The 56849-nt window shown below is 67.5% G+C and carries 50 protein-coding genes, 1 tRNA gene, 1 other RNA gene and 1 riboswitch (2 of these 53 cut by a window edge); of the genes, 27 read left to right on the top strand and 25 right to left on the bottom strand.

The genetic code is table 11. The features are described from left to right. A protein-coding gene (locus tag WS64_RS03200) for an exonuclease domain-containing protein (protein ID WP_060965702.1) crosses the window boundary here: on the top strand, window positions 1-267 show its 3' end. 861 nt of this gene lie to the left of the window's left edge; only the last 267 of its 1128 coding nucleotides appear in the window; its start codon lies beyond the left edge, outside the window; it ends in the stop codon at window positions 265-267. Window positions 268-300: 33 nt separating this feature from the next. On the opposite strand, the gene WS64_RS03205 is transcribed toward WS64_RS03200, so the two are convergent. Both WS64_RS03205 and WS64_RS34820 read right to left on the bottom strand, forming a co-directional pair. Beyond that, window positions 301-891 (bottom strand): chorismate mutase, encoded by a 591-nt coding sequence (locus tag WS64_RS03205; RefSeq protein WP_060965703.1) that lies wholly within the window; start codon window positions 889-891, stop codon window positions 301-303. A 223-nt stretch (window positions 892-1114) separates the two neighbouring features. Beyond that, the gene (locus WS64_RS34820) at window positions 1115-1219 is read right to left on the bottom strand and encodes a chorismate mutase (RefSeq protein ID WP_162484450.1); all 105 of its coding nucleotides are present in this window, start codon (window positions 1217-1219) and stop codon (window positions 1115-1117) included. A gap of 239 nt (window positions 1220-1458) precedes the next feature. Between WS64_RS34820 and WS64_RS03210 the strand changes: the two genes are divergently transcribed. Both WS64_RS03210 and WS64_RS03215 read left to right on the top strand, forming a co-directional pair. Next, window positions 1459-1848: a DUF2946 domain-containing protein gene (locus WS64_RS03210; protein ID WP_060965704.1), complete on the top strand. Its 390-nt coding sequence runs from the start codon at window positions 1459-1461 to the stop codon at window positions 1846-1848. Window positions 1849-1975: 127 nt separating this feature from the next. Further along, complete coding sequence (locus WS64_RS03215) at window positions 1976-4339, top strand: TonB-dependent receptor (RefSeq protein WP_060965705.1); 2364 nt, start codon at window positions 1976-1978, stop codon at window positions 4337-4339. A gap of 233 nt (window positions 4340-4572) precedes the next feature. Here WS64_RS03215 and WS64_RS03220 read toward each other — a convergent pair whose 3' ends face one another. The 4 genes from WS64_RS03220 to pepN form a co-directional block, all read right to left on the bottom strand. After that, window positions 4573-4827, bottom strand: coding sequence for a GlsB/YeaQ/YmgE family stress response membrane protein (locus WS64_RS03220; RefSeq protein WP_006476609.1), 255 nt, complete (start codon window positions 4825-4827; stop codon window positions 4573-4575). Window positions 4828-5696: 869 nt separating this feature from the next. Further along, window positions 5697-5772, bottom strand: a tRNA-Thr gene (locus WS64_RS03225). A gap of 206 nt (window positions 5773-5978) precedes the next feature. Continuing rightward, on the bottom strand, window positions 5979-6992 hold the full coding sequence (locus WS64_RS03230; protein WP_059574095.1) for a class 1 fructose-bisphosphatase: 1014 nt from the start codon (window positions 6990-6992) through the stop codon (window positions 5979-5981). 285 nt (window positions 6993-7277) lie between these two features. Beyond that, a complete protein-coding gene (pepN, locus tag WS64_RS03235) occupies window positions 7278-9971 on the bottom strand; it encodes an aminopeptidase N (protein ID WP_060965706.1) in 2694 nt (897 codons plus the stop codon). A gap of 187 nt (window positions 9972-10158) precedes the next feature. On the opposite strand from pepN, the gene WS64_RS03240 reads away from it, so the two are divergent. Beyond that, the gene (locus WS64_RS03240) at window positions 10159-10869 is read left to right on the top strand and encodes a DUF4136 domain-containing protein (protein WP_059574093.1); all 711 of its coding nucleotides are present in this window, start codon (window positions 10159-10161) and stop codon (window positions 10867-10869) included. Window positions 10870-10919: 50 nt separating this feature from the next. On the opposite strand, the gene WS64_RS03245 is transcribed toward WS64_RS03240, so the two are convergent. The 8 genes from WS64_RS03245 to WS64_RS03275 form a co-directional block, all read right to left on the bottom strand. Continuing rightward, window positions 10920-11492, bottom strand: a complete 573-nt coding sequence (locus tag WS64_RS03245) for a TMEM165/GDT1 family protein (protein WP_060965707.1) — start codon at window positions 11490-11492, stop codon at window positions 10920-10922. A 94-nt stretch (window positions 11493-11586) separates the two neighbouring features. Further along, window positions 11587-11708: riboswitch (yybP-ykoY riboswitch) on the bottom strand. 124 nt (window positions 11709-11832) lie between these two features. After that, window positions 11833-13152, bottom strand: a complete 1320-nt coding sequence (gene guaD, locus WS64_RS03250; RefSeq protein ID WP_059574091.1) for a guanine deaminase — start codon at window positions 13150-13152, stop codon at window positions 11833-11835. Continuing rightward, complete coding sequence (locus WS64_RS32245) at window positions 13149-13493, bottom strand: hypothetical protein (protein WP_081103768.1); 345 nt, start codon at window positions 13491-13493, stop codon at window positions 13149-13151. The genes guaD and WS64_RS32245 overlap by 4 nt, the downstream gene beginning before the upstream one ends. Before the next feature lie 27 nt (window positions 13494-13520). Further along, on the bottom strand, window positions 13521-14546 hold the full coding sequence (locus WS64_RS03255; protein WP_059574090.1) for an adenosine deaminase: 1026 nt from the start codon (window positions 14544-14546) through the stop codon (window positions 13521-13523). An 18-nt stretch (window positions 14547-14564) separates the two neighbouring features. Beyond that, window positions 14565-15569 carry a xanthine dehydrogenase accessory protein XdhC gene (gene xdhC, locus WS64_RS03260; protein WP_059574089.1) on the bottom strand — a complete coding sequence of 335 codons (1005 nt, stop codon included), beginning with the start codon at window positions 15567-15569 and terminating at the stop codon, window positions 14565-14567. A gap of 618 nt (window positions 15570-16187) precedes the next feature. Beyond that, on the bottom strand, window positions 16188-16700 hold the full coding sequence (locus WS64_RS03265; protein ID WP_059574088.1) for a disulfide bond formation protein B: 513 nt from the start codon (window positions 16698-16700) through the stop codon (window positions 16188-16190). 136 nt (window positions 16701-16836) lie between these two features. Further along, window positions 16837-18213 carry an amidase gene (locus WS64_RS03270; RefSeq protein WP_060965708.1) on the bottom strand — a complete coding sequence of 459 codons (1377 nt, stop codon included), beginning with the start codon at window positions 18211-18213 and terminating at the stop codon, window positions 16837-16839. A gap of 6 nt (window positions 18214-18219) precedes the next feature. Next, complete coding sequence (locus tag WS64_RS03275) at window positions 18220-18900, bottom strand: GntR family transcriptional regulator (RefSeq protein ID WP_060965709.1); 681 nt, start codon at window positions 18898-18900, stop codon at window positions 18220-18222. A 287-nt stretch (window positions 18901-19187) separates the two neighbouring features. Here WS64_RS03275 and WS64_RS03280 point away from each other — a divergent pair, with 287 nt between their 5' ends. Together WS64_RS03280 and WS64_RS03285 are read left to right on the top strand one after the other, a co-directional pair. Continuing rightward, complete coding sequence (locus WS64_RS03280) at window positions 19188-20369, top strand: gamma-glutamyl-gamma-aminobutyrate hydrolase family protein (protein ID WP_059638912.1); 1182 nt, start codon at window positions 19188-19190, stop codon at window positions 20367-20369. Window positions 20370-20484: 115 nt separating this feature from the next. Further along, on the top strand, window positions 20485-21183 hold the full coding sequence (locus tag WS64_RS03285; protein ID WP_060965710.1) for a DUF2968 domain-containing protein: 699 nt from the start codon (window positions 20485-20487) through the stop codon (window positions 21181-21183). Window positions 21184-21261: 78 nt separating this feature from the next. Here the strand turns inward: WS64_RS03285 and WS64_RS03290 are convergent, their stop codons facing one another. Beyond that, window positions 21262-22278: a hypothetical protein gene (locus WS64_RS03290; RefSeq protein WP_347876624.1), complete on the bottom strand. Its 1017-nt coding sequence runs from the start codon at window positions 22276-22278 to the stop codon at window positions 21262-21264. Between the two features lie 291 nt (window positions 22279-22569). Here WS64_RS03290 and WS64_RS03300 point away from each other — a divergent pair, with 291 nt between their 5' ends. Beyond that, window positions 22570-23865 (top strand): MFS transporter, encoded by a 1296-nt coding sequence (locus WS64_RS03300; protein ID WP_060965712.1) that lies wholly within the window; start codon window positions 22570-22572, stop codon window positions 23863-23865. 88 nt (window positions 23866-23953) lie between these two features. Here the strand turns inward: WS64_RS03300 and WS64_RS03305 are convergent, their stop codons facing one another. After that, window positions 23954-25789 carry a tetratricopeptide repeat protein gene (locus WS64_RS03305; protein WP_432206243.1) on the bottom strand — a complete coding sequence of 612 codons (1836 nt, stop codon included), beginning with the start codon at window positions 25787-25789 and terminating at the stop codon, window positions 23954-23956. Between the two features lie 130 nt (window positions 25790-25919). Here WS64_RS03305 and WS64_RS03310 point away from each other — a divergent pair, with 130 nt between their 5' ends. Beyond that, on the top strand, window positions 25920-27566 hold the full coding sequence (locus WS64_RS03310; protein WP_060965714.1) for an FAD-dependent monooxygenase: 1647 nt from the start codon (window positions 25920-25922) through the stop codon (window positions 27564-27566). 8 nt (window positions 27567-27574) lie between these two features. Here the strand turns inward: WS64_RS03310 and WS64_RS03315 are convergent, their stop codons facing one another. The 4 genes from WS64_RS03315 to WS64_RS03330 are packed head-to-tail and all read right to left on the bottom strand — an operon-like array spanning window position 27575 to window position 32877. Continuing rightward, window positions 27575-27826, bottom strand: coding sequence for a formate dehydrogenase subunit delta (locus tag WS64_RS03315; RefSeq protein ID WP_059574078.1), 252 nt, complete (start codon window positions 27824-27826; stop codon window positions 27575-27577). Window positions 27827-27833: 7 nt separating this feature from the next. Continuing rightward, on the bottom strand, window positions 27834-30785 hold the full coding sequence (gene fdhF, locus WS64_RS03320) for a formate dehydrogenase subunit alpha (RefSeq protein ID WP_060965715.1): 2952 nt from the start codon (window positions 30783-30785) through the stop codon (window positions 27834-27836). Window positions 30786-30802: 17 nt separating this feature from the next. Next, window positions 30803-32380 carry a formate dehydrogenase beta subunit gene (locus WS64_RS03325; RefSeq protein ID WP_059638920.1) on the bottom strand — a complete coding sequence of 526 codons (1578 nt, stop codon included), beginning with the start codon at window positions 32378-32380 and terminating at the stop codon, window positions 30803-30805. After that, window positions 32377-32877, bottom strand: coding sequence for an NAD(P)H-dependent oxidoreductase subunit E (locus WS64_RS03330; RefSeq protein ID WP_060965716.1), 501 nt, complete (start codon window positions 32875-32877; stop codon window positions 32377-32379). The genes WS64_RS03325 and WS64_RS03330 overlap by 4 nt, the downstream gene beginning before the upstream one ends. A 131-nt stretch (window positions 32878-33008) precedes the next feature. Here WS64_RS03330 and WS64_RS03335 point away from each other — a divergent pair, with 131 nt between their 5' ends. From WS64_RS03335 to WS64_RS03345, 3 genes are all read left to right on the top strand, one after another. Further along, complete coding sequence (locus WS64_RS03335; RefSeq protein WP_060965717.1) at window positions 33009-34115, top strand: substrate-binding domain-containing protein; 1107 nt, start codon at window positions 33009-33011, stop codon at window positions 34113-34115. A gap of 101 nt (window positions 34116-34216) precedes the next feature. Next, window positions 34217-34486, top strand: a complete 270-nt coding sequence (locus WS64_RS03340) for a hypothetical protein (protein WP_059574073.1) — start codon at window positions 34217-34219, stop codon at window positions 34484-34486. A 353-nt stretch (window positions 34487-34839) separates the two neighbouring features. Continuing rightward, a complete protein-coding gene (locus tag WS64_RS03345; protein ID WP_060965718.1) occupies window positions 34840-35193 on the top strand; it encodes a DUF4148 domain-containing protein in 354 nt (117 codons plus the stop codon). Between the two features lie 260 nt (window positions 35194-35453). Here the strand turns inward: WS64_RS03345 and ssrA are convergent. The 4 genes from ssrA to ompA all read right to left on the bottom strand — a co-directional run bounded on the left by ssrA (window position 35454) and on the right by ompA (window position 38087). Then, window positions 35454-35823: a transfer-messenger RNA gene (gene ssrA / locus WS64_RS03350) on the bottom strand. Window positions 35824-35840: 17 nt separating this feature from the next. Further along, window positions 35841-36554: a phosphoglycolate phosphatase gene (gph, locus tag WS64_RS03355; RefSeq protein ID WP_060313148.1), complete on the bottom strand. Its 714-nt coding sequence runs from the start codon at window positions 36552-36554 to the stop codon at window positions 35841-35843. Between the two features lie 13 nt (window positions 36555-36567). Beyond that, on the bottom strand, window positions 36568-37266 hold the full coding sequence (ubiG, locus tag WS64_RS03360) for a bifunctional 2-polyprenyl-6-hydroxyphenol methylase/3-demethylubiquinol 3-O-methyltransferase UbiG (protein ID WP_023475819.1): 699 nt from the start codon (window positions 37264-37266) through the stop codon (window positions 36568-36570). 152 nt (window positions 37267-37418) lie between these two features. Then, window positions 37419-38087 (bottom strand): outer membrane protein OmpA, encoded by a 669-nt coding sequence (ompA, locus tag WS64_RS03365; protein ID WP_059574070.1) that lies wholly within the window; start codon window positions 38085-38087, stop codon window positions 37419-37421. Between the two features lie 536 nt (window positions 38088-38623). Here ompA and gyrA point away from each other — a divergent pair. From gyrA to cysM, 16 genes are all read left to right on the top strand, one after another. Continuing rightward, window positions 38624-41227, top strand: a complete 2604-nt coding sequence (gene gyrA, locus WS64_RS03370; RefSeq protein WP_060965719.1) for a DNA gyrase subunit A — start codon at window positions 38624-38626, stop codon at window positions 41225-41227. A gap of 83 nt (window positions 41228-41310) precedes the next feature. Beyond that, window positions 41311-41910 carry a DUF2059 domain-containing protein gene (locus tag WS64_RS03375; protein WP_006486966.1) on the top strand — a complete coding sequence of 200 codons (600 nt, stop codon included), beginning with the start codon at window positions 41311-41313 and terminating at the stop codon, window positions 41908-41910. Between the two features lie 156 nt (window positions 41911-42066). Then, the gene (serC, locus tag WS64_RS03380) at window positions 42067-43149 is read left to right on the top strand and encodes a 3-phosphoserine/phosphohydroxythreonine transaminase (RefSeq protein WP_060965720.1); all 1083 of its coding nucleotides are present in this window, start codon (window positions 42067-42069) and stop codon (window positions 43147-43149) included. 33 nt (window positions 43150-43182) lie between these two features. Further along, window positions 43183-44265, top strand: a complete 1083-nt coding sequence (gene pheA, locus WS64_RS03385) for a prephenate dehydratase (protein ID WP_034206715.1) — start codon at window positions 43183-43185, stop codon at window positions 44263-44265. Window positions 44266-44451: 186 nt separating this feature from the next. Continuing rightward, window positions 44452-45378, top strand: coding sequence for a prephenate dehydrogenase (locus WS64_RS03390; RefSeq protein ID WP_060965721.1), 927 nt, complete (start codon window positions 44452-44454; stop codon window positions 45376-45378). Window positions 45379-45391: 13 nt separating this feature from the next. Further along, on the top strand, window positions 45392-46696 hold the full coding sequence (aroA, locus tag WS64_RS03395) for a 3-phosphoshikimate 1-carboxyvinyltransferase (RefSeq protein ID WP_059638209.1): 1305 nt from the start codon (window positions 45392-45394) through the stop codon (window positions 46694-46696). Window positions 46697-46709: 13 nt separating this feature from the next. Continuing rightward, window positions 46710-47396: a (d)CMP kinase gene (gene cmk / locus WS64_RS03400; protein ID WP_059574065.1), complete on the top strand. Its 687-nt coding sequence runs from the start codon at window positions 46710-46712 to the stop codon at window positions 47394-47396. Window positions 47397-47538: 142 nt separating this feature from the next. Then, window positions 47539-49251 carry a 30S ribosomal protein S1 gene (rpsA, locus tag WS64_RS03405; RefSeq protein WP_059574327.1) on the top strand — a complete coding sequence of 571 codons (1713 nt, stop codon included), beginning with the start codon at window positions 47539-47541 and terminating at the stop codon, window positions 49249-49251. A gap of 22 nt (window positions 49252-49273) precedes the next feature. Next, window positions 49274-49597 carry an integration host factor subunit beta gene (locus WS64_RS03410; RefSeq protein ID WP_006486894.1) on the top strand — a complete coding sequence of 108 codons (324 nt, stop codon included), beginning with the start codon at window positions 49274-49276 and terminating at the stop codon, window positions 49595-49597. A gap of 210 nt (window positions 49598-49807) precedes the next feature. Further along, entirely contained in the window at window positions 49808-50101 is a 294-nt protein-coding gene (locus WS64_RS03415; protein ID WP_034183038.1) for a lipopolysaccharide assembly protein LapA domain-containing protein, read from the top strand. Between the two features lie 54 nt (window positions 50102-50155). Continuing rightward, a complete protein-coding gene (gene lapB, locus WS64_RS03420) occupies window positions 50156-51328 on the top strand; it encodes a lipopolysaccharide assembly protein LapB (RefSeq protein ID WP_059574064.1) in 1173 nt (390 codons plus the stop codon). A gap of 90 nt (window positions 51329-51418) precedes the next feature. Next, window positions 51419-52819, top strand: a complete 1401-nt coding sequence (locus WS64_RS03425; protein WP_060965722.1) for a UDP-glucose dehydrogenase family protein — start codon at window positions 51419-51421, stop codon at window positions 52817-52819. 7 nt (window positions 52820-52826) lie between these two features. Then, window positions 52827-53777: a D-glycero-beta-D-manno-heptose-7-phosphate kinase gene (gene rfaE1, locus WS64_RS03430; protein ID WP_059574062.1), complete on the top strand. Its 951-nt coding sequence runs from the start codon at window positions 52827-52829 to the stop codon at window positions 53775-53777. Window positions 53778-53840: 63 nt separating this feature from the next. Further along, window positions 53841-54833: an ADP-glyceromanno-heptose 6-epimerase gene (gene rfaD / locus WS64_RS03435; protein WP_006496538.1), complete on the top strand. Its 993-nt coding sequence runs from the start codon at window positions 53841-53843 to the stop codon at window positions 54831-54833. A gap of 74 nt (window positions 54834-54907) precedes the next feature. Then, complete coding sequence (locus tag WS64_RS03440) at window positions 54908-55255, top strand: ComEA family DNA-binding protein (RefSeq protein ID WP_060965723.1); 348 nt, start codon at window positions 54908-54910, stop codon at window positions 55253-55255. 213 nt (window positions 55256-55468) lie between these two features. Next, on the top strand, window positions 55469-56371 hold the full coding sequence (cysM, locus tag WS64_RS03445; protein ID WP_059574060.1) for a cysteine synthase CysM: 903 nt from the start codon (window positions 55469-55471) through the stop codon (window positions 56369-56371). An 84-nt stretch (window positions 56372-56455) separates the two neighbouring features. Here cysM and mltB read toward each other — a convergent pair whose 3' ends face one another. Continuing rightward, a protein-coding gene (gene mltB / locus WS64_RS03450) for a lytic murein transglycosylase B (protein WP_081103769.1) crosses the window boundary here: on the bottom strand, window positions 56456-56849 show its 3' portion. The gene runs 950 nt beyond the window's last position; 394 of the gene's 1344 nt are visible here — the last part of the coding sequence; its start codon lies off the right edge, out of view — the gene reads right to left on this strand; the stop codon is at window positions 56456-56458.

A 56849-nucleotide genomic window follows, 5' to 3' on the forward strand; every position in this document is an offset into this window, starting at 1 on the left:
CCCGCAGCCGATGCCGCTCGCGCGGGCGGTGCGCCCTGGCCGTTCGACGGCGCCGTCGCGTTCGAGGCGAACGGCGAGCGCCGCCTGTTTCACGTGATCGACGGCTGGTGCTATCTCGGTTCGGCGGAATCGCTCGATGCGGCCGCGCGGCTCGTGGCCGACGCGGCGGGCGGGGCGTTCGAACCCTTCACCCATCGCCTGCTGCAGACGCATCTCGCGCGCGGCCTGCAGATGATTCCGCTCGCGGCGCTCATGCCGGCAGATTGAGCGCGGCGGCCCGCGTTCGTGGCCCCGCCTGCGTCAGCCGATCGCGCTGGCCCCGCCGGCGGCGCACACGTGTGACAGCGCGGTATCGAGGGCCTGCGTCTGCCTCGAATCGTAACGCGTGAGCGTCTTCCAGTTCGCGATGCTGCGCGCGAGCCGCGCCTGGCAATCGGGTGCCTCGCGCAGCGGGGCGACCTGTGCGAGACCGGCGAGCATTTTCTGCGTCAGCCGGTCGAGTGCCGGCCGCGTGCTGGTCGCGAGGTCGGGCGGCGTGCCTTCCGGCGGCCGCGTCGTGCGCCAAGTCGCGAACAGTGCGTTCTGCACGTCCTTGCTCGCCGTGATCTGATCCTCGAAGAAGGTTCGGGCAAACGCGGGATCGACGCCGGCCTGGACGGCTCGTTTTTCGACCGCGGCGAGCAGCGCCGCTTCGCGCGGCTGGTCCTCGATGGCCTTGTGATTCGCCCATTTCCATCGTGCGACCGGTTCGGCGAGCGCGAGCCGCTGCGACGCGAGCGCGACGATGTTGGTGAGGGCGGTGTCGTCGCCGTCTGCGCGGGCGGTATGCGGGGAGAAGAGGGCGACGCCGAGCGCGGCGACAGCGAGGCTGGCACGAATGGCTTGCTTCATCGGAACGATCGGGAGAGCCGGGCGGGCCGGACGTGGAAAACCAGAAGGATAGACGAAGACAGTCGCGCGGCGTAGCGTCGCGACAGCAGAATCAGCAGGCGAGCCGATCCGGCACCGTCAGGCTGTTGCGGCCCGGGTGCGAGGCGAATGGCGCGCGAGGCGCACGGATGAACCGCACGATAGCGATGATCGACACGTGGCGGTTACAGAACCGAACTGACGTTCACTTCGGCGAGTACAGCTTGTGCTGCTCGTCGAAGAATGCCCGAACGTGCTCGGGCAACTCGGCGAGGAATTCCACGCCGACGGGTTCCGGATCCGGGCTCATCACTTGCTCGGGCGGTGGCATGCGAGTTGGTCTTTCGTCCATGATCGTTTCTCCAGCAGGTTCAATGATTATCAACCTCGCGCTCGGATTTATGCCAGCGTCGAATCGTTAGATTTTGTCTCTGTTGTATTAACGGCACATGCGCTCCGACGCGCGGTGCGATGCCCGGTATGGCAATCGCGCGATCGGCAACGGTGGGGCCGCTTGCTATACTTGCGCGCACTTTTTCCTGGACCGCGATGAGACGAACGACGCGATGGATCGGCCTCGTATGGCTGGCGCTGGTACTGAACGTACTGTCGCCCGTCGTCGGCTACGCGCGTGTTGCGTCGAACGGCTCCGGCACGCTCACGCTCGAGTTGTGCAGTGCAGCGGGCGCGCGTCAGGTCGTGCTCGCGCAAACGGGCGACGACGGCGACACGTCGTCGTTCGACCATGCCGGCGTCCCGCATTGCGTGTACTGCCCCGGCTTCGCGGCGAACGTCGCGCTGGGCGCGAGCCCGCCCGCGATGCCGGGCTTCGTGCGCACGTTCGCGTATCGGGTGGCCGCGCCGCTCGTCCCCGACGTGCGCTGCAAGGGCATCCGTCTCGCGCAGCCGCGCGCCCCGCCTGAAAACGTTCCGGTCTGATTGATGTCGTCCGCGCGCCCTGGTGGCGTGCGAGCCGCCCGCGGCCCCGGCCCGCGCGTCGCGTCGTTCGTGCGCGATTCGCGCCCCGGTGTCCGGCGGCGTCCGATCACGTTTCAGGAACTCCCTCATGTCGTCTCCCTTTGCCGCGCGGCCGTCGCGCGGCCAGCTCGCGCTCGCATGCGCGGCCGCTTTTGCATGGCCGGCCGCTTACGCGGCTTCAGCCGACGATGCACGTGCCGAGGCCGCCCGCGGCGGTCACGCCGATCGTCCTGCCGCCACCGCGCCGGCTTCCGCCGGTGTCGCTGCACCGGCCGCGCCGGCCGGCGAGACGCTGTCCGCCGTCAGCGTGACCGCGCAGCGGCAACCCGTCGACCCGGATACGCCGGCCGTCGTCACGTCGATCACCCGCGAGCAGATCGATGCGCACACCAACGTCACCACCGAGGACGCGCTGAAGTACGCGCCGAACCTGATGGTTCGCAAGCGCTACATCGGCGACCGCAATAGCGTATTCGCAGGCCGCGACTTCAATGAACTGCAGAGCGCGCGCGGGCTCGTCTATGCCGACGGCGTGCTGCTGTCGAACCTGCTCGGTTCGAGCTATGCGTACCCGCCGCGCTGGTCGCTGATTCCGCCCGACGACATCGCGCGCGTCGACGTGCTCTATGGCCCTTTTTCCGCACTGTATCCGGGCAACTCGATCGGCTCGACCGTGCTGCTCACCACGCGCCGCCCGGAACAGCTCGAGGCGTCGCTGTCGACGCAGTTCTTCACGCAGCGTTACCACGACGGCTACGGATTCGCGGACAGCTTCGGCGGCAACCACCAGACCGCGCGGATCGCGAACCGCGTCGGCCGGTTCTGGTTCGCGCTGTCGCTCGACCGGCTGGAAAACGACGGCCAGCCGATGCAGTATGCGAGCCCCAATTCCGCCTACAACCCGAAGCTGGGCGCCGCCGTCCCGGTGGCGGGCGCGGCGACCGACATCGGACCCAACGGCAAGCGGCGGACCCTCGTCGGCGCGCAGACGATCGAGCGAACCGAGCAGCTCAACGAGACGGTGCGGATGGGCTATGCGTTTTCCGATCACGTCGATGCGACGTTGACGCTCGGGCATTGGGAGAACCATTACCGGCAGCACGGCGAGACCTTCCTGCGCGACGCGACGGGCGAGCCGGTCTACGGCGGCAACGTGTCGATCGGCGGCCAGAACATGACTGTCGCGCCGAACGCGTTCGCGCCGCAGCGCGGCGACCAGGAGAACTGGCTGTACGCGCTCGGGTTGAACGGCCGGCTCGATTCCGGCTGGCGGCTGTCGGGCGTCGTGTCCGCGTACGACGTCTCGCGCGACGTGCTGCGCGCGGCCTCGACCGTGCAGGGCGGGGCGGGTACGCTGTTCGAGGGCGACGGCACCGGCTGGCGCACGCTCGACCTGAAGGCCGAGGCGCCGGAAGTGAAAGGCCATACGTTCACGTTCGGCTATCACTACGACAACTACTTCCTGCGCAACGCCACGTACAACACGGCCGACTGGCTGGCCGGGCCGACCACGTCGCTCGCGAGCGTCTATCGCGGCGATACGCGCACGCAGGCGCTGTTCGGGCAGGACGCGTGGCGCTTCGCGCCGGGCTGGCTCGCGACGCTCGGGCTGCGCTACGAGCGCTGGGACGCGTATGGCGGCGCGCTCGGCAATGCGAACGGCACGCTCGGCTATGCGGACCGTAGCGCGAACGCGCTGTCGCCGAAAGTCGCGCTGCAATGGGACGCGACGGAGGTCTGGCGCTTCCGGCTGTCGTTCGCGACCGGCACGCGGTTTCCGACGGTCGGCGAGCTGTTCCAGGGCACGATTTCGAATAACGCGATCGTCAACAACAACCCGAACCTGCGGCCGGAAAAGGCGATCGACTGGGATTTCACGGCCGAACGCGACGTGGGCGTCGGCGTCGTGCGCGCCAGCGTGTTCCAGAGCGACCTGCGCGATTCGATCTACAGCCAGACGACGGTGGCGGGTGCGACCACCGTCACCAACGTCTCGAACGTCGACCGCGTGCGCGTACGCGGCGTCGAACTCGCGTTCAGCGGCGAGAACGTCGGGCTGCGCGGGCTGAACCTCGACGCGAACGTATCGGCGAGCAACGCGCAGATTCTCGCCGATGCCGCGAACCCGGCCTACGTCGGTTCGCGCTTTCCGCGGATTCCGCGCATGCGCGCGAACCTGCTCGCGTCGTATCGCTTCGACGAGCACTGGCTGGCGAGCGTCGGCGTGCGCTACTCGGGCCGTCAGTTCAACACGCTCGACAACAGCGACGTGAATCCGGACGTCTACGGCGGCACGAGCTCGTTTACGGTCGTCGATCTGAAGGCGCGCTACCGCTTCGATCGTCACTGGAGCGCGTCGGCGGGCATCGACAACCTGACGGACCGCCGCTACTACGTGTTCCACCCGTATCCGGGTCGCACGTTCTATGGGGAACTGAAGTGGTCGCTGTGAAACTGTTCGCGGCAGGCTGCGCGCCGCGGCTTGCGACGCCGTCGCCCGCCGGCGCGCACCCTGTGGATCGGGCGCGATGGTGTGCGTGAAGCTTCCAGCGGATTGCTGACGGCCGACGTGCTCGACGGCGGCTTGCGGCACGCGAAGCGTTGACGGAGCCGGTGGCGCGCGGCGAACGCGCCGCGCGCCGGCCCGATGCGAAAACGCGCCCAAAGGCGCGTGGAGAGAAAACGTCAGGCCGCTCGCCTGAATAGGCGGATCACGAACAGCAGGATCACCGCGCCGATGACCGCGACGATCACCGAGCCGATGAAGCCGCTGCCGATGCTGATGCCGAGCAGTCCGGCCAGCCAGCCGCCGATCACCGCGCCGACGATCCCGACGATGATGTCGACGATCAGCCCGAAGCCGCCGCCCTTCACGAGCAAGCCGGCCAGCCAGCCGGCGATCGCGCCGATGATGAGCCACATAATCAAGCCATGAGTCATGGTGGTCCTCTCCTTGGGTTGAGTCGAAATGACCGGGCACGGGCGGTCGCGCGCCGCAAGCTGGTTGAAAGCGGCTGCGGCCGCCGCACCGCCCACGCAATGTAACGCGATAGGCGGGTCGGAATCGTTAAGTAATGTTATGCACCCTTAAGGAGATTTTCCAGGGCGATTTGTCCGCGTACGGCTCGATTCGTGCGCGCACCGCGCGTGGCGCACGGCCAAGCCGGTCTGCAGGAATGAGGCGCTGCCGAAAATTCGTCGATCGGGCGCATCGTGGCGTGCATGGGTGCCTCGGGCAGTCCGTCGGCAGCGTCGGCTGTCAGCCGCGCAACGGTCACGGCATCGTCGATCGCCAGCAGTGCGAAACGGGCAGGCAAGGGCGAGCAAGAGCGACGTATCGGCTTCACCGATCCGGGGCATCGTGTGGCCCGCGCGGCGACGTAGAGGGCGTCGCATTCGGCGTCCGTCATCATTCGGTATCCTGACTGATTGACATTGGTCGAAGTAGGTGGATGGAGCGCGATCGAGCGCGGCGGCCATGGCGTCAATGTGCGAGGCGTGCCGGCGGCCGGGCACGTGATAGCCGATGCTGTTGCTTGCGCCGTACAGGTCGGACAGCCGGCCGTCGGGGCCATGGCTGCCGCGGGCCGAGCCGCTGCGCACCGCGATGGGTGATCGATACGATCGGCTGGCTGCCGCCGAGTGTGGGGAAGTCGTGCGGGAGTGTCGGCGAGGTTGCGCAGATAACGACCGCGGCGAGGATCGTGGTGCGCGACGCGATCGGCAGGGCGTCGTCGACCGGCTTCACGATTTCGGCGCCGGAAAAGAGAAAAGGTCTGACAAGCGATGCTTGTCAGACCTTTATGTCTTGGTGCCGGAGATAGGAGTCGAACCTACGACCTTCGCATTACGAATGCGCTGCTCTACCAACTGAGCTACACCGGCAGCAGAGAAATGAAATTATATGGTCAAATCCGCGATCTTGGCAATAGGTTTTGCGAAATTTTTTCAGCTTGCTGCGGCTGCTTCGCGAAACCCTCGATCCGGCGGACTTTCCGCTTTCACTTCACCGCGATGCGACCCGTTAGGGCCACATCGCGAAGGCGCGATTGTACTGATGTCTCGCGCCTCCGTCCAGTGCTGCAGTGCAATTATTTTGCTTCGTCGTGATAGCCGGTCACGCGCTCGACTTCGTTCTTCGAGCCGAGGAATACGGGCACGCGCTGGTGCAGGCCGGTCGGCTGCACTTCCATGATGCGCTGCGTGCCGGTCGTCGCGGCGCCGCCCGCCTGTTCGACGATGAACGCCATCGGGTTCGCTTCGTACATCAGGCGCAGCTTGCCCGGACGATCGGGCGTGCGCTTGTCGGCCGGGTACATGAAGATGCCGCCGCGGTTCAGGATCCGATGCACGTCCGCGACCATCGACGCGATCCAGCGCATGTTGAAGTTGTCGCCGCGCGGGCCGTCCTTGCCGGCGTTCAGCTCGTCGACGTAACGCTTGACCGGGTCGTACCAGTGGCGGGCGTTCGACGCGTTGATCGCGTATTCGCGCGTGTCGGCCGGGATCTGCATGTTGCTCTGCGTGAGCACCCACGAGCCGACTTCGCGGTCGAGCGTGAAGCAGTTCACGCCATTGCCGGTCGTCAGCACGAACACCGTCTGCGGGCCGTACACGGCATAGCCGGCCGCGACCTGCTGCGTGCCGGGCTGCAGGAACGATTCCTCGGTCGCCTGCTTGCCGTCCGGGCAGCGCAGCACCGAGAAGATCGTGCCGATCGACACGTTCACGTCGATGTTCGACGAACCGTCGAGCGGGTCGAACACGAGCAGGTATTCGCCGCGCGGGTAGTTCGCCGGGATCGGGAAGAACGTTTCCATTTCCTCCGACGCCATCGCGGCGAGGTTGCCGCCCCATTCGTTCGCGTCGAGCAGGATTTCGTTCGACAGGATGTCGAGCTTTTTCTGCACCTCGCCCTGGACGTTCTCGCTGCCGGCGGTGCCGAGTGCTTCGCCGAGCGCGCCCTTCGACACGTTGTAGCTGATCGCCTTGCACGCGCGGGCGACGACTTCGATCAACAGGCGCAGGTCGGCGGGGAGGTTGTTGGTCTCACGTTGCTGTTCGATCAGAAACTTCGACAGCGTGGTGCGGCGGGCAATGGACATGACAGACTCCGAAAGGCGAAAGAATCCTTGAATGGCCGCAATTTTACCCGTCGCGCCTGCGGTGCCGCCGGCTTTTTTCGTCCGGTTACATGGGCGGGCCGCCGAATCGGCCCGGTATCGGGCGACGCCGGCGGGCGGGGGCGTTCATCGCAGCCGCGGCCGGCCGGGCGGTCCGACCCCGCGATCGCGAGCGGTTTCAGCCGCGCCCGCGCAATGAAAAAGCCGGCGCCGCGTGAGGCGGCACCGGCCCGATCGCGCGGACGCGACAGCGGGCGATCGCGTGACTTACGCGAGCGCCTTCTCGACGATCTCGCGCACGTCGCGCGATTTCGCGCCGGCGGCGACCTGCTCGAGCGCTTCGCGCATCCGGTCGCGCAGCGCCGGCGTGAAGCGGCGCCACAGTTCGAGCGAGCGCGCGAGGCGCGCCGCGACCTGCGGGTTGATCGCGTCGAGCGCGAGCACCTGTTCGGCCCAGAACGCGTAGCCCGACCCGTCGGCCGCGTGGAATTGCGCGGGGTTCGCCGCGCAGAAGCTGAAGATCAGCGAGCGCGCGCGGTTCGGGTTCTTCAGGTTGAACGCGGGGTGCCCGAGCAGCTTGCGTACCTTCGCGAGCGTCGGCTGCGCGGGCGTACCGCGTTGGGCCGCCTGCATCGCGAACCACTTGTCGATCACGAGCGCTTCCTTTTCGAAGCGACGGTAGAAGTCGTCGAGCGCATGCTCGGCCGGCCCGTTCGCCCCTGCGGCGGACGCCGACAGCAGCGCGCCGAGCGCGGCCGCGCGATCGGTCATGTTGTTCGCCGCGTCGTACTGGGCCGTGGCGAGGCGTACGGCATCGGCCGGATCGTCGAGCTCGGCGAGATACGCGAGCGCGAGGTTCTTCAGCGCGCGGCGGCCCGACGCTTCCGGCGTCGGCTCATAGGCGCCCGGCGTCTGGTGCTGCTCGTATGCGGCGAGCCAGTCGGCGCGCAGCGCGGTTGCGAGCTGCCGGCGCACGAACTGGCGCGCGCGATGCACGGCGGCCGGGTCGGCCTCGGCCATCTGGTCGGCGAGGTAGGTTTCCGACGGCAGCGTGAGCGCGAGTTCGCGGAACGCCGGCGACAGGCTTTCGTCGGTCAGCACGCGGCGGAACGCGGCGACGAAGTTCTCGCCGAGCGCGAGCGGCGCGTCGGCCGCGGCACGCGCGGCGAGCGTCAGCAGCGCGCGCGTCGCGAGGCGCTGGCCGGCTTCCCAGCGGTTGAACGGATCGCTGTCGTGCGCGAGCAGGAACGCGAGATCGTCGTCGCTGTAGTCGTACTCGACGATCACCGGCGCGGAGAAGTTGCGCAGCAGCGACGGCAGCGGCGCTTCCGGCACGTCGACGAACGCGAAGGTCTGCTCGGTGTCGGTGAACTCGAGCACGCGCGTCGTGCCCGATGCGGCGGCCTCGCCGTCCAGACGCAGCGGCAGGTCGCGGCCGTCGCGGCCGATCAGGCCGATCGCGAACGGGATCAGCAGCGGGCCCTGCTGCGTTTCGCGCGCGGCCGGCGACGCGTCGCCGTAGCCTTGCGCGAGGGTGACCGTATAGCGGCGCGCGGCCGCGTCGTACGCGGTGCGCACCGACACGCGCGGCGTGCCGGCCTGGCTGTACCAGCGCTCGAACTGCGCGAGGTCGCGCCCGTTCGCGTCGGCCATCGCGTGGCGGAAGTCGTCGCAGGTCACCGCGTGGCCGTCGTGGCGCTTGAAGTAGAGATCCATCCCCTTGCGGAAGCCGTCGCGGCCGAATAGCGTCTGGTACATCCGCACGACTTCCGAGCCCTTCTCGTAGACCGTCATCGTGTAGAAGTTGTTGATCTCGACGTAGCTCTCCGGGCGCACCGGGTGCGCCATCGGGCCGGCGTCCTCGGCGAACTGCAGTTGACGCAGCACGCGCACGTCCTCGATGCGCTTGACCGCGCGAGCCGCCGATTCGACGTCGTCGCCCGCGGCCATGTCGGCCGAGAATTCCTGGTCGCGGAACACCGTCAGCCCTTCCTTCAGGCTCAACTGGAACCAGTCGCGGCAGGTCACGCGGTTGCCGGTCCAGTTGTGGAAGTACTCGTGGCCGACCACCGACTCGATGTTCGCGAAATCGGTGTCGGTGGCGGTCTCGGGGTTCGCGAGCACGTACTTCGTGTTGAAGATGTTGAGCCCCTTGTTCTCCATCGCGCCCATGTTGAAGTCGCCGACCGCGACGATCATGAAGCGGTCGAGATCGAGCTCGAGGCCGAAGCGCTTCTCGTCCCAGCGGATCGAGTGGATCAGCGAATCCATCGCGTGACGCGTCTTGTCGAGGTCGGCCGGCTCGACCCACACCTGCAGCAGCTTGTCCTTGCCGGAGCCGGTCGTGATCTTCTCCTCGATCGCGACGAGCTTGCCGGCGACGAGCGCGAACAGGTAGCTCGGCTTGCGGAACGGGTCTTCCCACTTCGCGAAGTGGCGGCCGTCGGGCAGGTCGCCCGAATCGACGAGGTTGCCGTTCGACAGCAGCACCGGGTATGCGGCCTTGTCGGCGCGCAGCGTGACGGTGTACGACGCCATCACGTCGGGGCGGTCGAGGAAGTAGGTGATGCGGCGAAAGCCCTCGGCTTCGCACTGCGTGAAGAAGTTGCCGCTCGACACGTAGAGGCCGGACAGCGTCGTATTCTGGTCGGGCGCGCACGCGCTTTCGAGCGTCAGCTCGAAGGCTTCGGGCACGTTCTCGACCGTCAACCCGTGTTCGTGCGCGCGCACCGCGCCGTGCGGCGCGCCATCCAGCCGCGCGTCGAGGAATTCGAGCGCCTCGCCCATCAGCTCCAGGTGCGGCGCGGGCGCGGCATCCGGATTGCGGCGCACGCGCATCGTATTCCTGACGATCGTGCGGGCCGGCGCGAGATCGAATTCGAGTGCGACGGAATCGATGAGGAAGGCCGGCGGCGTGTAGTCGGCGCGGCGGATCACGGTGGAGGAGGCGTTGTCGGACATGGTCGTCGAGATCGGTGGAGTGGGGGACGGGCCCGTCGCGCGGGCCAGGCGAACCGGGTCATTGTACAAAGGCTTGCGGCGGCGTGTCGGGCGAACTTTTTACCGCTTCCGGCAGTCCGCGTATTATCGACATCCCGTTGTCGTTCGCGCGGTGCGACGAACGGGTGACGGATCGACGAGGATCAACATGAAACGCGAATGGATTTTTCGCGGTGCGGGCTGGGCGGCGGTGCTGTGCGTCGCGCTGCTGACCGGCTGCACCAGCTACGTGACCACCCGGGTCACGGCCTTCTCCGACTGGAGCGGCAGCGACGCGACCCGCACCTATGCGTTCACGCGCACGGACGCGCAGAAGAACAGCATCGAGCAGTCGACCTACGAGCCGATCGTCGCGAACGAGCTGTCCGCGTATGCGTTCCGGCAGGTGCCGCAGTCGCAGGCACGCTATCTGGTCGGGCTGACCTATTCGGTCGGCAGCGATCTCGTGACGGTGCCGCAGCCGGTCTACTATGACCCGTGGTTCATGGGGCCGGGGCCGTACTGGCGAGGCGGTCCGTGGAGCCCCTGGGGCCCGTGGGGGCCCTGGGGGCCGATGCCGGCCGGCTACGTCGCGCAGACGTACCAGGTCTTCGACTACGTGCTCGGCATCCGTATCACCGAGCGCGCGACGGGCAAGGAGGTCTACAACGTGACCGCGCGCACGACCGGCGACAACGGCACGCTGCTGTACGCGATGCCGTTCCTCGCGCGCAGCGCGCTCGCCGATTTTCCGTTGTCGAACGGTGCGGTCCGCACGGTCCGGCTGCCGGTCGACAAGCGGGGCGGGCCGGCGGCGCCGGCCGCCAACGAGCGCGCGGTGCCGGCGGCGCCGGCCTCGGGCGCGGCCGTCGCAAAGTAGCGCGGTATCCGCGTCGGCGCGGCCGCCCGGCCGCGCCGGCCCGATTCCTTTCAGATTCCGATGCCGAACAGCGCCAGCGCGCCGAGCACGACGAACAGCACGGCCGCGATCCCGTGCACGAGCTTCGTCGGCAGGCTGTGCGCGAAGCGGTCGCCGAGCAGGATCGCCGGCACATTGGCGAGCATCATCCCGAACGTCGTGCCGGCCACGACGCCGATGTAATCCTGGAAGCGCGCGGCCAGCGCGACGGTCGCGATCTGCGTCTTGTCGCCCATTTCCGCGAGGAAGAACGCCACCAGCGTCGCGCCGAACACGCCGAGCCGCGAGCGGGTCGCATGGGCTTCGTCCTCGTCGAGCTTGTCCGGCACCAGGATCCACAAGCCCATCGCGATGAACGAGAACGCGAGCGCCCAGCGCATGATCGACGGCGTGACGAGCACGCCCAGCCATTCGCCGAACGCACCGGCGAAACCGTGGTTGACGAGCGTCGCGACGAGTACGCCGAGAACGATCGGCACCGGCTTGCGATAGCGCGCGGCCAGAACGAGGGAAAGCAGTTGGGTCTTGTCGCCGATTTCAGCGAGGGCGACGGCGCCGGTGGAGATCAGGAAGGCTTGAGACACGTATGGGGTTCCACGGGCCGATGTTGTGCATGCGAGCGACGATCCACCGCGCGCCGGGCCCTGATGCGGTGCGCAGTGAACCATCGGTCTCGCCAGGCCAACGTGGCTGCGCCCGCCATGGCCGAACGGCCAAGTCTGTTGACGGACGCCTCCGTCACGATGCGCGCCGGGGGCGCGGGACATCGGGCGGAGCGGCTACTCCCCAATGAGCGGCGAATTCTAGCACGGCGCATCGCGCGCCGGAAAGCGGCCGGGCCGCGGTGCGGCGCGCCGCACCGCATTCGACTGCCGGCATGACGACGGCGAAGCGGCCGCGCATGCCGGAGCGCGGCGCGGGTCGCTACGCGGCGGCCGGGCCGCGCGCGGCGCCGCGCTCGTGCACGAGTTTGCCGGCCGCATAGGTGCGGTACACCGCGCGGTCGTCGCCGAGCAGCGCGAACGCGAACAGCAGTTCCTCGAGCGAATCCGCGCGCTTCGTGCGGCGCGCGAGCAGCGGCGTCGCCTGCGGATCGAGCACGACGAAGTCGGCCTCGGTGCGCGGCGCGAGCGTGCCGACCGTGTCGGCGAGGTCGAGCGCCTGCGCGGCGCCGGCCGTCGCGAGCCAGAACATCCGCGTGGCGCTCAGGTGGTGGCCCGACAGCCGCGCGACCTTGTGCGCCTCGTTCATCGTCTGCAGCATCGAGAACGAGGTACCGCCGCCGACGTCGGTCGCGAGCGTGACGGGCACGTCGTATTCGCCGGCCTTGTCGAAATCGAACAGGCCGCTGCCGAGGAAGAAGTTCGACGTCGGGCAGTGCGCGACGACGGTGCGCGTCTCGGCCATCCGGCGGCGATCCTCGTCGTCGAGGTGGATGCAATGGCCGTACACCGCGCGCGGACGCAGCAGCCCGTAGCGGTCGTAGATGTCGAGATAGCTGCGGTGGCCGGGGAACAGCTCGGCCGCCCACTTCACCTCGTCGACGTTTTCCGCGACGTGGCTTTGCACGAACACGTCCGGATGGCGGCGCGCGAGTTCGCCGCACGCCTCGAGCTGCGCCTCGGTCGACGTCGGCGCGAAGCGCGGCGTGAGCGCGTACATCTGGCGGCCCTTGCCGTGCCAGCGGCCGATCAGCTCGGCGCTGTCGTCGTAGCCCGACTGCGCGGTGTCGCGCAGGAATTCGGGGCAGTTGCGATCCATCAGCACCTTGCCCGCGATCATCCGCAGGTCGCGCGCGTCGCTCGCCGCGAACAGTGCGTCGGCCGACTGCTTGTGCACCGTGCAGTAGACGAGCGCGCTCGTGGTGCCGCACGCGAGCAGTTCGTCGACGAAGAAGTCGGCGACTTCGCGCGCATGCTCGGGGTCGCCGAACCGGCGCTCGGTCGGGAACGTGTACTTGTCGAGCCACGGCAACAGGCCCGGCGCCGGCGACGCGATCATGTCCGTCTGCGGATAGTGGATGTGCGTGTCGATGAAGCCGGGCACGATCAGCTTGTCCCGCAGGTCGTGGACCGCCGCATCGCGCGCGAGCGTCGCCGCGAGCGGCGCATACGGGCCGGCCGCGACGACCTTGCCGTCGTCGACGATCAGGAGCCCGTCGGTCTCGTAGTTCGCGGCCTGGCTCGATTGCGCCGGGTCGCCGTTGAAGGTCAGCAGTTGGGAACGGAAAGCGGTTTGCGTCATGACGAAGGGTCCTGCATCAAGGTAAGGCGAACAGAAGAAAACGGTCGACGCCGCACGGGGGCGGCGCGGTGCTGCGCGAGCGGCGGCATGCTGCGTGCGGCACGACCGGCGGCGATGGCGCGGACGAACGTGGCGGCCGAAGCCGCCAGCGCGTGGTTGCCCGCGCACCGCGCGGCCGTCGCGCGCGCAACCGGTGCGGCAGCGAACGGTACGGCAAGCCACGACGGAGCGCGCATACGGGCGATGACGCGCCGCGCCGCCGCTTCGCGAGCACGCAGGCGGCCGGCCCGGCGCGAGGCCGAACGGGGAAACGCGAAGCGGATGCCGTTGCCGTGTTTCATCTGTCTAGCGGGCCTCGATGCGGGCCGTCACGCGGCCTGCCAGTACGCGTCGAGGCGCGCGTACAGTGCGTCGCGCTGCGCCGGTTCGATGAACGACGCCTCGAAGCCGTTGCGGATCACCGCATGGACTTCGGCATCCGTGAGTTGCAGCCCTTCGGCCGTCGCGAAGTAGTTTTCGTTGACGTAGCCGCCGAAATAGGCCGGATCGTCGGAGTTGATCGTCACCGCCACGCCGCGGTCGAGCAGTGCCTTCAGCGTGTGCTTCGTCATGTCGTCGAACACGCACAACTTCAGGTTCGACAGCGGGCAGACGGTGAGTGCCGTGCGCGTTTTCGCGAGACGCTCGACGAGTGCCGCATCCTCGATGCTGCGCACGCCGTGGTCGATCCGGTCGACCTTCAGCACGTCGAGCGCTTCGTAGATGTACGCGGGCGGACCTTCCTCGCCCGCATGCGCGACGAGCTTCAGCCCGAGCGCGCGCGCCTTGTCGAACACGCGCGCGAACTTCGCCGGCGGATGGCCGAGCTCGGACGAATCGAGGCCGACGCCGATCAGCCGATGGCGATAGCGCTCGAACAGCGGCAACGCGGATTCGAACGTCGCGAGCGCGTCCGCTTCGGACAGGTGGCGCAGGAAGCACAGGATCAGCTTGCTCGACAGCCCGCGTCGCTCGGCATCGGCGAGTGCGCGCTCGATGCCCGCGACGACCGTCTCGATCGGCACGCCGCGCTCGGTGTGTGTCTGCGGGTCGAAGAACAGCTCGGTATGGACGACGTTGTCGGCGAGCGCGCGCTCGCAGTACGCGGCCGTCATGTCGTGGAAATCCTGCTCGGTGAGCAGCACGCTCGCGCCGGCGTAGTAGATGTCGAGGAACGACTGCAGGTCGGTGAACGCGTACGCGGCGCGCAGCGCATCGATCGAATCGTACGCGAGCTTCACGCCGTTGCGCTGCGCGAGCGCGAAGATCAGTTCGGGCTCGAGCGAGCCTTCGATATGGATGTGCAGCTCCGCTTTCGGCGCGCGGGCAATCTTGTCCTTGAATGTCGGGGTCATGGCGTCGTTCTTGGTCGGTCAGTAGGTAGGGGAAGCTTGCGCGGCCGCATTCGCCTCGACGGCCTGCAGCAACTGCGCGGCCACCGAGATCGCGATCACTTCGGGCGCCTTGTCGACGATGCCTTCGACACCGATCGGGCAGCGCATCCGCGCGACCTGGGCCGGGTCGATGCCGATCGCCGCGAGCCGGTGATCGAACTGCATGCGTTTCGTGCGCGAGCCGGTCATCCCGAAGTACGCATAGTCGCCGCGTCGCAGGATGCGCTCGGCCAGCACGAAATCGAGTGCGTGGTCGTGCGTCATCACGACGAAGTAGGACCGCGGCGGCGCCGCGTCGACCGCGTCCGCCGGGGAAGCAGTCGCGTCGATCGTGACGTTGCCGATGCCGGCGAGCGCGTCGGCCGGCGGGAACGCGGCGTCGGCCCCGTCGATCCAGCGTACGTGGCACGGCAGCGTCGCCAGCACCTTCACGAGCGCGGTGCCGATGTGCCCCGCGCCGAACAGCACGACGGGGAACGCATACGGCGCGATCGTTTCGGTCATCAGCGACACGCCGCCGGTTTCCCACAGCAGGCAGTCGGCCCGCGCGGCTTCCGATTCGGGCTCGCTCAGCAACGGCGCGCCCGGCGAGGGGCCGAATGATACGCTACGCACGGTCGCGGCGCCGGCCGCGACGCGCTTGGCGAGCGACATGATCCAGCCGAGGTCGCCGACGTCGAGCCGTTCGAACGCGAGCACCACGGCGCCGCCGCAGCACTGGCCGAGGCTCGGGCCGAGCGCGAGCCGCTCGAGCCGGCGTGCGTGCGGCACGTGCGCGCCGTCCTTCAGCAGGTGCCGCGCGATCTCGATCGCCTTCCATTCCAGATGACCGCCGCCGATCGTATGGCGGGCCGTGTCGCGCGTGACGAGCATCTTGGTGCCGGCTTCGCGCGGCGCGGAGCCGTCGGTGTGCGCGACCGTCACGAGCACGGCCGCTTCGCCGTGCGCGAGCAGTTGCTGCAGATCGCCGAGCCAGGCTTCCATCAGCACGCTCCGTTCGGGACGACGCGGCACGACGCGCTGCGCGGGCTGGCGGGCGTGGTGGCGAGGACGGACGGGAGCGGGGCAGGCCGGCGGCACGGCTGATGCCATGCGGGGGCCGCGGACCGGCGTGCGCGAACGGCGCCGCCGGACGCGCGGACGCCATGAGGGTGACGGATGCGGATGGTTTGCGTTGTCATGATGAATCCAGTCGACATTGCGGATCGGGCGCGCGTTACGCAGGCAGCGGTGGGACCGCCTGGCCTCGCGCACGTAGATCGCCATCCAGCCCCGAAGATAGCATCGCCACGCGGCGGGAACATGGCCGGGCGGTGATCCGGGGTATCAGGCGGCGATCATGTCGATCATAGGCCCGCCGCGCCGGATCGGGGTGCCGATGCATGCGCATCGGGCCGAAACGCACGTGTGACGGGGCGAGGCGCGGCGATCGCGCGACGCGCCGCCGGCCCGGACATCCGGGCGGCGGCGGGGTAGGTGTTTACGCGCGACGACGGGGCGGGGCCGGCGCACGCATCGGCCGGCGCCCGGTGGCGACTCGCCGGCGGCGCGCGCCCCATTCGGTCCGGCCGCGCATGCTGTCGGCCGGCAACGCGGGCTCGGTCAGCCCGCGAGCTTGCGGCGATGGCGCCAGAGGCTCGCGACGACCGCGATCAGGATCGCGGCGAAGCCGATCAGCGCCCAGCCGGGCAGCAGGATGCCCAAGATCGGCGGGTAGACGGTCTCGCACAGCCCGGCGACCTTGAACATGCCGGGGAACCACTGCGCGGGCGGCAGGCTGTCGACGATCGGCTGCAGCGTGTCGAAGCCGCAACTGAAGCCCGGATTCATCTGAATCGACAGGTGCCGCGCGGCCGTGCCGACACCGCCGGCCGCGGCGATCGCGATCAGCAGCTCGAGCACCCAGACGCCGCGCCAGTTGCGGATCCCGGCGGCCAGGAACGCGAAGATCCCGATCGCGCAGAAGAAGTAGCGCTGGATGATGCACAGCGGGCACGGGTCTTCGTTCTTCACGTACTGCAGGTACAGCGCACCGGCCAGCAGCGCGATGCACACCCATCCGAGCAGCATCAGCAGGTGGCGTTCGCGGCGTAGTGCAAGCGTGTAGTCGTTCATGTCGGCGGGGTTCCTCGTCGGTCGGTCCGGAAAACAATCGCGCGATTTTAGCGCGAACGGTCTGGCACGAAACTGACAGCGCGCGTGCGGCAACCTGCCGCACCGCGCGCGTTGCCCGCCGGCGGCTGACCGGCGGTCAGCGAATCGTGTTCAACACGGCCTCGACCGATTGGCCGATCGCCAGCAGCGCGTCGTCGCGATGCGGCGCCGCCGCGAGCATCAGGCCGACCGGCGCCGCGTCGCGCGCGTGGCACGGCAGCGACAGCCCGCACGCATCGAGGAAGTTGAACGCGCTCGGGTTGCGCAGGAGCAGCGCGTTGGTGCGCGTGAACGCGTCGTCGTCCGTTTCGAGGTCGGCGATGCGCGGTGGCACGACGGGCACCGTCGGCGCGACGAGCGCATCGAAGCGCGCCCAGACCGTGTGCGCGGCTTCGTCGAGCATCGCGGCGCGCGCGGCGAGCAGGTCGAGATAGTCGGCCGCGCTCGCGGGCTCGCCCTTCAGGATCCGCGTCAGCACGCGCGGGTCGTACTGGTCGCGATGCCTGGCGAGCAGCGGTCGATGCCATGCGTACGCCTCGATCGGCGAGAAGCCGAAACGGTTGATCTCCGGCAGCCGGTCGAGCGCGGGGAAGCGCACTTCGGTGACGATCGCGCCGGCCGCTTCGAGATGCTTGAGCGCGGTGTCGAGCGCGGCCGCGACGTCGGCATCGACGCCGTCCGTCACGTAGTTCGTCAGCACGCCGAGCCGTACGCCTTCGAGCGGCCGGGCGGCCGGCACGTGCGGCTCGAGCCCCGCGAGCATCCGGTCGACGAGCGCGCAGCACGCGACCGTCAGCCCGATCGGGCCGAACGAGTCGAGCGTCGTCGACAGCGGCACGCCGCCTTGCGTCGGGATCCGGCTCGCGGTCGGCTTGAAGCCCGTCAGCCCGCACAGCGCGGCCGGAATGCGGATCGAGCCGCCGGTGTCGGTGCCGAGCGCGACGGCGGCCATTCCGTCGGCGACCGACGCGGCCGCGCCCGACGACGAGCCGCCCGAAATTCGCGCATCGCCCGGCACGTCGCGGCGGTACGGCGAGCGCGGGTTGCCGAAGTGCGGATTCAGCCCGAGCCCCGAGAACGCGAACTCGCTCATGTTGGTGCGGCCGACCAGCACCGCGCCCGCGCGCCTGAGCTGCGCGACGGCGACCGCATCGGTGCGCGCGGCCGGCGCGCCGTCGAGCACGCGGGACCCCGCGCGCGTGACCTGGCCCGCGACGTCGAACAGGTCCTTGATCGACACGGGGATGCCCGCGAGCGGCGACAGCACGGTGCCCGCGGCGCGCAGCCGGTCGTGCGCGTCGGCGGCCGCGCGTGCGTTGTCGGCATCGACTTCGGTGAAGACGACGGCGCCCTGGCCCGACCGATCGGCGATCCGGTCGAGTGCGGCGTCGACGAGCGCGCGGCTCGTGGTCCGGCCGCCGGCGAGGTCGGCGGCGAGCTGGGCGAGCGGGGGGAACGGCGTGAAAGTGGTCATGGCGGCTCAGGGGCGAAGATGTTGAACAAGCGTGGAGCGGAACGAATCGATATGGCTTTCGACGGCTGCGCGCGCGCCGGCGGCGTCGCGTGCGGACAGCCGGTCGAACAGCGCGCGGTGCTCGTGCTGGACGTCGGCGAGATGGTGCGGTTCGGACAGCGTGACGAACCAGAAGCGCAGCGAGCGCTCGTGCAGCGCGCGCAGGATGTCGGCCAGCACCGCGTTGCGCGCGGCCGCGGCGATCGTCTGATGAAACGCGCGGTCGAGCTCCATCATGCCCTCGACGTCGTGTGCGTCGACGCAGGCCTGCCCGTCGTCGAGCAGCGCGGCCAGGCGCGCGAGATCGTCGGGCGTCGCATGGCGCGCGGCGAGTTCGACGCAGTGCGCTTCGTTGATGCGCCGCACGTCGATGACGGCGACGATGTCGTCGAGCGACAGCGGCTGCACCATCAGGCCCTTGCGCGGCATCACCGACAGCAGCCCCTCGAGCACGAGCCGATGCACGGCCTGGTGTACCGGTGTGCGGCCGATTCCCGTCCGCGCGACGAGCTCGGCTTCGTTGAGCGCGGCGCCGGGTTTCAGACGCATCGTGACGATGTCGCGCTGGATCAGCGCGTACGCGCGGTCGGCGAGACTCGCCGGGGACGCGGCGGGGCGGTCGCGGGTGACGTCGGTCAGGGCGCTCATATGGGGTTCGGCACCGGGGCCGGAAGGCGCGCGATCATGACGCGGCGGGCTCGGGAAGCGTGGGCGATCTCTGGATATTATTGTGATATATCACAGGTGTCCAGCCCAGGAGCGGCATGGGCAGCGGGGGCCGGGTGCGCGAACGGGGCCGCATGTCGCCGCGGCGGCGCTGCCACCGACTTGCAACAATATCGACAGGATGTTGCAGGTTTGCCGCGTGATCGTGCACTGAAGCATAATGAATCCTCGTCTATTCATACGCGTGAGCGACGTACCAGACCATCGTCATGAGCGAAAACACGCCTTCCCCGGCCGGTCTGCCCGGCACCTTTTCCGCTTCTTCCGATTCCCCCCGTCCCGATCCGGCGAAAACGCACGATGCGCAGGCCGCCGTGCAGAACGCCGCCGACGACGGCGCGTCGCCCGTGACGGCCGCATCCGAGCCCGGTGCACCCGGCGCGGCGGGCGCGACCGGGGATGGCGCCGCCACGGCCGCGCCGCCGAAGCCGGGTGCGCCGCCGCCCGGATTCGGCGCGCAGCCCGATTTCGACACGCCGCGGCCGCCGCCCGCGAACGCGCAGAATGCGCCGCCGGCCTACCTGAAGCAGAGCGACACGCCGTGGTCGGTATTCGGCCGGATCGTCGCGGCGCGCGCGCGGCGGCTGTTCGACCGCGCCGGCCAGCGCATCACGCAGCGCACGCTTCGCATCGGCGTGTCGGCGCGGATCTTCCATCCGGAGCCGGGCGCGAAGGGGCTGCGCGGCAAGACGCTGCAGTATCTCGAGGAATCGATCGCCCACTGGGTGATGTCGCGCGACGTGCTCGTGTTCATGATTCCGACCGTCGGCCATCAAGGCATGATCCATCCGAGCAACATTCGCCTGCGCGACTACGCGAAGCATCTCGACGGCCTGCTGCTGCAAGGCGGCGCCGACGTGTCGCCGCAGACCTACGCGGCGTCGGATGCGCGACCCGAATGGCCGGGCGATCGCGTGCGCGACATGTACGAGCTCGAGCTGCTGCACGAATTCGTCGAGTCCGGCAAACCCGTGCTCGGCGTGTGTCGCGGCTGCCAGTTGATCAACGTCGCGTTCGGCGGTTCGCTGTACCAGGACATCGCCACCGACGTGCCGACCGCCCATGCGCACGTGAGCGAGCATTACGACCAGCACCGTCACGCGATCCGTTTTCCCGACACGTCGACGCTCGCGAGCATGTTCCCGGGGCGCAGCGAAGCGATCGTCAACTCGATTCACCATCAGGCGATCCGCGATCTCGGCCGCGATCTGAACATCGAAGCCGTGTCGGCCGGCGACGGGATCATCGAAGGCATTCGCCATCGGCGTTCGCCGTTCGTCGTCGGCGTGCAGTGGCATCCGGAGTTCCATCGCGCGGGCGGCTCGGAGCTGCTCGACTGCACGCCGCTGCTCGATGCATTTCTGCGCGCGGCGCGCGAAACGCGCCTGTAGCACGCCGTATTTTTCGTGTTGAACGCAGGCCGGCCGCATCCCGATAAATTCGAGATGCGGCCGTTTCGTTTTGAACGATAATCGCGAGTTCCGATTCGTTCGCCGGAGTCTGACGTTGGCTTTCCGAAACTTTTCCCCTGCACGATGCGCAACGTGGATCGTTGCACTGGCTGCCTGCGCGCAAGCGGGCGCGGCCTGGTCCGCCGACGCGACCGCCCCCGCTGCCGGTACGCGTCCGGCGGTCACGAGCCTGAGCGGCGGCGCGTCGCCCGCGGCATCGGCCACGGCCGCGACGGACGTCGCCGCGCAAGGCAACGTTGCCGAGCTGACGCAGATGCTGCACGACGGCCGGATCGTCGAGATGCGTACGACGTACAACGGCAGCTACGGCGCGAGCCTGATGTTCGATCCGCGCGAGATGACGTATTACGTCGCGCTGTTCCAGGACAAGAATCTGTGGCGCGTGATCCGTTCGCAGGACAAGAATCGCGCGGAGATGGTGTATGCGAACTTCGTCCAGCAGACGGCGCAACTCGCCGATATCGAGATCCGCCGGACCGAGCTGCAGGCGCAGAAGGCATTTCTCGAACGCGTGATCGCGCTGCAGGCGAATCGTGCGCAGCAACTGCAGGCCGACCTGAGCGTCGCGCGCAGCCAGCAGGCCGAAGTCGCGCAGCGGCAGAAGGCGGCGCAGGAGCAGGCGCAGGCGCTGCAGGTCGAGAAGCGGGCGGCGCAGTTGCAGTTGCGCGATCTGCAGGAGCAGGTGCGGCAACTCGAGAAGCAGACCGAGACGGGGTTGCCCGTGCACAAATAACGATCCGTCGAGCGGACGGAGCGAGACGAGCGAAAACCCGGCGAAGCGATCTTCGCCGGGTTTTTTATTGCGCGGGCATCAATGCGCGAACGCGTCCGGCACGTCGGTCACGCGGCGGTGCGACAGTTGCGACGTCCAGTGGAAACCGGCCGCGCGCGGGTGCGTCGGGCGGGCCGGCTGCGTGGCGCGCAGCGCGTTCGCCATGGCGATCAACGTGGCAGGCTCGTCGAGCGCGTCGCGCGTATCGCGCGTGTCTGCCTCGTGCGGCGGTGGGGCGCGCCGAACGTGCGTGCCGGTGTTGGTGGCGTCGCGCTGAATCGGCGAATGCGCAGCCAGCCGTGGCACGGCCGGTGTGCGGGGCGGCGCTTCCGTCGAGCGCTGGCCGGCTGCCGGACGTGGCGAGGCAGGAGCGGCATGCCGCACGTCGGGCGTTGCTGGCGGGTGAAGCGATGCGGGGCTGCGTGCGACGCGGTGCATGGCTGGCGGCGAGATCATCGTATGCGCGCCAGGCGTCGTTACGTTGCGTTGCGGCTTGGCGTTCGTCGACGTGACCGGTTCAGCTGCGGCGACATGTGTGGTGTCGGTCGATGTCGGGACGTGAGCGGGCGCGCCGCCGGCGGCTTGAATCGCGTATGCGGGACCGGAATCCGCAGGCGGCTCGTGCGCGCCGATCAACCAGCCGATGATGCCGAGCGCGCCGATGCTCCAGCAGACGGCGTATCGCGCGCGCCGATCGCGAGGCGGGCGCACGGAACGGCGCAAGTACCGACCGGCGCCAGCCGCCGGCGTGACGGGCAATCCGGCCGAAGCGGGCAGTGCCGCCGCCACCGGCAGCGGCTGCCATCGGCACGCGCTGTGCGGCCGGTCGATATCGATGCAGGATGTCGTCAGTGTCGCGAGGCAGTGGCTGCCGGGCCGTGCGCCGGACGCACCGAGGAACCGCCATTCGCGGCCGAACGGCGGGACGTGATCGAGCGGAGTGGCGCGAGGGCGGGCGAGCGCGCCTTCGACCGGGACGAGGGGCGATGGGGTCATGAGAGCGGTACGCCGTGCGACACAGGCCCGTGCCGACGCGGCGCGGAAACGTCGTCGCAAATCTTGCCATTGTGGTCAGCCGGCGCGGGCCGGTCGATCAGATCGATCTGATTCTTGTGCCCGTTTCGGGGCGACTTGTACGAGGCGGACGCCGTGACGGCCGTGATGGGGCACCACAAGGCAAATGTCGGCTTGACGTGGCATGATGCGCGAATCTTGCTGGCGGCGCGCCGTTACGCGCCGCGCCGCCGGCGGGCAGCGATGCCCGTGTGCGCGTGCCAACGCTGCGCGCCGCGCATCGTCGGTTTCATGCGGCGCGGTATTCGCGCCATCCGAGCTTAGCGAGAAAACATGTCCACAGCATCGCCTGCCATCGCGCAGGAATCGAAAGTCCGCACCGTCTTCCGCGTCGTCAGCGGCAACTTCCTCGAAATGTACGACTTCATGGTCTACGGGTATTACGCGTCGGCCATCGCGAAAACGTACTTTCCGAGCGGCAACGCGTTCGCGTCGCTGATGCTGTCGCTGTCGGTATTCGGCGCGGGCTTCCTGATGCGGCCGGTCGGCGCGATCGTGCTCGGCGCATACATCGACCATCACGGCCGCCGCAAGGGGTTGATCCTGACGCTCGGGCTGATGGCGATCGGCACGCTCACGGTGGCCGCGATACCCGGCTATGCGACGATCGGTGTGCTCGCGCCGGTGCTCGTGCTGCTCGGCCGGCTGTTGCAGGGCTTCTCGGCGGGCGTCGAGCTGGGCGGCGTGTCGGTGTACCTGTCGGAGATCGCGACGAAGGGCCACAAGGGGTTCTATACGTCGTGGCAGTCGGGTAGCCAGCAGGTGGCCGTCGTGTTCGCCGCGTTCGTCGGCGTCGTGCTGAACCGCGCGCTGCCGGTCGAGGAAATGACCGCGTGGGGCTGGCGCATTCCGTTCCTGATCGGCTGCCTGATCGTGCCGTTCCTGTTCCTGATCCGCCGCTCGCTGAAGGAAACCGACGAATTCCTGGCGAAACGTCACCGCCCGACGATGGGCGAGATCATGCGCTCGATGCTCGACAACTGGGGTATCGTGGTGGCCGGCATGGGGATGGTGATCATGACGACGGTGTCGTTCTACATGATCACCGCCTACACGCCGACCTTCGGCAAGGAAGTACTGCACCTGTCGTCGCTCGATGCGCTCGTCGTGACAGTCTGCATCGGTATCTCGAACCTCGTGTGGCTGCCATTGTCCGGCGCGCTGTCCGACCGCGTCGGCCGCCGTCCGGTATTGATCGCGTTCACCGTGCTGACGCTGCTGACGGCTTACCCGGCGGTGCTGTGGCTCGTCGGCGATCCGTCGTTCCTGCGGCTGCTCGCGGTCGAGCTGTGGCTGTCGTTCCTGTATGCGTCGTACAACGGGGCGATGGTCGTCGCGCTGACCGAAGTGATGCCGGCCGACGTGCGCACGGCCGGCTTCTCGCTCGCGTACAGTCTGGCCACGACGATCGGCGGCTTCACGCCGGCAATCTCGACGCTGCTGATCCACGAGACGGGCAACAAGGCGGCGCCGGGGCTGTGGTTGAGCGTGGCCGCGATCTGCGGCTTGATCGCGACGCTCGTGCTGTACCGCACGGGCGAAGCGCGCAATCAGTACAAGTCGGCCTGACGGCGGCCCGCATGTCGCGCGGCGTCGGCCGCGCATCTCATATCTCATCGAAACAGGGAGCGCGATGCGCTCCCTGTTTCGTTTGCGGTCATGCCTCGCGCAGCATGTCGGCCACCGTGGCCGACACGTCGAGCCATGCGCCCGGCGCAGGCTGGCGGACGATCCTGGCCTGCGGATACCACAGGCAATCGTCGCCGGTGAACCAGCGCCAGTCGGCCGCGAACGGCAGCATGACCCAGAGCGGCTTGCCGAGCGCGCCCGCGAGGTGCGCGACCGCCGTGTCGATCGTGACGACGCCGTCGAGGCGTTCGATCAGCGCGGCCGTATCGCCGAAGTCGTTCAGCCGGCCGTCGAGACGATGCATGCGCGGATGCGCGTCGATGCGCGCCCGTTCGTCGTCGTCGAGCGCGGGCTGCAGCACGATCCAGTCGATGTCCGGCAGTGCGAGCAGCGGCGCGAGCGCGTCGAACGGCATCGAGCGGTTTTCCTGTGCCTGTCGGCGCCCCGACCATGCCAGGCCGAACTTGCGCTTCGACTGCCCGCCGAGCGAGCCGCGAAAGCGCCGGCGGGCGCTGTCGGGCGCGTGCAGATAGCGCGCGCCGACGATGTCCTCCGGCTGAAGCCCGAGCACGAACGGCAGGCTCATCAGCGTGCACGCGACATCCGCGGCAGGCGGCTTCGCGGCGCCCTGGGCGACGAGCGTCACGCGCCAGCGCGACGCGGCCGGCGTCAGCAGCGCGACGAGTTCCGGCTGGACTTCGAGTACGACGCGCGCGCAGCGTGCGCGGGCGAGCGGCACGAAGCGGACGAACTGCAGCGTGTCGCCGAACCCCTGTTCCGCGCGGATCAGCAGCGTGCGCGACGCAATCGGCTCGCCCTGCCAGCGCGGCAGCGCGCCGAGCGGCGTCGCGCCTGGCGTCTCGTGGCGCGCTTCGTAGGCGGGCAGGCCGCGCGTGAAGTCGCGCAGCGTCAGCAGCGTGACCGCGCGATGCAGCCGCGCGAGCGTGAGATCGGGCGCGACGCGCAGCGCCTGGTCGAATGCGCGCAGCGCCATCTCGTGCGCGCCGAGCGCGTGATGCGCGTTGCCGAGATTCAGCCACGCGAGCCCGAACGACGGATCGAGCCCGACGGCGCGCTCGTAGTAGGGCAGTGCGTCGCGGTGGCGCGCCTGCGCGCAGAGCGCGTTCGCGAGCCCGAACAGCGCGAGCGGAAACGGTGGGTGCAGTGCGAGCGCGGCTTCGAACGCGGCCGCCGCCTCGGCATGCCGGCCGAGCGCATCGAACGTGTTGCCGAGATTGAAATGCGCGGCGACGAAACGCGGCTGCGCGGCGATCGCGGCCTGGAAGTGCGCGATCGCATCGTCGGCGCGCCCCATCGCGTTCAGCGCCATCCCGAGATTGTTGTGCGCGCCCGCATGCCCGGGCCGGAGCTCGAGCGCGCGACCGAACGCGGCGAGCGCGTCGTCGTGGCGGCCGAGCGCGTTCAGCGCGTTACCGAGATTGTTGTGGATCGACGCGTCGTCCGGCGTGAGCCGCAGTGCGCGGCCGAAGGCGTCGATCGCATCGTCGTGACGCTGCAGCGCCGCATACGCGTTGCCGAGGTTGTAGTGAGCGAGCGGAAATTCGGGCGCGAGCGTCAGCGCATTGCGAAAGCGGTCGATCGCTTCGTCGAGCCGGCCGAGCGCTTTCAGCGCGTTGCCGAGATTGAGCTGCAGTGCGGCATCGTTGGGGCGCAATGCGACGGCCCGGCCGACGAGATCGGCGGCCTCGGCGTGCTGGCCCTGCTGGTGCCGCAGCACGCCGAACAGGTGCAGCGCGTCTGCGTCGGCGGGGTTGGAGGCGAGCGCGTGGCGATAGCCGTGCTCGGCCTCGGCGAGGCGGCCCGCGCGGTGTGCGGCGTACGCCCGGTCGAATGCGGAATCCATGACGCGAAAACTGGCGGAAAGCGCGTATTTTCCCACACCGCGGGGTAGGGCCGCGTATCGGCCGGTCGGCATATGGCCCCGTCACGCGGAGCGGCGTAGACTTGCAGAGTCGCGTGTCATCGAGGTTTCCATGGCTGACACACTGTCCGATATCCCACCCGTGCTGATCGTCGGCGCGGGGCCGACCGGCCTTGCCGCCGCGATGAGCCTGGCGCGGGCCCGCGTGCCGGTGCGCATCATCGATCGCCGGGCCGCGCCCGCGCCGTTTTCGCGTGCGATCGGCATCCAGGCGCGCACGCTCGAGCTGCTGGAGCAGCATCGCGCGGTCGAACCGTTTCTCGCGCTCGGCCATCGCGCGCATGCGGCCGAGCTGCATGCCGACGGCCGCGTGATCGCGCGGCTCGATTTCGATCCGCTGCAAACGCGCTATCCGTATCTGATGTTTCTCGACCAGAGCATCACCGAGCGGCTGCTCGCCGAGCATCTGGCCGGGATGGGCGTGACCGTCGAACGCGGTACCGCGCTGACCGCGTGCGACGCGGGCGGCACGTCGCTCGACGTGACGCTGCGCCGCGCAGATGGCCGCGACGAGTCGTTCGCGCCGTCGTACCTGATCGCGGCCGACGGCGCGCACAGCACGGTCAGGCATCTGCTCGGCCTGGGCTTCGCCGGGCATGCATTCGAACAGACTTTCCTGCTGGCCGATTTCGCGGCGATACCCGACTGGCCGGACGAAGAGATCCGCCTGTTCACGACGCCCGAAGGTATCGCGGGCCTGTTTCCGATGGGAAGCGGCCGTTACCGGCTCGTCGCGGACCGGCCGCCCGGCAGCGACGCGTCGCCCGGCGCGCCGGCGCCGTCGCTCGAGGAATGCGACGCGATCATCCGCGCGCGCGTCGGCGCATCGATCTCGCCGAGCGATCTCGCGTGGTCGTCCTATTTCCACCTGCACAGCCGAATGGTCGACCGGCTGCGTCATGGCCGCGTGTTCTTCGCGGGCGACGCCGCGCACGTCCACAGCCCGGCCGGCGCGCAGGGCATGAACACCGGCATCCAGGAGGCGTTCAACCTGGGCTGGAAGCTCGCGCGCGTCCTCGGCGCAGGCGCACCCGAGCGGTTGCTCGACACGTATCACGCGGAGCGCCATCCGATCGAGCGCGACGTGCTGCGGCAGACCGGTTTCGTCACGCAGGTCGTCGAAGCCGAGCGCGGCGCGATGAAGCTGCTGCGCGATCACGTCGTGCCGATGCTGGCGTCGTTCGGGCCGATGCGCGACGCGCTGCGGCGCACGGTGAGCGAGCTCGGCGTGCAGTACCGGAAGAGTCCGCTCACGCTCGAGCGCGTGCTCGACGGCGGCCCGCGCGCGGGCGAGCGCGCGCCCGATGCGCTCGTGCACGTGCTCGACGGGCCGCTCGGTCGTGCGCCCGGCACGGCGCGGCTATACGATCTTCACGATCCGGCGAGCTTCACGCTGTTGCTGCTGGAGGAGCCGGTGGACACCGACGCCGGCGAGGTGCCGCCGATCCCGGCCGATGCGCGGGGGCTCGTGCAGGGGCTCGAACGCATCATGCCGGAAGCGGTCCGCGTGTGGCGTGTCGCCGATGCCGAAGGCGACGGGGCGGCTGGGCTCGCGCAGGAATACGGCCGCTCGCGGCCGTCGTTCTATCTGCTGCGGCCCGACGGCTATGTTGCCGCGCGCGGGCGCACGGCGACCGACGCCAATGCGCTACTGCGCCATTGCGAAAACTGGTTCGCGGGCATGTCGGTGTCCGCGTAGCCGCGCGGTCAGGCGGGCGCTGCGGCAGGGACGAGCGACGCGCGGTGCGCGGCGATCGCGTCGCGCACGATCGGCGTCGCGCGTTGCCCGGCCGCGTTCGACGGATCGTCGAGCGCGGCGAGCAGCGCTCGGCGCATGCGCGGCTCCCAGAAGCGCCGGATATGCTCGGCGATGCCGGCCAGCGCTTCGTCGCGATCGGGCATCGATTCGAAGAATGCGCCGATCTGGTTGGCCATGTCGATCAGGTGGTCGTTGTCCATTGCTGCCTCACTTGCCTGTCGTCACGGCGGCCGGCGCGGCCGCGCGGCGCTCGAGCAGGTCGAGTTGCTCCGAGTTGAAGCGCGCATAGGCACGCTGCCAGTCGGACGGTTGCGCAACCGGCAACACCTGCACGGCCGTCACCTTGTATTCGGGGCAGTTCGTCGCCCAGTCGGAGCTGTCCGTCGTGATCACGTTCGCGCCCGATTCGGGGAAGTGGAACGTGGTGTACACGACGCCCGGCTGCATGCGCTCCGTCACGAGCGCGCGCAGCACCGTCTGCCCCGCGCGCGACTCGATGCCGACCCAGTCGCCGGTGCGGATCCCGCGATCCTGCGCGTCGTGCGGATGGATCTCGAGGCGATCCTCTTCATGCCACCGTACGTTTTCGGTGCGGCGTGTCTGCGCGCCCACGTTGTATTGCGACAGGATGCGGCCCGTCGTCAGGATCAGCGGATAGCGCTGCGTGACCTTCTCCGGCGTCGGAATGAACTTGGTGATCACGAACCGGCCCTTGCCGCGCACGAACGTGTCGATGTGCATCGTCGGCGTGCCTTCCGGCGCGTGTTCGTTGCACGGCCACTGGATGCTGCCGAGTGCGTCGAGCTTCTCGTACGATACCCCCGAGAAAGTCGGCGTGAGCCGCGCGATCTCGTCCATGATTTCCGACGGATGCGCGTAGTGCATGTCGTAGCCGAGCGCCTGCGACAGCAGCAGCGTGACTTCCCAGTCCGCGTAGCCCCCGAGCGGCGGCATCACCTTGCGCACGCGCGAGATCCGGCGCTCCGCGTTCGTGAACGTGCCGTCCTTCTCGAGGAACGTCGAGCCCGGCAGCAGCACGTGCGCGTATTTCGCGGTTTCGTTCAGGAAGATGTCCTGCACGACGATGCATTCCATCGCCGACAGCGCGGCCGCCACGTGCTGCGTGTTCGGATCCGACTGGACGATGTCCTCGCCCTGGCAGTAGAGCCCCTTGAAGCTGCCGTCGAGCGCCGCGTCGAACATGTTCGGGATGCGCAGCCCCGGCTCCGGCTGCAGCGTGGCCGACCACGCCTGTTCGAACTGCGTGCGCACGACCTCGTCGCCGATGTGCCGGTAGCCGGGCAACTCGTGCGGGAACGAGCCCATGTCGCACGAACCCTGCACGTTGTTCTGGCCGCGCAGCGGATTGACGCCGACGCCTTCGCGGCCGACGTTGCCGGTCGCCATCGCGAGGTTCGCGATGCCCATCACCGTCGTCGAGCCCTGCGCGTGCTCGGTCACGCCCAGGCCGTAATAGATCGCGGCGTTGCCGCCCGTCGCGTAGAGGCGCGCGGCCTCGCGCACCCGCTCGGCCGGCACGCCGGTGACGTCCGCGGTCGCCTCGGGCGAATTGTCGGGCTGCGCGACGAAGTCGCGCCATTGCTCGAACGCGCGCGTGTCGCAGCGCTCGGCGACGAAGGCCTCGGCCACCAGCCCTTCGGTGACGATCACGTGCGCCAGCGCATTGACGATCGCGACGTTGGTGCCGGGGCGCAACTGCAGGTGGTGCGTGGCCTTCACGTGCGGGCCGTCGACGACGTCGATGCGGCGCGGATCGATCACGATCAGCTTCGCGCCTTCGCGCACGCGCCGCTTCAGCCTCGAGCCGAACACCGGATGGCCGTCGGTCGGGTTCGCGCCCATCACGACGATCACGTCGGCCTGGCCGACCGAGGCGAACGTCTGCGTGCCTGCCGATTCGCCGAGCGTCGTCTTGAGGCCATAGCCGGTCGGCGAGTGGCACACGCGTGCGCAGGTATCGACGTTGTTGTTGCCGAACGCGGCGCGCACGAGCTTCTGCACGAGATAGGTTTCCTCGTTCGTGCAGCGCGACGACGTGATGCCGCCGATCGAATCGCGGCCGTACTTCTGCTGCAGCTTGCGAAATTGCGTCGCCGCGTACGTGAGCGCCTCTTCCCAGCTCACTTCGCGCCACGGGTCGGTGATCTTCTCGCGGATCATCGGCTTCGTGATGCGGTCCTTGTGCGTCGCATAGCCCCACGCGAAGCGTCCCTTCACGCACGCGTGGCCTTCGTTCGCGAGACCGTTCTTGTGCGGCGTCATGCGCACGACCTGCGTGCCCTTCATCTCGGCCTTGAACGAGCAGCCGACGCCGCAATACGCACAGGTCGTGACGACCGAGTGTTCGGCCTGCCCCAGCTGCACGACGGATTTTTCCTGCAGCGTGGCCGTCGGGCAGGCGGCGACGCACGCGCCGCACGATACGCATTCCGACGCCATGAACGATTCGCTTTCGCCCGCGGCGACGCGCGACTCGAAGCCGCGCGCGGCGATCGTCAGCGCGAACGTGCCCTGCGTTTCCTCGCACGCGCGCACGCAGCGGTTGCAGACGATGCACTTCGACGGGTCGTACGTGAAGTACGGATTCGATTCGTCCTTCGTGTCCTTCAGGTGATTCGCGCCGTCGAAGCCGTAGCGCACCTCGCGCAGGCCGACCACGCCCGCCATGTCCTGCAGCTCGCAGTCGCCGTTGGCCGGGCAGGTGAGGCAGTCGAGCGGGTGGTCGGAGATGTACAGCTCCATCACGTTGCGGCGCAGCGACTGCAGCCGGTCCGACTGCGTGCGCACCTTCATGCCGGCTTCGGCGGGCGTCGTGCACGACGCCGGATAGCCGCGCCGGCCCTCGATCTCGACGAGGCACAGCCGGCACGAGCCGAACGGTTCGAGCGAATCGGTCGCGCAGAGCTTCGGGACGTTGACGCCGGCTTCGATCGCCGCGCGCATCACCGACGTGCCGGCCGGCACCGTGACCGGCTGGCCGTCGATTTCGAGCGTGACGTCGGTATCGGCGTGCCGGTGCGGCGTGCCGTAATCGGTATCGTCGAACGGGTCGCGGGCGCGCGCCTGTGCCGCGCTCTTGCACGCGCATTGGCCCGAGCCGCAGCCGCCTTGGCGGACGTTGTTCGTGTCGAGTGACATGCAGGGCTCCTTCTGGGTCAGGCCGCGGCCTTGACCGGGCTCGACGCGGCATCCTTGCCGGCAGCGAGCCCGAAATCTTCGGGGAAATGGTCGAGTGCGGACAGCACCGGGTACGGCGTCATGCCGCCCATCGCGCAAAGCGAGCCGGCCAGCATCGTGTCGCACAGGTCGCGCAACAGCGTGACCTGCCGCTCCGACGTATCGCCGTGGCGGATCCGCGCGATCGTCTCGACACCGCGCGTCGAGCCGATCCGGCACGGCGTGCACTTGCCGCACGATTCGATCGCGCAGAACTTCATCGCATATTCGGCCAGCTCGGCGAGATTCGACGTGTCGTCGTGCAGCACGATGCCGCCGTGGCCGACGACCGCGCCGATCGCCGCGTACGCCTCGTAGTCGAGCGGCACGTCCCACTGGTGGTCGGGCAGGTAGGTGCCGAGCGGGCCGCCGACCTGCGCGGCGCGTGCCGGCCGGCCGCTGGCCGTGCCGCCGCCGAAGTCGAACAGCAGTTCGCGCAGCGTGACGCCGAACGCGAGCTCGACGAGACCGCCGTGACGGATGTTGCCTGCGAGCTGGAACGGCAGCGTGCCGCGCGAGCGGCCCATCCCGTAGTCGCGATAGAACGCGGCGCCGCGCGCGAAGATCACGGGCGCCGTCGCGAGCGTGATCACGTTGTTGATGACCGTCGGCTGGCCGAACAGGCCGGCGAGCGCGGGCAGCGGCGGCTTCGCGCGCACGACGCCGCGCTTGCCCTCGAGCGATTCGAGCAGCGCCGTTTCCTCGCCGCATACGTACGAGCCCGCGCCTTTCGCGACGTGCAGCTCGAACGCGTGCGCGGAGCCGAGCACGTGCTCGCCGAGCCAGCCGGCTTCACGCGCGCGGACGATTGCCGCTTCGAGCGTGGCGATCGCGTGCGGGTATTCGCTGCGCACGTAGATGTAGCCGACCGTCGCGCCGGTGGCGACGCCCGCGATGATCATCCCTTCGATCAGGCAGTACGGGTCGCATTCCATCAGCAGGCGGTCGGAGAACGTGCCCGAATCGCCTTCGTCCGCGTTGCAGACGATGTATTTCTGCGCGGCGCGCGCCTGCCGCACGGTACGCCACTTGATGCCGGCCGGGAACGCCGCGCCGCCGCGGCCGCGCAGCCCCGATTCGATCAGCGTTTCGCATGCGGTGTCGCCGTCGAGCGCCAGCGCGTTCTTCAGGCCGGCAAGCCCCTCGTGTTGCAGATAGTCGTCGATCGACAGCGGATCGGTCAGGCCGATTCGTGCGAACGTGAGCCGCTGCTGGCGGGCGAGGTAGGGCAGCGCGTCGACGAGCCCGACGCCGCTCGGGTGCGCGCCGCCGTCGAGCCAGCCGGCGTCGAACAGGGCCGGCACGTCGGCGGCCGACAGGTTGGCATAGCCGACGCGGCCCGCGGCCGTCCCGACCTCGACGAGCGGTTCGAGCCACAGCAGCCCGCGTGATCCGTTGCGGACCACCTCGATCGCGACGCCGCGCCGTTCGGCTTCGGCCGAGATCGCGGCGGCGAGCGCGTCGGCGCCGAGCGCCAGCGCGGACGAATCTCGCGGAACGTAGATGCGGGTCGTCATGCCGCCTCCTGCGCGTGGGCCACCGCGTCGGCCAGCAGCGCGTCGAACTTGTCCGGCGTGACCTTGGCGTGGAGCACCCCGTTGACCGTCATCGACGGCGATTGCGCGCACAGTCCGAGGCAGTAGACCGACTCGAGCGCGACGTCGTCGGGCGTACGGGCCGCGGCGGCATCACCGTGCTTGGCGTCGAACCGGCAGCCCGTGCGGGCTTGCGCGTGGGCGGCGAGCGCCTCGCAGCCCATGCTGCGGCACGCTTCGGCGCGGCACATCTGGATCGTCACGCGGGCGGGCGGCGCGGTGCGGAAATGGTGGTAGTAGGTCAGGACGCCATGCACTTCCGCGCGCGACAGGTTCAGCACCTTGGCGAGCGGCGCGACGCAGCCCGCCGGCACGTAGCCCGCGTCGTCCTGGATCGCATGCAGGATCGCGACGAGCGAGCGGCCGGCGCGCGCATGGCGCTCGACGAGCACGTCGGGCGCAGGGGAATTCGGGGACATCGGTTTTGCTCCTCCAAAGCCTCATATGCGCTCGAAATTCATATAGTGCGCATCGCGACTTCGTTCTGATTGATTTTCGCCCACGATAAGCGGAAGATTTCGCGGTCGCAATAGGAAATCGGAGTGCATAATTGATTCGGATCGAATGCGACGCGTATCTGACCGTACGCGACACGGAAGGCCGGTCGGCCAGTCTGTCGGACGTCGCTCCGCTGCTGGAACTCGTGGCCGATACGGGCAGCATCGCGCAGGCCGCGCAAGCCAGGGGACTGTCGTACCGGCACGCGTGGGGCATGCTGCGCGCGCTGGAATCGTGCATCGGCGGGGAATTGATCGAAACCGCGCGCGGCAAGGGTTCGACGTTGTCGGCGCTCGGCCGGGCGGTCGTCGATGCGCAGCGTCTGGCGCATAGTCGCCTCGACGGGAACCTGCGCACGCTGGCGGCCGAGGTGGCCAGCGACCTGAACCGGCGGCTCGCGCAGCGCGACGGCGCCGTGCGCATCCATGCGTCGCACGGTTATGCGGTCGCGACGCTCGTTTCCGCACTCGTCGATGCGCAGGCGGCCGTCGACATCAAGTATCGCGAGAGCGTCGAGGCCGTGCAGGCGCTCGCCCGCGGCGAATGCGACCTCGCCGGTTTCCATTTGCCGCGCGGCGCGTTTCGCGCGCAGTGCGCGCAGATCTACCGGCCGTGGCTCGACGACACGCGCCACGTGCTGATCCACCTGACACGCCGCCAGCAGGGGCTGTTCGTGCCACGCGGCAACCCGAAGCAGGTGCGCGGGCTGGCGGATCTCGCGCGTGACGACATCCGCTTCGTCAACCGCCAGCCGGGGTCGGGCACGCGCATGCTGCTGGATCTCGCGCTGCGCGCGATCGGCATCGATCCGGAGCGCATCGACGGCTATGCGTCGGCCGAACTCACGCATTCGGCGATCGCGGCGTTCGTCGCGAGCGGCATGGCGGATCTCGGCTTCGGCGTCGAGCCGGCCGCCCGTCACTTCGGGCTCGACTTCATCCCGATCGTCGACGAAGACTATTACTTCGCATGCGAACGCGCGCGGCTCGATGTGCGGCCGCTCGCCGATGTGCTGGCGCTGCTGCGCGACGCACGCTTCGTCGAACGCGTCGCGCATCTCGACGGCTACGATCCGGCTGCGTGCGGCGCGCTGGAGCGCATCGCGACCGGGCTGGCCGGCGGCGACGGCACGAGCGTGCCGGACGGCAATTCCCGGTAACGAGGACGCGATCGAACCGCGCTGCAGCAGCGGGGGATTTGCGCTACGCTTGCCGCTTGATCAACGTTCCAACAAGCACGCCGTTCAGGCGTCATCCCGCCATGAAATTTCCCGTTCCCCTTGCCGCGGCAGCGTTGACCGCGGGGTTGCTGGTTGTCGCTTCGCCGTTTGCGTTCGCGCAGAATTCCCCGGGGGTGCCCGGCGGCATCCTGAGCGAACAGTTCCGCCTGAACGAACATCCGCAGATGCCGTTCGCGGCATCGGCGCCGTCGGACAAATACCAGACCGGCAAGAAGTCGGCGTTGCGCCGCAAGGGCGACCTGGGCGACCCGAACGGCTGCAACCTGAAGTGCCCGATGGATGCCCGGTAGCGCGCAGGCAGTTGGCCTGTGCGAGTGGGGTGCTGTGTTCCACGTAGCGGTTCGATCAATCGACGAACCTCCTAACCCGCGCTCCACCCAACCTGCTTTGTTCGAGCCCCGCGAAGCCTGCGCTTTGCGGGGCTCGTGCTTTTCGGCGGGCCGTTCATGCAATGCGGGAGACGAAACGGCGATTCGCCCGCATCATCGTGCAGGCAAGGATTCTAGGGTTAACCCGTAAATCAGGAAGGATGTCTTCCTGAAACCTGCCTTATTCTTAAGCATCCACCTACATAAACTTCGGTTTGTCGGCGCTGATCAAGGGTGTTCACCGTCGAATCAGACAAATCTGGAGGTAGGTCATCATGAAGTCGCTCGTTCAAGCCGTTGTCGTTGCTGCCGCTCTCGTTGCCCCGGTTGCGTCGTTCGCCCAGTCGGGCTCGCCGATCACCCGTGCGCAGGTCCGCGCCGAACTGGTTCAACTCCAGCAAGCCGGTTACAACTCCGCCCGCGGCGAAGATCCGCATTATCCGGAAGCGATCCAGGCCGCAACCGCGCGTGTCGAGGAGCAGCAGCGCAGCGCCCTGGCTCAAGCTCAAGGCGCCGACGCCAGCGGCTACGGTGCGCAGGCACAGGGCGCATCGGCGTCGGGTTCGCGCGCAATGGGCGTGCGCCCGGCCAGCGCGGACGAAATGAAGTCGCTGTATCGCGGCAGTTGAGCCCCGCATCGCCGGTCACGGTCGGAGCGCCAAGTCATGCCCAAAGCCTGACCAGCGGGCCGGCCGCTGCGCGGCGCAACCGCTGATGGGGCGACCGCGCGAGAACATCCGTCACCTCCTGCCGCCGGAGCACCGGTGGCATTCCGCCCGGCCCGTCCGGGGCTGGGTGCTTTTTCGGAAGGAGTCGGCGTGCGTGTCGCCGGCAACAAAAAACCCCGCAGACTGGCGTCATGCGGGGTTCGTGCGACGAGCGCGGAATTTGGTGGAGGCGGCGGGAATCGAACCCGCGTCCAGAAGCGCTCCACGACTAGTTCTACATGTTTAGTTCGGTCTTTTGATTTAACCGCAGCGACGCGGACGAACACGCTGCACTACGGCGATTCGCTAGGTTTTCGACCCTGGCGTCGCGACGCCGACAGGGCTTAACTGACGTAAATGACCTCTGGCGGTATTGCTACCGGTCTTGCGACACTAGCCCGTCAGTGAACTAGGCAGAGGACGGCGGCCCTTAGGCTGCCAGTGCGAACGTATCGTCGTTTGCAGTTACGATTTTCCCATTGATTAACGAGGTGACGGGTCCTCGACATGCCCTAGCCGCTTCACAACCCCTGTCGAAACCAGGTCGCCCCCGCGGATAAGATCAATCATTATAGCCCAACATCGCGCAGCAGGTGCCGCAGTTCCTGCGTCGAACCGACGAGATGCTGCGCTTGCCAGTCAGCCGGCGCCGCGCCGTCGCCGCAGTAGCCGTACGCGGCGGCGACCGTCGCCATGCCGGCGGCGCTTCCGGCCTGAATGTCGCGAAGATCGTCGCCGACATAGACGATGCGCTCGGGCGCGAGCGCCATCTGCGCTGCCGCATGCAGCAGCGGAGCCGGGTGCGGCTTCGAGTGCGGCGTTGTGTCGCCCCCGACGATGCAGGCCGCGCGCGACGACAGGCCGAGCAGGTCGGCGAGCGGCGCCGTGAGGCGCATCGCCTTGTTCGTGACGATGCCCCAGCGCACGCCGCGCGCATCGAGTTCGTCGAGCACGTCGCCGATGCCGGGAAACAGCGTGGTATGTACGCAGATATCCGTTGCGTAATTGATCAGGAACTCGTCGCGCATCGCTTCGTAGCCGGGCGTGTGCGGATCGATGCCGAACGCGCCGCCCAACAGGCCCCGCGCGCCGGCGGACGCCAGCGGCCGCAACACGTCGAGCGGCGTTTCGGGCAGGCCGCGCGCGCGCTGCATCTTGTTGACGGCTGCCGCGAGATCGGGCGCCGTGTCGGCGAGCGTGCCGTCCAGGTCGAACAGGACCGCATCGCAGTGCAGCAGGCGCGGTTCGTCTGCGATCCGCGCGGTCGAAAGGGGAGTCGTCATGCCGTTCGGAGGGTCACGCGCCGCGGCGGCACGCGACGAGGTAGTTGATGTCGGTGTCGTTCGACAGCGCGAAGCGCTTGCCGATCGGGTGATACGTGATGCCCTTGATCTCGACGATGTGCAGATCCGTCGCGCGCACGAAACCGGCCAGTTCCGACGGGCGGATGAAGCGCGCGTAGTCGTGCGTGCCCTTCGGCAGCATTTGCGCGATGTACTCCGCGCCGATCACGGCGAACAGGTAGGACTTCAGGTTGCGGTTCAGCGTCGAGAAGAACACCCAGCCGCCCGGCTTCACGAGCGTCGCGCACGCGGCCACGATATCGCCGGGCGACGGCACGTGCTCGAGCATCTCCATGCACGTGACGACGTCGTAGGTGCCGGGTTCGCGCGCGGCGATCGCTTCGGCGGCGATCGCCTCGTATTCGACCGAAATGCCGCTTTCGAGGCTGTGCAGGTCGGCCACACCCAGCGCTTCGGTCGACAGATCGATGCCTTTCACCTGGGCGCCGAGCCCGGCCATCGATTCGGACAGGATGCCGCCGCCGCAGCCGATGTCGAGCGCGCGCTTGCCGGCCAGATGCGCATGTGCATCGATCCAGCCGAGCCGGACCGGGTTCAGGTCGTGCAGCGGTTTGAATTCGGCATTCGGATCCCACCACCGATGGGCGAGGTCGCTGAATTTCTGGAGTTCGTGCGGATCGGCGTTGGTCATGTCGGCAAACGGGCTACGAGAGGAGGGCGGTGCTTCGGTGCGTCAGCCCCGAGTATATAAGCGGGCGAACGACGAGGCCAGCGAGCGCCTGGACGGGCGTCAATGAAAAAGCCCCGCCGGAGCGGGGCTTTGAAGCAGTCGAGAGCCGCGGCTTAGTTTGCCGGAACGGTCGTCTTTTCCACTTGCTGCGTACCAACCACTTCGACTTCCACGCGGCGGTCCGGTGCGAGGCAGGCGATGAGTTGCTTGCGGTTCTTCTGGTTGCAGCCAGTCGTAACCGGGTTGCGCTTGCCCTTGCCTTCCGTGTAGATCTTGTTGGCCGGCACACCCTTGCTGACCAGGTACGACTTCACGGCTTGAGCACGGCGCAGCGACAGGCGGTCGTTGTACTTGTCCGAACCGATGCGGTCCGTGTAGCCCGTTGCAACGACCACTTCCGTGTTCATGCCTTGGATCTTCGAAGCCAGTTCGTCCAGCTTCTGCTTGCCCAGCGGCTTCAGCGTTGCCTTGTCGAAGTCGAACAGTGCGTCGGCTTGATACGTGATCTTCTGGCTCGAGATGACCGGAGCGACCGGAGCGACCGGCGGCTGCGGTGCCTGGGCGACCAGTGCGCCATCGCACTTGGCGTTGGCGGTGGCCGGCGTCCAGAACGCATCGCGCCAGCAGAGCTCGTTCGTGCCGTTCATCCACACCCATTCGCCCGTGCCGTTCACCCAGTTGTCATTGACGGCCTGACGCGACGCCGGCACCGATTGTGCCGAAGCGGATGCAGCCATAACTGCGGTAGCTGCAATGAACGCGAGCTTTGAAAGTTTATTCATATTTCTCCTCTCGAAATTGAGATTACCGCAGGTTTACTGCGAGCCTGTTGACGGTGACAAGTCATACATTGCTCGAAGTATAACATTGGTGCGGCACAAAAATGCGGCGCCGCTCCTTGTAGGTAGACTTCGAGCAGCGTCTAACTTTCAGTGCGTTGGCATTTTGCCATATCGTTCCCTTCCTACGAAAAAAAATCCTCCCCACCCCAAGATCGCTTCAACTTTGTGGTGCATGCGCAACACCGGCCTGCCGCAACTTTTAGAAATTGTCAAGAGCGCGCGTGAGGTTGCGCGCCGGCGTGCGGTTGTTTACGCGTGCGCATGAAACGCGCGCCGCGCAGTCGTCCGCGATGTCGGGTCCGAGCCGGGCGCGCGGTTGCGCCCGGCTTGCCGCCGCCGCGATTTTCGCTATCTATATATAGAGGGGGAGGCGAATTGGCGGCTGATGGGCGCATGTTAGAATCTCGCGTTGCGTTGCGCATGCAGCGCCCACGCGAAAGGCGTTCGCCGTCTTCGCTCCGAAACGATACGGATACATGGATCAATTCGCCAAAGAGACCCTGCCCACCTCCCTAGAGGAGGAAATGCGCCGTTCGTATCTCGATTACGCGATGAGCGTGATCGTCGGACGTGCCCTCCCGGATGTCCGCGATGGCCTGAAGCCCGTGCATCGGCGCGTGCTGTTCGCGATGCACGAACTGAACAACGACTGGAACCGCGCGTACAAGAAGTCGGCGCGTATCGTCGGTGACGTGATCGGTAAATACCACCCTCACGGCGATACCGCGGTCTACGACACGATCGTGCGGATGGCACAGGATTTCTCGCTGCGCTACATGCTGATCGACGGGCAGGGCAACTTCGGCTCGATCGACGGCGACAATGCCGCGGCGATGCGCTACACCGAAATTCGCATGGCGAAGATCGGTCACGAGCTGCTCGCCGACATCGACAAGGAAACGGTCGATTTCGAGCCGAACTACGACGGCAACGAAATGCAGCCGTCGGTCCTGCCGTCGCGCATCCCGAACCTGCTGATCAACGGCTCGTCGGGCATCGCGGTCGGCATGGCGACCAACATCCCGCCGCACAACCTGAACGAAGTCGTCGACGCGTGCCAGCACCTGCTGGGCAACCCGGGCGCGACGATCGACGAGCTGATCGAGATCATCCCGGCGCCGGACTTTCCGACGGCCGGCATCATCTACGGCGTCGCCGGCGTGCGCGACGGCTACCGCACCGGGCGCGGCCGCGTCGTGATGCGCGCGGCCACGCACTTCGAGGAGATCGACCGCGGCCAGCGGATGGCGATCATCGTCGACGAGCTGCCGTACCAGGTGAACAAGCGCTCGCTGCTCGAGCGGATCGCCGAGCTCGTCAACGAGAAGAAGCTCGAGGGCATCTCCGACATCCGCGACGAGTCCGACAAGAGCGGCATGCGCGTCGTGATCGAGCTCAAGCGCGGCGAAGTGCCGGAAGTGGTGCTGAACAACCTGTACAAGGCGACGCAGCTGCAGGACACGTTCGGCATGAACATGGTCGCGCTCGTCGACGGCCAGCCGAAGCTGCTGAACCTGAAGGAAATCCTGCAGTGCTTCCTGTCGCACCGGCGCGAAGTGCTGACGCGCCGCACGATCTACGAACTTCGCAAGGCCCGCGAACGCGGCCACGTGCTCGAAGGTCTCGCGGTCGCGCTCGCGAACATCGACGAGTTCATCGCGATCATCAAGGCCGCGCCGACGCCGCCGATCGCGAAGCAGGAACTGATGGCGAAGCCGTGGGATTCGTCGCTCGTGCGCGAGATGCTGACGCGCGCCGAGAGCGAGAACGCGGCGGCCGGCGGCCGTTCCGCGTACCGTCCGGAAGGCCTGAACCCGGCGTTCGGGATGCAGGGCGACGGGCTGTACCGCCTGTCCGACACGCAGGCGCAGGAAATCCTGCAGATGCGTCTGCAGCGCCTGACCGGCCTCGAGCAGGACAAGATCATCGGCGAGTACCGCGACGTGATGGCGCAGATCGCCGACCTGCTGGACATCCTCGCGCGCCCCGAGCGGATCACGACGATGATCGGCGACGAGCTGACCTCGGTGAAGGCCGAATTCGGCGACGCGCGCCGCTCGAGGATCGAGCTGAACGCGACCGAGCTGAACACCGAGGATCTGATCACGCCGCAGGACATGGTCGTCACGATGTCGCACGCGGGCTACGTGAAGTCGCAGCCGCTGTCCGAGTACCGCGCGCAGAAGCGCGGCGGTCGCGGCAAGCAGGCGACGCAGATGAAGGAAGACGACTGGATCGAGACGCTGTTCATCGCGAACACGCACGATTACATCCTGTGCTTCTCGAACCGCGGCCGCGTGTACTGGGTCAAGGTCTATGAAGTGCCGCAGGGCTCGCGCAACTCGCGCGGCCGTCCGATCGTCAACATGTTCCCGCTGCAGGAAGGCGAGAAGATCAACGTCGTGCTGCCGGTCAAGGAATTCTCGGCCGACAAGTTCATCTTCATGGCGACGTCGCTCGGCACCGTGAAGAAGACGCCGCTCGAGGCATTCAGCCGCCCGATGAAGAAGGGCATCATCGCGGTCGGCCTCGACGACGGCGACTACCTGATCGGTGCGTCGATCACCGACGGCGCGCACGACGTGATGCTGTTCTCCGACGCCGGCAAGGCCGTGCGTTTCGACGAGAACGACGTGCGTCCGATGGGGCGCGAGGCGCGCGGCGTGCGCGGCATGCAGCTCGAGGACGGGCAGCAGGTCATCGCGATGCTGGTTGCCGGCAGCGAGGAGCAGACCGTGCTCACCGCGACCGAAAACGGCTACGGCAAGCGCACGCCGATCACCGAGTACACGCGCCATGGCCGCGGCACGAAGGGTATGATCGCGATCCAGACGTCCGAGCGCAACGGCAAGGTCGTGGCCGCGACGCTCGTCGACGCCGAGGATCAGATCATGCTGATCACGACGGCCGGCGTGTTGATTCGCACCCGTGTTTCCGAGATACGCGAGATGGGGCGTGCCACGCAAGGTGTTACACTCATCAGTCTCGATGAGGGTACCAAGCTCTCTGGCCTGCAGCAGATCGCGGAGGCCGAAGAGGGAGAGGGCGAAGCCGACGAGGCGTCGGACGGCGAAGCCTGAAGAACGGATGAGACTCTGGCCGCCGCGGGCGAAAAGCGCCGCGGCCGGCGAGCAACCATTCATATTTCCAAAAGGGAGTGATGATGCAAAAGCAATTCAAGCAACTGGTTCTGCTGGCTGCACTGGTGCCGACGTTCGCGATGGCGCAGGCGCTGTCGAATTCCGCACCGGCTGCTCCGGCGGCAGCTGCGCCGATCGACGCCGACAAGAAGGCTGCGATCAAGGATCTGCTCGACGCGATCGACGCGCCGAAGCTCGTGTCGGCAATCGGCAACAGCGCCGAAATGCAGGCGAAGCAGCTCGTACCGGCCATCCTGTCGGACGCGCTGTCGGAAAACAAGACGCTGAACGACAAGCAGAAGCAGGCTGCCGTTCCGACGCTGCAGAAGAACGCGGTGCCGAAGCTGGTCGACGGCGCAGGCAAGGTGTTCGGCACGCAGCAGTTCCAGAGCGATGCGATGTCGGCGCAGTACGACGCGTACGCGAAGTACTACAGCACGTCGGAGATCAAGGATCTGACGACGTTCTACAAGAGCCCGACGGGCCGCAAGTTCATCCAGGTTCAGGATCAGGTCGGTCGCGACGTGGTCAACGGCCTGATGCAGAAGTACATGCCGCAAGCGATCCAGGCAACGCGTACGCAGGCTGACAAGGAAGTCGCAGCAGTCAAGCCGGGCAAGTAAGCCGTCCGGGCGCGCCCCCCGGCCGTTCGGCCGGGTTTGGCGGGAGCCTGACGACAGTGCGATAATGGCCGTTTGCGCGCGAGCGCAAGCGGCCATTTCTTTTCTGGCGCGTTTTGCCGGCGGCAAGCCGGTCGCGTCCTTCCCGAGGTTTTCACGATGCGCGTCTTTAATTTCTCCGCCGGCCCGGCGGCGATGCCCGAGGAAGTGCTGCGGCAAGCCGCCGACGAAATGCTCGACTGGCACGGCAGCGGCATGAGCGTGATGGAGATGAGCCATCGCGGCAAGGAATTCATGTCGATCCACGAGGCCGCGCTGACCGATCTGCGCGACCTGCTCGGCGTGCCGGCGAGCCACCGGATCCTGTTCCTGCAGGGCGGCGGCATCGCCGAAAACGCGATCGTGCCGATGAACCTGCTCGGCTCGCGCAAGACGGCCGACTTCGTCGTGACGGGTTCGTGGTCGCAGAAATCGTTCGGCGAGGCGAAGAAGTTCTGCACGCCGCATCTGGCCGCGACCGGCAAGACGGAAGACGGCTTCACGCGTGCGCCCGCGCGCGCCGAATGGCAGTTGTCGGACGATCCGGCCTACGTGCATCTGTGCACCAACGAGACGATCGACGGCGTCGAGACGTTCGAGATCCCCGATCTCGGCGACGTGCCGCTGGTCGCGGATGTCTCGTCGCACATCCTGTCGCGCCCGATGGACGTCGCGAAATACGGCGTGCTGTTCGGCGGCGCGCAGAAGAACATCGGGATGGCCGGCGTGACGGTCGTGATCGTGCGCGAGGATCTGCTCGATCGCGCGCTGTCGATCTGCCCGTCCGCGTTCGAATGGAAGACCATCGCCGCGAACAACTCGCTGTACAACACGCCGCCCACCTACGCGATCTACATCGCGGGCCTCGTGTTCCAGTGGCTGAAGCGGCAGGGCGGTCTCGAAGCGATCGAGGCCCGCAACACCGAAAAGGCGAAGCTGCTCTACGACATGATCGACGCGAGCAGTTTCTATCTGAACAAGGTCGAGCCGGCAGCACGTTCGCGCATGAACGTGCCGTTTTTCCTGGCCGACGAATCGCGCAACGAAGACTTCCTTGCCGGCGCAAAGGCGCGCGGGCTGCTGCAGCTGAAGGGCCACAAGTCCGTCGGCGGCATGCGGGCGTCGATCTACAACGCGGTGCCGCTCGAGGGCGTGAAGGCGCTCGTCGAGTACATGAAGGACTTCGAGCGGCGCGGCGCCTGACGGCGGCGCTGTTCAAACAGCACGGCAAAACGCATGGACGACGAACTGAATTCCCGCCTGAAACCGCTGCGCGACCGCATCGACGCGATCGACGCGCAGCTGATCGCGCTCCTGAACCAGCGCGCCGCGGTGGCGCTGGAGGTGGGCGAGGTCAAGAAGCATTTCAACGCGCCGGTGTTCCGGCCGGAGCGTGAGCTGCAGGTGATCGCGCGGCTGCAGGACATGAGCGCCGGGCCGCTCGCGAGCGAGCACATCAGCGCCATCTGGCGCGAGATCATGGCGGCGAGCCGCGCGCTCGAGCAGACGATCCACGTCGCGTTCCTCGGGCCGGTCGGCACGTATAGCGAGCAGGCGATGCTCGAGTATTTCGGCCAGTCGATCGAAGGGCTGCCGTGCCCGTCGATCGACGAGGTGTTCCGCTCGGTCGAGGCCGGTGCGTCCGCGTTCGGCATCGCGCCGGTCGAGAATTCGACCGAAGGCGCCGTCTCGCGCACGCTCGACCTGCTGCTGCAGACCCAGCTGGTGATCAGCGGCGAGCTCGCGCTGCCCATCCATCACAACCTGCTCACGCAGAGCGGCACGCTCGACGGCGTGAAACGTGTCTGCGCACATGCGCAGGCGCTCGCGCAATGCCAGCAGTGGCTCGCGGCGAATGCGCCGCAGCTCGAGCGGCAAGCCGTGGCGAGCAACGCGGAGGCCGCGCGCCTCGCGGCGGCCGATCCGACCGTCGCCGCGATCGCGGGCGACCGCGCGGCCGCGCACTACGGTTTGCAGATCGCGTTCTCGCTGATCCAGGACGACCCACACAACCGCACGCGCTTCGTGATCGTCGGCAAGCAGCCGGCCGGCCAAAGCGGTCACGACCAGACGTCGCTGATCGTGTCGGTGAAGAACGAGCCGGGCGCCGTGTTCAAGCTACTCGAGCCGCTCGCGCGGCACGGCGTGTCGATGACGCGCTTCGAATCGCGTCCGGCCCGCGTCGGCACGTGGGAGTACTACTTCTACATCGACATCGAAGGGCACCGCGACGATGCGGCGGTGGCGGCCGCGCTCGCGGAACTCGGTCAGAAGGCCGCGTTCCTGAAGATACTCGGCTCGTATCCGCGCGCACGGTGACGCGCTGCGGCCCGGCGCCCGCTTGCGCGGGCGTGGTGGCCGGGCGGGCAGGGCAGGCCGGTCGGCGCTGCCGAAGGCGGGCTCGGGCGGTATCCGGTGCAGGTTGCGCCGGGTGCGGGCCCGCTGCCCGGAATCTGGAATTCCGCGTGCGGGGCGTCGTTTCGCGCGCGTAACTTGGCTCTTGTCGTGTCAGGCTTTGCATTCAACAAACTGGTCATCTTCGGCGTCGGCCTGATCGGCGGGTCGCTCGCGCGCGCGTTGCGCGAGCGCGCGCCGGGCAGCGCGGGCGAGATCGTCGGCGTGGGCCGTTCGCAGGCGTCGGTCGAGCGCGCGCTGTCGCTCGGCGTGATCGACCGTGCGGCGGCGCTCGACGACGACGCGCAATTGCGCGACGCGCTGGCCGGCGCCGATCTCGTCCTGCTGGCCGCGCCCGTCGCGCAGACGGGCCCGTTGCTCGCGCGCATCGCGCCGTGGCTCGACGGCGCGACGATCGTCACCGATGCGGGCAGCACCAAGTCCGATGTCGTCGCGGCGGCGCGCGAAGCGCTCGGCGCGCACATCGCGCAGTTCGTGCCGGGTCATCCGATCGCGGGGCGCGAATCGAGCGGTGTCGAGGCCGCGTTGCCGGATCTCTACGTCGGCCGCAACGTCGTGCTGTGCCCGTTGCCGGAGAACGCGCCCGAAGCCGTGGCGCGGATCGATGCGATGTGGCGCGCGACCGGCGCCGACGTGCGCACGATGAGCACCGAGCAGCACGATCGCGTATTTGCGTCGATCAGCCATCTGCCGCACGTGCTGTCGTTCGCGCTCGTCGAGCAGATTCTCGGCGAAGCCGACGCGGAACTGAAATTCTCGTACGCGGCCGGCGGTTTCCGCGATTTCACGCGCATCGCGGCGTCGAACCCGGAAATGTGGCGCGACGTGTGCGTCGCGAATCGCGCGGCGCTGCTCGACGAGCTCGACGGCTATACGCGCGTGCTCACGCGGTTGCGCGCGGCGATCGACGCCGGCGACGGCGCGGCGCTCGAAGCCGTATTCACGCGCTCGCGCGCCGCACGCAAGGCATGGCAGGAACGCGGTGGCACGCCGGCTGCCGAACCGGTCAAGAAATAACAGGACGATTCCCATGGACTATCTCGATCTCGGCCCATACTCCAGCGCATCGGGCACCGTGCGCCTGCCCGGCTCGAAGAGCATTTCGAACCGCGTGCTGCTGCTCGCGGCGCTCGCCGAAGGCGAAACGACGATCACCAACCTGCTCGACTCCGACGACACGCGCGTGATGCTCGACGCGCTCGGCAAGCTCGGCGTGAAGCTCGCGCGCGACGGCGACACCTGTGTCGTCACCGGCACGCGCGGCGCGTTCACCGCGAAGACGGCCGACCTGTTCCTCGGCAACGCGGGCACGGCGGTGCGGCCGCTGACCGCCGCGCTCGCGGTGAACGGCGGCGACTATCGCGTGCACGGCGTGCCGCGCATGCACGAGCGGCCGATCGGCGATCTCGTCGACGGCTTGCGCCAGATCGGCGCGCAGATCGACTACGAGCTCAACGACGGCTACCCGCCGCTGCGGATCAAGCCGGCGACGATCTCGGTCGACGCGCCGATCCGCGTGCGCGGCGACGTGTCGAGCCAGTTCCTCACCGCGCTGCTGATGACGCTGCCGCTCGTGAAGGCGAAGGAGGGCAGGACCGTCGTCGAAGTCGACGGCGAGCTGATCTCGAAGCCGTACATCGACATCACGATCCGGCTCATGGCGCGCTTCGGCGTGACCGTCGAGCGCGACGGCTGGCAGCGCTTCGTCGTGCCGGCCGGCGTCCGCTACCGCTCGCCGGGGCGGATCATGGTCGAGGGCGACGCGTCGTCCGCGTCGTACTTTCTCGCGGCCGGCGCGTTGGGCGGCGGCCCGTTGCGGGTCGAGGGCGTGGGGCGCGCGAGCATTCAGGGGGACGTCGGTTTCGCCAACGCGCTGATGCAGATGGGCGCGAACGTGACGATGGGCGACGACTGGATCGACGTGCGCGGCATCGGCCACGATCACGGCAAGCTCGAGCCGATCGACATGGACTTCAACCTGATTCCCGACGCGGCGATGACCATCGCGGTCGCGGCGCTGTTCGCGAACGGCACGAGCACGCTGCGCAACATCGCGAGCTGGCGCGTGAAGGAGACGGACCGCATCGCCGCGATGGCGACCGAGCTGCGCAAGGTCGGCGCGATCGTCGAGGAAGGCCCCGACTACCTCGTCGTCACGCCGCCGGAAAAACTCACGCCGAATGCGGCGATCGATACGTACGACGATCACCGGATGGCGATGTGCTTCTCGCTCGTCAGCCTGGGGGGCGTGCCCGTGCGGATCAACGATCCGAAGTGCGTCGGCAAGACGTTCCCCGACTATTTCGACCGCTTCGCCGCGCTCGCCAAGGCCTGACCCGACTGTTCCGATGAAATCCACCCGACCCTTTCACCCGACTCCCGTCATCACGATCGACGGCCCGACCGCTTCCGGCAAGGGCACCGTCGCGGCGCTCGTCGCCGCGCACCTGGGTTTTCACCTGCTCGACAGCGGCGCGCTGTACCGGCTCGCGGCGCTCGCGAGCGTGCGCTACGGCATCGCCGCGGAAGACGTCGACGCGCTGGTGAAGCTGATCGACGACCTGCACATCACGTTCCGTGAAGGTTGCGCGCAGCTCGACGGCGTCGACGTGTCGAACGACATCCGCGCCGAAGCGGTCGGCAACCGCGCGTCGGCCATCGCCGTGCACGGGCCCGTGCGCACCGCGCTCGTCGCGCGCCAGCGCGCGTTCCGCAAGACGCCGGGCCTCGTGGCGGACGGGCGCGACATGGGCACCGTGATCTTCCCGGACGCCGTGCTGAAGGTGTTCCTGACGGCCAGCGCCGAGGCACGCGCGACCAGGCGGCATAAGCAATTGATGCAAAAAGGTTTTTCTGCTAATATAGATGACTTGCTCCGGGATCTTCGTGAACGTGACGCGCGCGACAGCAATCGCGCGGCCGCGCCGCTGAAGCCTGCGGCAGATGCCAAGCTGCTCGATACGTCGGCACTTTCGGTCGATGAAGCCGTCGACCAGGTGCTGCAGTGGTACCGGGCACTCGGCCAGCCGGCCTGAGAAGGCAGGCAGCGGTAGGTGCTTCGCGTCGCAAGCGCGGAGCGTGTTTCGAACCCTTAACCCCGTGTGGTCCTCGATCTGGCCCTTTCAGCCTGCCATTCCGGCCGGCGTGGCACAGCGAGCCATGCACAATCAGATTTTTATGTCCGACCTGCAAACCTCCAACCCGAATACCGAATCCTTTGCGGCTCTGTTCGAAGAGTCGCTGACCCGCCAAGACATGCGCGCCGGCGAAGTGATCTCCGCCGAAGTCGTGCGCGTCGACCACAACTTCGTGGTCGTCAATGCAGGCCTGAAGTCCGAGGCTTACATTCCGATCGAGGAATTCCTGAACGATCAGGGCGAGGTTGAGGTGCAGTCGGGCGATTTCGTGTCCGTCGCGATCGACGCACTCGAAAACGGCTACGGCGACACGATCCTGTCGCGCGACAAGGCGAAGCGCCTTGCATCGTGGCTGTCGCTGGAAAAGGCGCTCGACAACAACGAGCTCGTCACCGGCACCATCACCGGCAAGGTGAAGGGCGGCATGACCGTGATGGTCAACGGCATCCGCGCGTTCCTGCCGGGTTCGCTGGTCGACACGCGTCCGGTCAAGGACACGACCCCGTACGAAGGCAAGACGCTCGAGTTCCGCGTGATCAAGCTCGATCGCAAGCGTAACAACGTCGTGCTGTCGCGTCGTGCAGTGATCGAAGCCACGCAAGGCGAAGAGCGCGCGAAGCTGCTCGAGACGCTGAAGGAAGGCGCGATCGTCAACGGCGTGGTCAAGAACATCACCGACTACGGCGCGTTCGTCGACCTCGGCGGCATCGACGGCCTGCTGCACATCACCGACATCGCATGGCGTCGCGTGCGTCACCCGAGCGAAGTCCTGTCGGTTGGCCAGGAAGTCACCGCGAAGATCCTCAAGTTCGACCAGGAGAAGAACCGCGTCTCGCTGGGCATCAAGCAACTGGGCGACGATCCGTGGGAAGGCATCTCGCGCCGCTACCCGTCGGGCACGCGCCTGTTCGGCAAGGTCACGAACATCACCGACTACGGCGCATTCGTCGAAGTGGAATCGGGCATCGAAGGCCTCGTCCACGTGTCGGAAATGGACTGGACCAACAAGAACGTTGCGCCGTCGAAGGTTGTCCAGCTGGGCGACGAAGTCGAAGTCATGGTCCTCGAGATCGACGAAGACCGCCGTCGTATCAGCCTCGGCATGAAGCAGTGCAAGCCGAATCCGTGGGATGACTTCAGCCGCAACTTCAAGAAGGGCGACAAGATCACGGGCGCGATCAAGTCGATCACCGACTTCGGCGTGTTCATCGGTCTGCCGGGCGGCATCGACGGCCTGGTCCACCTGTCGGACCTGTCGTGGAGCGAAGCCGGCGAAGAAGCCGTTCGCAAGTACAAGAAGGGCGACGAAGTCGAAGCGATCGTGCTCGGTATCGACGTCGAGAAGGAGCGCATTTCGCTCGGCATCAAGCAGCTCGAAGGCGACCCGTTCAGCAACTACGTTGCCATGAACGACAAGGGCTCGATCGTCGACGGCGTCGTGAAGACGGTCGATGCGAAGGGTGCGGTCGTCACGCTGACGGGCGACGTCGAAGGCTACCTGCGTGCGTCGGAAATCTCGCAGGATCGCGTCGAAGACGCACGCAACGTGCTGAAGGAAGGCGACAAGGTCAACGCGATGGTGATCAACATCGATCGCAAGTCGCGCGGCATCAACCTGTCGATCAAGGCGAAGGATTCGGCCGAGCAACAGGAAGCGATCCGCGGCCTGCAGTCGGACACGAGCGCTGCCGCGACCGGTACGACCAACCTCGGCGCGCTGCTGAAGGCGAAGCTCGACGGCCAGAACCAGTAAGCCTTACGAGGTCTGCTGAAGTATGACCAAATCCGAGTTGGTCGCGCAGCTGGCATCGCGATTTCCGCAACTTGTCCTCAAGGATGCGGATTTCGCGGTGAAAACGATGCTCGATGCGATGTCCGACGCCCTGGCGAAAGGGCATCGCATTGAAATTCGGGGTTTCGGCAGCTTTGGCCTCAACCGTCGCCCGGCGCGCGTCGGACGCAACCCGAAGTCGGGGGAGAAAGTGCAGGTGCCCGAGAAGTTCGTGCCGCACTTCAAGCCTGGCAAGGAGTTGCGTGAACGCGTCGACGGCCGCGCCGGTGAACCGCTGAAGGCTGACGATCCGGACGACGAGCGTTGAGCGTCGTTCGGTGTGCCCGGAACCTGTCCGGCGAAGGCTGAAAAGAAAAGCGCCCCTTGCGGGCGCTTTTTTCATTTGCGGCCACGGGTGTGCAACGCGGGCGCACAGGATCTGCGCAGCCGCGGAAACGCTTCCTTTACAATACGGGTCGATTCGGTGCGACGAAGGGGAGTCGCGCGCCGCGGCAAACCTCAACAAAGAGAGGGCTTCATGAAGTTTATCGTCTGGCTGATCCGGGTATTGGTGTTCGTCCTGCTGCTGGTGCTCGCGCTGGCCAATACACAAACCGCGACGCTGAATTTCGTTGCCGGCTACGCATGGCAAGCGCCGCTGATCCTGATCGGCCTGGCATTCTTCGTCGTGGGGTTGCTGGCCGGCCTGCTGTCCGCGCTGCCTTCAATCTTCCGCCTCCGCCTCGAGAACGGGCGTTTGAAGCGCGATCTGCGTGCGGCGCGCGAAACGCCCGCCGTCATCGACCAGCCGCCGATGCCGCCCGTCATTTAACACGGACGCCGCGCGATTCCTCGCGCGGTTTTCGTCTCTGCTTCGATATTTCGCATGGATCTGGATTTCTGGTGGTTGCTCGCGATTCCGGTCGCATTCGCGCTCGGTTGGGCGGCGTCACGCTATGACCTGAAGAATCTCCTGTCGGAGAGTGCCAACCTGCCGCGCTCGTATTTTCGCGGCCTGAATTTTCTGTTGAACGAACAACCGGACAAGGCGATCGATGCGTTCATCGAGGTGGCCAAGCTCGATCCCGAGACGGTCGAGCTGCACTTCGCGCTCGGCAACCTGTTTCGCCGTCGCGGCGAGACCGACCGCGCGATCCGCGTGCACCAGAACCTGCTGAGCCGCACCGATCTGCCGGTCAACGAGCGCGACCACGCGCTGTACGAACTGGGCCAGGACTTCCTGAAGGCCGGCCTGCTGGATCGCGCCGAAGAGGCGTTCCACAAGCTCGCGGACGGCGACTACGCGCTCGGCGCACAGCGGGCGTTGCTGACGATCTACGAGATCGAGAAGGACTGGAACAAGTCGATCGACACGGCCAAACGCATCGAATCGATGAGCGACAAGCCGCTCGGCATCGAAATTGCGCAGTTTCACTGCGAACTCGCGCAGGACGCGCTGCAGCGCAAGAATGCCGCAGCGGCGGCCGAGCAACTGCGCCTTGCGCTGACCGTGAATCCGCAGAACGTCCGTGCGACGGTTCTGTCCGGCGACGCGGCGGAAGCGGCGGGCGACCACGCGGCCGCGATCGAGTACTGGAAGCGCGTCGAAGCGCAGAATCCGGCGTATCTGCCGCTCGTCGCCGACAAACTGATGAAGGCGTACGTCGCACTCGGCAAGAACGTCGAAGGCGCGGAACTCCTGATGGGGTACGTCGATCGTTATCCGTCGAACGACCTGCTCGACATCGCCTATCAGCATATCGCCGGGTTGCGCGGCCAGGATGCCGCGCACACGCTCGCGCGCACGCAGATGGAAAAGTCGCCGAACCTGTCGGGGATGCTGCACCTGCTCGATGCGCAGATCGCGGCGGCCGACGAACCGCGTCGTAAGGAACTTGAAATGATGCGCGCGCTGATCAAGCAGCGCACGAAAAATCTGCCACGGTATACGTGCCAGAATTGCGGTTTCCGGGCACGGCTCTTCTACTGGCAGTGCCCCGGCTGCAGCGGCTGGGAAACCTATGCGCCGCGCCGCGTCGAACCGGCGATGCCGGGCTGATCCTGGCGCGCGGAGCCAACGCGCAGCGGTTGCCGCCGGGCTCGTCCCGGCGGCCAAGTTAGTCAATTACCGGGAAGTACCGGAACATCTATGAAAATCACCATCATCGGCACCGGCTATGTCGGTCTCGTCACGGGCGCCTGCCTCGCGGAGATCGGTCACGACGTCTTCTGTCTCGACGTCGATCCGCGCAAGATCGACATCCTGAACAACGGCGGGATGCCGATTCACGAACCGGGGCTGCTGGACATCATCGCGCGCAACCGCACGGCGGGGCGCCTGCGCTTCTCGACCGACATCGAGGCGAGCGTCGCGCATGGCGAGATCCAGTTCATCGCGGTCGGCACGCCGCCCGACGAGGACGGCTCGGCCGACCTGCAATACGTGCTCGAGGCCGCGCGCAACATCGGCCGCCACATGACGGGCTTCAAGGTGATCGTCGACAAGTCGACGGTGCCGGTCGGCACCGCGCAGCGCGTGCGCGGCGTGGTCGACGAGGCGCTTGCCGCACGCGGGCTCGCGGGCAGCGTCGCGCATCGCTTCTCGGTCGTATCGAATCCGGAATTCCTGAAGGAAGGCGCCGCGGTCGAGGACTTCATGCGTCCGGACCGGATCATCATCGGCGTCGACGATGACGAAACCGGTACGACCGCGCGCGAGAAGATGAAGAAGCTCTACGCGCCGTTCAACCGCAATCACGAGCGCACGATCTACATGGACGTGCGTTCGGCCGAGTTCGCGAAGTATGCGGCGAACGCGATGCTCGCGACGCGCATCTCGTTCATGAACGAGATGTCGAATCTCGCCGACAAGGTCGGCGCGGACATCGAGGCCGTGCGACGCGGGATCGGCTCCGATCCGCGCATCGGCTATCACTTCCTGTACGCGGGCGTCGGCTACGGCGGCTCGTGCTTCCCGAAGGACGTGCAGGCGCTGATCCGCACCGCGGGCGAGAACGGCCAGCCGCTGCGCATCCTCGAGGCCGTCGAGGCCGCCAACCATGCTCAGAAGGACGTGCTGATCGGCAAGATCGAGCAGCGCTTCGGCGCCGACCTGACGGGCCGCGAGTTCGCGGTCTGGGGCCTGGCGTTCAAGCCGAACACCGACGACATGCGCGAGGCGCCGAGCCGTCGCCTGATCGCCGCGCTGCTCGAACGCGGAGCAACCGTGCGCGCGTACGATCCGGTCGCGGTCGACGAAGCGCGGCGCGTGTTCGCGCTGGATTTCGGCGACGATGCGCGCGCACTGGCGCGGCTGCATCTCGTCGACACGCAGGATCTCGCCGTCACCGGCGCGGATGCGCTCGTGATCGTGACCGAGTGGAAGGAATTCCGCAGCCCCGATTTCACGCGCCTGAAGGCCGAACTGAAGGCGCCGGTGATCTTCGATGGGCGCAACCTGTACGAGCCGGACGCGATGGCCGAGCTGGGCATCGACTATTACGCGATCGGCCGGCCGTACGTCGATCCCCAGTCGTCCTCCCGTGGCTGAACGTACGATGAATACTCTTCGCGAAATCGTTCCGGTGCCGCGCGAGCAACTCGCGCGCTCGCGTGTGCTCGTCGTCGGCGACGTGATGCTCGACCGTTACTGGTTCGGCAACGTCGACCGCATTTCACCTGAAGCGCCGGTGCCGGTCGTGCACGTGCAGCGCCAGGAGGAGCGGCTCGGCGGCGCGGCCAACGTTGCACGCAATGCCGTGACGCTCGGCGGCCAGGCCGGCCTGCTGTGCGTCGTCGGTTGCGACGAACCCGGCGAGCGGATCGTCGAGCTGCTCGGCAGCAGCGGCGTGACGCCGCATCTCGAGCGCGATCCCGCACTCCCGACCACGATCAAGCTGCGCGTGCTCGCGCGCCAGCAACAACTGCTGCGCGTCGATTTCGAGGCGATGCCGACGCACGAGGTGCTGCTCGCGGGGCTCGCACGCTTCGACGTGCTGCTGCCGCAGCACGACGTCGTGCTGATGTCGGATTACGCCAAAGGCGGCCTCACGCACGTCACGACGATGATCGAGAAGGCGCGTGCGGCCGGCAAGGCGGTCCTGGTCGACCCGAAGGGCGACGACTGGGCACGCTATCGAGGCGCATCGCTGATCACGCCGAATCGTGCGGAACTGCGCGAGGTGGTCGGGCAGTGGAAATCGGAAGACGACCTGCGCGCGCGCGTCGCGAATCTGCGCGCGGAGCTCGGCATCGACGCGCTGCTGCTCACGCGTTCGGAGGAGGGCATGACGCTCTTTTCCGCGGGCGGCGAACTGCATGCGCCGGCGCTCGCGCGCGAAGTGTTCGACGTGTCGGGCGCGGGCGACACCGTGATCGCGACGGTCGCGACGATGCTCGGCGCCGGTGTGCCGCTCGTCGACGCCGTGGTGCTCGCGAATCGCGCAGCAGGCATCGTGGTCGGCAAGCTCGGCACGGCCACCGTGGATTACGACGAACTGTTTCACTGAGCGCATTCGGCGGCGCGACGAGCGCGCCGCACGCATGGCTCGCACTTTTCAGGCAGGACGATCATGACCCTCATCGTCACCGGCGCAGCCGGTTTTATCGGCGCGAACATCGTCAAGGCGCTCAACGAGCGCGGCGAGACGCGCATCATCGCGGTCGACAACCTGACGCGCGCGGACAAGTTCCGCAATCTCGTCGACTGCGAGATCGACGACTATCTCGACAAGACCGAATTCGTCGAACGCTTCGCGCGCGGCGATTTCGGCAAGGTACGCGCGGTATTTCACGAAGGCGCCTGTTCGGACACGATGGAAACCGACGGCCGCTACATGATGGACAACAACTTCCGCTACAGCCGTGCGGTGCTCGATACCTGCCTCGCGCAGGGCACGCAGTTCCTGTATGCATCGTCGGCCGCGATCTACGGCGGCTCGACGCGTTTCGTCGAGGAGCGCGACGTCGAGGCGCCGCTGAACGTGTACGGCTATTCGAAGTTCCTGTTCGATCAGGTGATCCGTCGCGTGCTGCCGAGCGCGAAGAGCCAGATCGCGGGCTTCCGCTATTTCAACGTGTACGGCCCGCGCGAGACCCACAAGGGCCGCATGGCGTCGGTCGCGTTCCACAACTTCAACCAGTTCCGCGCGGAAGGCAAGGTGAAGCTGTTCGGCGAGTACAACGGCTACGCGCCGGGCGAGCAGACGCGCGATTTCGTGTCGGTCGAGGACGTGACCAAGGTGAACCTGTTCTTCTTCGATCATCCGGAGAAGTCGGGCATCTTCAATCTCGGCACGGGCCGCGCCCAGCCGTTCAACGATATCGCGTCGACGGTCGTGAACACGCTGCGCGCGCTCGACAACCAGCCGCCGCTGACGCTCGCGCAGCAGGTCGAGCAGGGCTTGATCGAATACGTGCCGTTCCCCGATGCGCTGCGCGGCAAGTATCAGTGCTTCACGCAGGCCGACCAGACGAAACTGCGCGCGGCCGGCTACGACGCACCGTTCCTGACCGTGCAGGAAGGCGTCGATCGCTACGTCCGTTGGCTATCCGGCCAGGTTTAAACCGGCGCGTCACATCGATAGACTGGGTCTCACGGTCGGCAGCCGCCGGCCGTTTTTCTTCGGAGATCCAGCACATGATCAGGAAATGGTTTGCCGCAGCGGTCATGCTCGGCGCGGTGGCGTCGGCCTGGGCGGCCGTCGACGTCAACACCGCGAACGAGGATGCGCTCGTCGGCATCAAGGGCATTGGCCCGGCGCGGGCGAAGGCGATTCTCGACGAGCGCGGCGCACACGGTCCGTTCAGGAATGCGGACGATCTCGCCACGCGCGTGAAGGGCATGGGCGGGCATACCGTCGAGCGGCTTCAGCAGGAAGGACTGACGATCGGTGCGGCGGCCGGCACGGGTACGACGCCGCCGGCCGCGGGCAAGCCGGCGGCGGCAAGGCCCGCCGCCGCACCGGCCCGCACGGCGCAGAAATAACGGGTCGCACATACCCGACACAGGGCTCCTTCAGCCGCCGTCGTTGCGACGGCTTCCCGCGGCATGCCGCGGGTTTTTTGCGTGCGGCGGGCTGCGCGACGATCGCGCACCGCGCGGCACGCGTATTCCATCGTCGCAATGGGGTTGCCGGCGCGCGTGCCGGTGCTGGTTTACAATCGATCGATTGATCGGCCTCGCACTCACGGTATATCCATGGCTTACAAAACTATCGAAGACACGATCGGCAATACGCCGCTCGTGCAACTGGTCCGCCTGCCGGACGACGAGATTCGCGCGCGCAACAACGTGCTGCTCGCGAAGCTCGAGGGCAACAATCCGGCCGGTTCCGTGAAGGATCGCCCGGCGCTGTCGATGATCAGCAAGGCCGAGGCGCGCGGGCGCATCAAGCCGGGCGATACGCTGATCGAGGCGACGAGCGGCAACACGGGCATCGCGCTCGCGATGGCCGCGGCGATCCGCGGCTACAAGATGGTGCTGATCATGCCGGAGGATCTGTCGGTCGAGCGCCGCCAGAGCATGGCCGCTTATGGCGCCGAAATCATCCTGACGCCGGTGAAGGGCGGGATGGAGCTGGCGCGCGATCTCGCGGAGCAGATGCAGCGCGAAGGCAAGGGCGTGATCCTCGACCAGTTCGGCAATCCCGACAATCCCGTCGCGCACTACGAAGGAACGGGGCCGGAGATCTGGCGCGATACCGAAGGGCGCATCACGCACTTCGTGTCCGCGATGGGCACGACGGGCACGATCATGGGCACGTCGCGCTACCTGAAGGAACAGAATCCGGCGATCGAAATTATCGGCGCGCAGCCGGAAGACGGCTCGCGTATTCCCGGCATCCGCAAGTGGCCGGAAGCGTACATGCCGACCATCTTCGATCGCAGCCGTGTCGATCGCGTCGAAAGCGTGAGCCAGGCGGCGTCGGAAACGATGACGCGCCGGCTTGCGGCGGTCGAAGGCATCTTCGCGGGCATTTCGTCGGGCGGTGCATGCGAAGTCGCGATGCGCATCGCCCGGCAGGTCGAGAACGCGACGATCGTGTTCATCGTCTGCGATCGCGGCGACCGCTACCTGTCCACGGGCGTGTTTCCCGCCTGAGCGAGAGCGGGGCGCGATTCGCGCATCGATAAAAAAGCGCCGCGTTCCGTGAACCGCGGCGCTTTTTCTTTGGGCGGCCAGCGCTTACTGCGGCTGAGCGTCGTCGGCGGCCGGTTGCAGCGCGCCATTGGCTTCCATCTGCGCCTTCACGGCCTCGCCGAGCTGGTACACGGTGAGCGCGTAGAAGAAACTGCGGTTGTAGCGCGTCAGCACGTAGAAGTTCTTCAGGCCGAGCATGTATTCGGTCGCGCGCCCCGGCGTCGGCAGGTCGACCACGGTCACCGGCGTGCCGGCTTCGGCCGTGATGTTGACCGTCGGCTCGTTCAGCGTCATGCCCGCGCGCAGCAGTTGCGACAGTGCCCAGTGCGGTTCGGGCTGGCCGTCGGCGGCGGCTTGCGCGATGCCCAGGCTGCCCGTGTCGGGCGTGATCTGCCAGACCACCGGGCGGTCGGTTTCCCAGCCGTGCTGCTTCAGGTAG

Origin of the sequence: Burkholderia anthina (genome assembly GCF_001547525.1) — a bacterium.
GTDB lineage: Bacteria > Pseudomonadota > Gammaproteobacteria > Burkholderiales > Burkholderiaceae > Burkholderia > Burkholderia semiarida.

What these genes read in the sequence shown, in the direction of transcription:
- WS64_RS03205 (WP_060965703.1), bottom strand. Translation starts at nt 891, where the DNA reads ATGAAGCAAGCCATTCGTGCCAGCCTCGCTGTCGCCGCGCTCGGCGTC.
- WS64_RS34820 (WP_162484450.1), bottom strand. Translation starts at nt 1,219, where the DNA reads ATGAGCCCGGATCCGGAACCCGTCGGCGTGGAATTCCTCGCCGAGTTG.
- WS64_RS03210 (WP_060965704.1), top strand. Translation starts at nt 1,459, where the DNA reads ATGAGACGAACGACGCGATGGATCGGCCTCGTATGGCTGGCGCTGGTA.
- WS64_RS03215 (WP_060965705.1), top strand. Translation starts at nt 1,976, where the DNA reads ATGTCGTCTCCCTTTGCCGCGCGGCCGTCGCGCGGCCAGCTCGCGCTC.
- WS64_RS03220 (WP_006476609.1), bottom strand. Translation starts at nt 4,827, where the DNA reads ATGACTCATGGCTTGATTATGTGGCTCATCATCGGCGCGATCGCCGGC.
- WS64_RS03230 (WP_059574095.1), bottom strand. Translation starts at nt 6,992, where the DNA reads ATGTCCATTGCCCGCCGCACCACGCTGTCGAAGTTTCTGATCGAACAG.
- pepN (WP_060965706.1), bottom strand. Translation starts at nt 9,971, where the DNA reads ATGTCCGACAACGCCTCCTCCACCGTGATCCGCCGCGCCGACTACACG.
- WS64_RS03240 (WP_059574093.1), top strand. Translation starts at nt 10,159, where the DNA reads ATGAAACGCGAATGGATTTTTCGCGGTGCGGGCTGGGCGGCGGTGCTG.
- guaD (WP_059574091.1), bottom strand. Translation starts at nt 13,152, where the DNA reads ATGACGCAAACCGCTTTCCGTTCCCAACTGCTGACCTTCAACGGCGAC.
- WS64_RS32245 (WP_081103768.1), bottom strand. Translation starts at nt 13,493, where the DNA reads ATGAAACACGGCAACGGCATCCGCTTCGCGTTTCCCCGTTCGGCCTCG.
- WS64_RS03255 (WP_059574090.1), bottom strand. Translation starts at nt 14,546, where the DNA reads ATGACCCCGACATTCAAGGACAAGATTGCCCGCGCGCCGAAAGCGGAG.
- xdhC (WP_059574089.1), bottom strand. Translation starts at nt 15,569, where the DNA reads ATGGAAGCCTGGCTCGGCGATCTGCAGCAACTGCTCGCGCACGGCGAA.
- WS64_RS03265 (WP_059574088.1), bottom strand. Translation starts at nt 16,700, where the DNA reads ATGAACGACTACACGCTTGCACTACGCCGCGAACGCCACCTGCTGATG.
- WS64_RS03270 (WP_060965708.1), bottom strand. Translation starts at nt 18,213, where the DNA reads ATGACCACTTTCACGCCGTTCCCCCCGCTCGCCCAGCTCGCCGCCGAC.
- WS64_RS03275 (WP_060965709.1), bottom strand. Translation starts at nt 18,900, where the DNA reads ATGAGCGCCCTGACCGACGTCACCCGCGACCGCCCCGCCGCGTCCCCG.
- WS64_RS03280 (WP_059638912.1), top strand. Translation starts at nt 19,188, where the DNA reads ATGAGCGAAAACACGCCTTCCCCGGCCGGTCTGCCCGGCACCTTTTCC.
- WS64_RS03300 (WP_060965712.1), top strand. Translation starts at nt 22,570, where the DNA reads ATGTCCACAGCATCGCCTGCCATCGCGCAGGAATCGAAAGTCCGCACC.
- WS64_RS03305 (WP_432206243.1), bottom strand. Translation starts at nt 25,789, where the DNA reads ATGGATTCCGCATTCGACCGGGCGTACGCCGCACACCGCGCGGGCCGC.
- WS64_RS03310 (WP_060965714.1), top strand. Translation starts at nt 25,920, where the DNA reads ATGGCTGACACACTGTCCGATATCCCACCCGTGCTGATCGTCGGCGCG.
- WS64_RS03315 (WP_059574078.1), bottom strand. Translation starts at nt 27,826, where the DNA reads ATGGACAACGACCACCTGATCGACATGGCCAACCAGATCGGCGCATTC.
- fdhF (WP_060965715.1), bottom strand. Translation starts at nt 30,785, where the DNA reads ATGTCACTCGACACGAACAACGTCCGCCAAGGCGGCTGCGGCTCGGGC.
- WS64_RS03325 (WP_059638920.1), bottom strand. Translation starts at nt 32,380, where the DNA reads ATGACGACCCGCATCTACGTTCCGCGAGATTCGTCCGCGCTGGCGCTC.
- WS64_RS03330 (WP_060965716.1), bottom strand. Translation starts at nt 32,877, where the DNA reads ATGTCCCCGAATTCCCCTGCGCCCGACGTGCTCGTCGAGCGCCATGCG.
- WS64_RS03340 (WP_059574073.1), top strand. Translation starts at nt 34,217, where the DNA reads ATGAAATTTCCCGTTCCCCTTGCCGCGGCAGCGTTGACCGCGGGGTTG.
- WS64_RS03345 (WP_060965718.1), top strand. Translation starts at nt 34,840, where the DNA reads ATGAAGTCGCTCGTTCAAGCCGTTGTCGTTGCTGCCGCTCTCGTTGCC.
- gph (WP_060313148.1), bottom strand. Translation starts at nt 36,554, where the DNA reads ATGACGACTCCCCTTTCGACCGCGCGGATCGCAGACGAACCGCGCCTG.
- ubiG (WP_023475819.1), bottom strand. Translation starts at nt 37,266, where the DNA reads ATGACCAACGCCGATCCGCACGAACTCCAGAAATTCAGCGACCTCGCC.
- ompA (WP_059574070.1), bottom strand. Translation starts at nt 38,087, where the DNA reads ATGAATAAACTTTCAAAGCTCGCGTTCATTGCAGCTACCGCAGTTATG.
- gyrA (WP_060965719.1), top strand. Translation starts at nt 38,624, where the DNA reads ATGGATCAATTCGCCAAAGAGACCCTGCCCACCTCCCTAGAGGAGGAA.
- WS64_RS03375 (WP_006486966.1), top strand. Translation starts at nt 41,311, where the DNA reads ATGCAAAAGCAATTCAAGCAACTGGTTCTGCTGGCTGCACTGGTGCCG.
- serC (WP_060965720.1), top strand. Translation starts at nt 42,067, where the DNA reads ATGCGCGTCTTTAATTTCTCCGCCGGCCCGGCGGCGATGCCCGAGGAA.
- pheA (WP_034206715.1), top strand. Translation starts at nt 43,183, where the DNA reads ATGGACGACGAACTGAATTCCCGCCTGAAACCGCTGCGCGACCGCATC.
- aroA (WP_059638209.1), top strand. Translation starts at nt 45,392, where the DNA reads ATGGACTATCTCGATCTCGGCCCATACTCCAGCGCATCGGGCACCGTG.
- cmk (WP_059574065.1), top strand. Translation starts at nt 46,710, where the DNA reads ATGAAATCCACCCGACCCTTTCACCCGACTCCCGTCATCACGATCGAC.
- rpsA (WP_059574327.1), top strand. Translation starts at nt 47,539, where the DNA reads ATGTCCGACCTGCAAACCTCCAACCCGAATACCGAATCCTTTGCGGCT.
- WS64_RS03410 (WP_006486894.1), top strand. Translation starts at nt 49,274, where the DNA reads ATGACCAAATCCGAGTTGGTCGCGCAGCTGGCATCGCGATTTCCGCAA.
- WS64_RS03415 (WP_034183038.1), top strand. Translation starts at nt 49,808, where the DNA reads ATGAAGTTTATCGTCTGGCTGATCCGGGTATTGGTGTTCGTCCTGCTG.
- lapB (WP_059574064.1), top strand. Translation starts at nt 50,156, where the DNA reads ATGGATCTGGATTTCTGGTGGTTGCTCGCGATTCCGGTCGCATTCGCG.
- WS64_RS03425 (WP_060965722.1), top strand. Translation starts at nt 51,419, where the DNA reads ATGAAAATCACCATCATCGGCACCGGCTATGTCGGTCTCGTCACGGGC.
- rfaE1 (WP_059574062.1), top strand. Translation starts at nt 52,827, where the DNA reads ATGAATACTCTTCGCGAAATCGTTCCGGTGCCGCGCGAGCAACTCGCG.
- rfaD (WP_006496538.1), top strand. Translation starts at nt 53,841, where the DNA reads ATGACCCTCATCGTCACCGGCGCAGCCGGTTTTATCGGCGCGAACATC.
- WS64_RS03440 (WP_060965723.1), top strand. Translation starts at nt 54,908, where the DNA reads ATGATCAGGAAATGGTTTGCCGCAGCGGTCATGCTCGGCGCGGTGGCG.
- cysM (WP_059574060.1), top strand. Translation starts at nt 55,469, where the DNA reads ATGGCTTACAAAACTATCGAAGACACGATCGGCAATACGCCGCTCGTG.